The organism is Alsobacter metallidurans (assembly GCF_014636935.1).
GTDB classification, from domain to species: Bacteria; Pseudomonadota; Alphaproteobacteria; order Rhizobiales; family Beijerinckiaceae; genus Alsobacter; species Alsobacter metallidurans.
Map to the genome: position 1 here is coordinate 573,622 of NZ_BMES01000002.1, position 54,794 is coordinate 628,415.

The window sequence follows — 54,794 nt, forward strand, 5'->3', positions numbered from 1 at the left end:
GCGCCTGCAGGGCTCATGCTCCATCGGCCATGTGCGCTACGCCACCACGGGCGCAACCATCCTGCGCAACGTCCAGCCGCTCTTCGCCGAGCTCGCCAGCGGCGGCTTCGCGGTGGCGCATAACGGCAACCTCACCAACGGCCTGACGCTGCGGCGCCAGCTCGTACGCGACGGCGCGATCTGCCAGTCCACCTCCGATACGGAGGTGATCCTCCATCTCGTGGCGCGCAGCCGCAAGGCGCGCTTCATGGACCGCTTCGTCGATGCGCTGGCGCAACTCGAGGGCGCCTATTCGCTGGTCGCGATGACCAACAAGAAGCTGATCGGCGCGCGCGACCCGCTCGGCATTCGCCCGCTCGTCCTGGGCGACCTCGACGGCCGCCCGATCTTCGCGTCCGAAACCTGCGCGCTCGACATCATTGGCGCCAAGTTCGTGCGCGACGTCGAGAACGGCGAGATCATCGTGGCGTCCGAGGACGGGATCGAGTCGTTCAAGCCTTTCAAGCCGGTCCGCGCCCGGCCCTGCATCTTCGAGTACATCTACTTTTCCCGGCCTGACTCGATGGTCCACGGCAAGTCCGTGTACGACGTGCGCAAGCGCATGGGCGCGGAGCTCTCGGCCGAGGCCCCGATCGACGCTGACGTGGTGATCCCCGTGCCGGATTCCGGCGTTCCGGCCGCGCTCGGTTTCGCGCAGGCCTCCGGCATCCCGTACGAGCTCGGCATCATCCGCAACCACTATGTCGGCCGCACCTTCATCCAGCCCACCCAGTCGGTGCGCGAGCTCGGCGTGCGCATGAAGCACTCGGCCAACCGCGCCGTGGTGGACGGCAAGAAGATCGTGCTGATCGACGATTCAATCGTTCGCGGCACCACCTCGGTGAAGATCGTCCAGATGATGCGCGACGCCGGGGCGAAGGAGGTGCATTTCCGCATCTCGAGCCCGCCGATCACGCATCCCGATTACTACGGCATCGATACGCCCGAGCGTGACAAGCTTCTGGCGGCCACGCACACGCTGGAGGAGATGCGCGAGTATATCGGCTGCGACAGCCTTGCCTTCCTGTCCGTGAACGGCATCTACCGCGCGATGGGGCAGACCCGCCGCGACGACGCCTGCCCGCAGTACACCGATCATTGCTTCACGGGCGACTACCCGACGCCGGTCACGGACCTCGTCGGCGAAGGCCCCAAGCAAGTCCCCATCCTCGCCGAAGTCGGATAATCGCCTCGCCATGTCGAAGCCTCTCGAGAACCGCATCGCGCTCGTGACGGGCGCGTCCCGCGGCATCGGCCGCGCCGCCGCGCTTGCCTTTGCGGCTGCCGGCGCCCACGTGGTCGCGATCGCACGCACACAGGGGGCACTCGAGGAGCTCGACGACGAGATCCGGGCCGTTGGCGGCGCGGCGACGCTCGTCCCTGTCGACATCAAGGACTTCCCGGCGCTGGACCGTCTCGGCGCGGCCCTGCACGAGCGCTGGGGCAAGCTCGACATCTTTCTCGGCAACGCCGGCGTGCTCGGCCCCATCACCCCACTCGGCCACGTCGAACCGAAAGACTGGGACAACGTGCTGGCCGTAAACGTGACGGCCAACTGGCGTCTAATCCGCTCGCTGGACCCGCTACTGCGCGCGTCCGACGCGGGCCGCGCGATCTTGATGTCCTCCGGCGCATCCTGGAAGCGCACGGCCTATTGGGGCCCCTACGCGGTGTCCAAGGCCGCCGTGGATGCGCTGGGCTGCACCTATGCGGCCGAGACCGCGACGACGCCGATCAAGGTGATGCTGGTGAACCCCGGCCCGCTGCGCACCCGCATGCGCGAGACCGCCATGCCGGGCGAGGATCCGATGTCGCTCCAGACGCCCGAAGACCTTGCGCCGCATCTGGTCGAGATGGCCTCGCCGGCTTGGAGCGAGACCGGCAAGCTGTTCGATTTCCCAACGAAGAGCGTGAAGAGCTTCCGCTTTCCAGAGTGACCCGGACTGCGAGCCTCAAGGCTCGCATGGGATCGTCGGCCATGACGCGGAGAAGCGAGCCTGAAGGCTTGCTGTCCCCGGCGTCTCAAACAGCCCGTTCCACGAAGCTGACCACCGTCCCGAACGCCGCCTCGGGCGGGATAACGATCGATGTTCCGACCACGCTGTGCGCGATGCCGGCTGCGCGGACGCGTTCCGCAATGGCGTCGAGGCTCTTCACCGCCACTGTGAAGCCGACCAGCCGCGCAGGCTCCTCGGGCAGCCGCACGCCAGTGTGGAAAGCGAGCGCGGCGCCCGACACCACCTCGATCCGCCCGCGCGGCAGGTGGACGATGATCCCCGCCGAGTTGGACACGAGGTCGTGCTCGCCGGTGAACTTGTAGAGAAACTCGGCATGAGCGGACGGGTTCTCGGCCAGCATGGTGACGGCCTCGACCGCGAGCGCGCCGTTGGAGTGCTGCTGGAAAGCGGAATTCCAGAAATTCTGCGGCTCGTGCTGCTGGCACACGAAGAAGCCCGCCGCCGGGGCCAGCACATCTCGTGCGAAAGCCAGGCTGAACGCCACGCGCGCCTCGGAGCCATCCGGCCGGCGCGCCTGGCGCTCGAAAAAGAAAGGCTCGAATCCGCCGATGCCGGACGCCGCAAAGGCTGCGTGGTCGCCAGTTGCGTCCACCGACTCCAGCACCAGCATCGCAAGGCCATGCCCCTGCGCGAGGCTGTCGCGCACGAACGCCCCGAACGAGAACCGGCCAGGCATTTGCGGCTCGATGGCCGCGCCCTCGCCAACCGTGATCAGCTCCAGGAACACTCCCGGAAACTGCACGATGCGGTTCTCGGTCCCCCAAGGGTGTCGATTACGGGCGCCAACCGTGAAGCCAAGCGCCTCATAGAGGCGCCCAGCGGCGTCGAGATCGTGGACGGGGAGAACGAGATGGTCGAGGCCGCGGGGCATTGGGGCGCCTTTCAAGGGGTAAAGGCAGCTTAGCCGATCGGAGGCCGAACGGCAGCCCTCACACCAGCCGGCTCTTTTCCACGGCCGCCGCGATGAAGCTGGCGAATAACGGGTGCGGCTCAAAGGGCCGGGATTTCAGCTCGGGGTGGTACTGCACGCCGATGAACCAGGGATGATCGGGGAACTCCACCGTTTCGGGCAGCAGCCCATCCGGCGAAACGCCGGCAAACTTCATGCCCTGAGCCTCGAGCTTCTCGCGGTAGCCCATGTTCACTTCATAGCGATGGCGATGGCGCTCGGAGATCTCGGTGTCGCCGTAGATCTTGGCGATGTGGCTGCCTTCGGCCAGCTTCGCCTTGAAGGCGCCGAGGCGCATGGTTCCACCAAGGTCCCCGCCGGCGGCCCGGATTTCGAGCTCGTTGCCGCGCATCCACTCGGTCATGAGGCCGACCAGCGGCTCCTTGCAGGGGCCGAACTCGGTGGAATTCGCGCCCGTGATGCCGGCGAGCGAGCGCGCCGCCTCGATCACGGCCATTTGCATTCCAAAGCAGATGCCGAAATACGGCACCTTGCGCTCACGCGCGAAGCCGGCAGCCCGGATCTTGCCTTCGGCGCCGCGCTGGCCAAAGCCGCCCGGCACCAGGATGCCGCTGACATGCTCCAGGAAGGGCGTGGGGTCTTCGTTCTCAAAGACCTCCGACTCGATCCAGTCGAGCTTCACCTTCACCCGGTTGGCGATGCCGCCGTGATTCAGCGCCTCGATCAGCGACTTGTAGGCGTCTTTCATGCCCGTGTACTTGCCCACCACCGCGATGGTGACCTCGCCCTCGGGGTTCTCGACGCGCTCGGTGACGCCCTGCCAGCGCGACAGGTTCGGCTTGGGCGCGGGCTCGATGCCGAACGCGGCCAGCACCTCGGCGTCGAGGCCGGCCTCATGGTAGGCGGCCGGTACGGCGTAGATCGACGACACGTCGCGCGCCTCGATCACGGCGGTTTCGCGCACGTTGCAGAACAGGCCGAGCTTGCGGCGCTCCTCGCGCGGGATCTCGCGGTCGGTGCGGCAGAGCAGGATGTCGGGCTGGATGCCGATGGAGCGCAGCTCCTTCACGGAGTGCTGCGTCGGCTTGGTCTTGAGCTCGCCGGCGGTCGGGATGAACGGCAGCAGCGTGAGATGCACATACACGGCGTGGCCGCGCGGCAGGTCGTTGCCGAGCTGACGAATGGCCTCGAAGAACGGCAGGCCCTCGATGTCGCCCACCGTGCCGCCGATCTCCACGAGCACGAAATCGACGCCCTCGTTGCCGGTGAGCACGAATTCCTTGATCGCATTGGTGACGTGCGGGATCACCTGAACGGTGCCGCCGAGGTAGTCGCCCCGGCGCTCCTTGGCGATGATCTCCTGGTAGATTCGCCCGGTCGTGATGTTGTCGGCCTTGGAGGCCGGCCGGCCAGTGAAGCGCTCGTAATGGCCGAGGTCGAGGTCGGTCTCCGCCCCGTCGTCGGTGACGAAGACTTCGCCATGCTGGTACGGGCTCATCGTGCCCGGATCGACGTTCAGATAGGGATCGAGCTTGCGCAGGCGAACCGAATAGCCGCGAGCCTGCAGGAGAGCGCCCAGGGCTGCGGAAGCAAGGCCTTTCCCGAGGGAAGAAACCACGCCGCCGGTGATGAAAACATAGCGAGCCATGGGGGTTTCCATCTAGTCCGTCGCGGCCGATTTGGCGAGGCCGCAACCGAGCCCGACCGGGGGCTCTCCACAGAAAACGACCCGGCGCCCGCCCGGGCGCCGGCCTGTTCATGTTGGAGGGCCAGGGCCCTCGCCTCTCTTCAAAGCGAGAGGGCCGGTCGCCCGGCCCTCGTGTCGTCTCGTTACTGCGCCGGCGCGGGGGCCGGGGCTGCAGGGGCGGCCGGAGCCGGCGCCGCCGGAGCCTGCTGGTTCTGCAGGCGGTTCAGCTGGTCGAGCACGCCGCCTGACGGCGCCTGTGCGGGAGCGGCCGGCGCGCCTGCGGGCGCGTTCGTGTCGAGGATCGACTTCGGCGCCCGGTTGGCGCCGGCCAGGATGGCCAGGATCAGGCTGGTGGCGAAAAATATCGCGCCCAGGATCGCAGTGGCGCGGGTCAACGCGTTGGCCTGTCCGCGGCCGGTCATGAACCCCGACACGCCGCCGCCGCCCGACAAGCCGCCAAGCGCGCCGCCTTCGGACCGCTGGAGGAGAATCACGCCCACGAGCGAGAGCACCACGATCAGGTGGATGACGATCAGAACCTGCTGCATGGGTCCTTCCGGGCCGAAGCCGTATACAAGCCAAAAGGCCGGGGGCATCGCCATCACGATGAAGGCGGTCCCGGCCGAACTGTCGGGTGGGCGTTTAGCACGCCCTGAGCGCTGGCGCCAAGATGGGGATCATCCCTCCGACGCGCAACCGCCTCAGCGGTAAGCCGCCGCAATCCCCAGGAAGTCAGCGGCCTTCAGGCTCGCGCCGCCTACGAGCGCGCCGTCCACGTTTGCGACGCCCATCAGCTCGACCGCATTGGAGGGCTTCACCGAGCCGCCATACAGGATGCGCACCAGCGGCGACTCGTCCTTGCCGATGATCTTGCGCAGTTCGGCGCGGATGGAGGCGTGCACCTCCTCGACGTCCTTCGCTGTCGGCGTCAGCCCGGTGCCGATGGCCCACACCGGCTCATAGGCCACCACCAAGGTGTCCGCCGTCGCGCCTTCCGGGATCGAGCCCCGCAGTTGGCGTTTCACGATTGCGAGCGTGCGCCCGGCCTCGCGCTCTTCCTTGGTCTCGCCGACGCAAACGATGGCGACCAAGCCCGCGCGCCAGGCCGCCTCGGCCTTCGCCTTTACGACGGCGTCACTCTCCTTATGGTCGGTGCGCCGCTCGGAATGCCCGACGATCACATGGCTCGCGCCCGCATTGGCGAGCATCTCGGCTGAAACGTCGCCCGTGTGCGCGCCGTTCTCCTTGGCGTGGCAGTCCTGCCCGCCAATGGCTACGCCCGTGCCGACCGCCGCCGCGGCCGCGACATAGACCAATGTGGCCGGGGGACAAACCAGCAGGTCCACCTTGCGCCTGAGCGCGCCGTCATAGGCGCCCCCCATGGCGGCGAGCTCGTTGAGCGCCGGCCGAAGGCCGTTCATCTTCCAGTTGCCGGCAACGAGGGGGCGCGGGCGCGCGGTCATGCTTCTCTCCCTGATCTGTGCTCAGGGCGGATAGCAGAACCCGAGCGAGCCCGGAAGTGCGTCGAAGGTGGACATCCGCCGGCGGCGCCCCGCAAAAGGGGTCGCCTCCCGGGCCGGTCTGGACTATGAAGCGCGCTTGACCCGGCTCGCGCCGGCGCCCTTTTCACGTTGCAAGGATCCGTCGCCCATGATGTCAGGAATGCGCAAGGCCGGACAAAGCTGGCTCGGACGCATCGTCGTGGCCGTTCTGTTCGGCTTCCTGATCCTCAGCTTCGGCGTCTGGGGCATCGGCGACATGCTGCGCACATCGGGTCAGACAAACGTCGCCCATGTGGGCTCGACGCAGATCAGCGCCCAGGCCTATCGCGACGCCTACCAAAACGAGATCCAGCAGCTCTCGCGCCGGATCCGCCGGGCCGTCACCAATGACGAGGCGCGCGCCGTGGGCCTCGACCGCCAGGTTCTCTCCAAGATGATGACCGAGGCGACGCTGGACGACCGCGTGAAGGCCTATGGCCTCGCGATCTCGGACGCCACCATCGCCAAGGCGATTTTCGCCGATCCCACCTTCAAGGGCGCCAACGGCCAGTTCGACCGCAACGCGTTCAACGACGCCATCCGCAACCAGGGGTTCACAGAGCAGGGCTTCGTGCGCGCGCAGCGCGCCGTGTATCTGCGCCAGCAGCTGGCCGACACGATCGGGGGCAACGCCCCCGTGCCGGGCGTCCTGCGCGAGGCGGTGCACCGCTACCAGAACGAGACGCGCACCGTCAGCTTTGTGGCGATCGGCGCCGACAAGGCCGGCGAGGTCGCCGCGCCGGACGCCGCCACCCTGCAGGCCTTTTTCGATGGCCAGAAAACCGCGTTCCGCGCCCCCGAATACCGCAAGGTTACGCTGATGACCTTGAGCCCGGCCGACGTGGCCAAGCCCGATCAGGTGTCGGACGGCGAGACGCAGGCGTTCTACGACCGCAACAAGTCCCGCTACGGCGCGCCCGAGAAGCGCTCCGTCCAGCAGATCGTGTTCCCGACCGCCGACGATGCGAAGGCGGCGTCCGAACGCATCAAGTCCGGGACGGGCTTCGACGCGATCGCGCAGGAGCGCAACATTCCGGCGCAGGATCTCGATCTCGGCCTGGTGACCAAGGACGCCATCATCGACCCCAAGGTGGCGGACGCCGCCTTCGCGCTGCCGGCCAATGCGGTGAGCGAGCCGGTCGAGGGTCGCTTCGGCTTCGTTCTGGTGCGCGTCGGCGAGATCCAGCCCGAAACCGTGAAGCCGCTCGCCGAGGTCTCCGCCGAGATCAAGACCGAGATCGCACGGGGCCGCGCCCGGGACGCCGTCCAGGACGTGCATGACAAGATCGAGGACCAGCGCGCCTCCGCCAAGCCGCTGGCCGACATCGCCCGCGACGTGAAGCTGAACGCCCGCCAGGTTGAGGTGGACCGCGCCGGACGCGACAAGGCCGGCAAGCCGGTGGACATCGCGGACCGCGAGGCCGTGCTGAAGTCCGCCTTTGCGTCTGACGTCGGCGTCGACAACGAGGCCGTCTCCACGCGCGACGGCGGCTATGTCTGGTTCGAGATCAACGGGATCGAGGCCGGCCGCGAGCGCAAGCTCGACGAGGTCAAGGCCGAGGTCGAGGCGGCTTGGAAAGCCGACGAGATTGGCAACCGCATCGCCGCCAAGGCCTCCGACGCGGTGAAGAAGATCAACGGCGGTATGGCGCTCGAGGCGGTCGCGACCGAGCTGGGCGTCGAGGTGAAAACCGCAAAGGACGTGAAGCGTCAGGGCGCGGCCGGCGGCCTGTCCCAGCCGGCCGTAGCGCAGGTCTTCGCCACTCCGGTGGGCAAGGCCGCAAGCGCGCTGGGAGCAAACCCGCAGGAGCGCCTTGTGATCCGGGTCGATGGCGCGGAAGTGCCGCCGCTGATCGCGACCCAACAGTCCGTGGTGCAGCTCGACGAGCAGATCCGCCTTGCCATCGGCGACGACATGCTCAACGTCTACGTCCAGAAGATGCAGCAGGAGATCGGCACGGGCGTGAACGACGCCGTGCTGCGCCAGGCGATCGGCGGCGGGCAGTTCTGAGGGTGGTATGACGCTCCAGCCCAGCTTCGAGGCGTTTGCCCGGATTTACGACGACGGCAGGCCGCAGATCCTGCGAACTGCCCTCGTCGGCGATCTCGAGACGCCCGTCTCGGCGTTTCTGAAGCTGGCGGAGCGGCATGAAGGCCCGCGCTTCCTGCTGGAATCTGTGGAAGGCGGCGCCGTTCGCGGCCGTTATTCGATGATTGGCCTGTCGCCGGACCTGATCTGGCGTTGCGAGGGGCAGGTCTCGGAGATCAACCGCGTCGCGCTGGACGAGCCCGAGGCCTTCGAGCTCTGCATCGAGCCGCCGCTCGACGCGCTGCGCAGTTTGCTGGCCGAAAGCGCCGTTCCGTTCACGGACGAGTTGCCCCCCATGGCGGCGGGCGTATTCGGCTATCTCGGCTACGACATGGTCCGCCACATGGAGCGGATTGGCGACCCGAACCCCGACGTTCTCGGCGTCCCTGACGCCGTGCTGGTGCGCCCCACAGTCATGGTTGTATTCGACGCCGTGCGGGATGAGATCGCGGTGCTGAGCCCGGTTCGCCCGCGCGCCGGCCAGAGCGCCAAAGCCGCCTATGAGATCGCGCTGGAGCGCATCGACAAAGTCGTGGCCGCGCTCGAAGGCCCCCTGCCCTCTGCCACCGCCGCCGCGCCGGCTGAGATGCTGGCCCAGGCTGGCCGGTCCAACACGGCGCCCGCCGAGTACGAGGCGATGGTCGCGCGGGCCAAGGAGTACATCCGCGCCGGGGACATTTTCCAGGTCGTGTTGTCGCAGCGCTTCGAGGCGCCGTTCGAGCTTCCGGCTTTGTCGCTGTACCGCGCGCTGCGCCGCGTCAACCCCGCCCCGTTCCTGTGCTACCTCGATTTCGGCGGCTTCCAGATCGTCTGCTCGTCGCCCGAGATTCTCGTCCGCGCGCGCGACGGCAAGGTCACGATCCGGCCGATCGCCGGCACCCGGCCGCGGGGCGCAACGCCCGCGCTGGACAAGGCGCTCGGCGAGGAGTTGCTAGCCGACGAGAAGGAGCGCGCCGAGCATCTGATGCTGCTCGACCTCGGCCGCAACGACGTTGGCCGCGTCGCCGAAATCGGCACCGTCACGGTGACGGACAGCTTTTTCCTGGAGCGCTACAGCCAGGTGATGCACATCGTCTCCAACGTCGAGGGCGTGCTCGCCAAGGAGCACGATGCGCTTGACGCGCTGGTGGCGGGCTTCCCGGCCGGCACGGTCTCGGGCGCCCCCAAGGTGCGCGCGATGCAGATCATCGACGAGCTCGAGAAGGACAAGCGGGGCATCTATGCCGGCTGCATCGGCTATTTCGGCGCGAACGGCGAAATGGACACCTGCATCGTGCTGCGCACCGCCGTGGTGAAGGATGGCAGGATGTTTGTGCAGGCCGGCGCCGGCATCGTCTACGACAGCGACCCGGCCTCCGAGCAGCAGGAATGCGTCAACAAGGCTAAGGCCCTGTTCCGCGCCGCCGAGGAAGCCGTGCGCTTCGCCAGCGTCGCGCGGCGAGGCCAGTAGCGCCTCCATCTCGCAATGCGGCGCCATGCTTTCGTCCGAGTTGAGTGGCGCAATCCGCCCTTCGCAGAAAGCGGAGCGCCTTCGATGCAGAATTGCTTTTCGCAATGGCTGGAGGCCGTAGCCCGGCACTGCCAGGACGGCCAGCGTCACCTGGTCCACCCCGATCGGCTTGTGTTGCGTGACTGGTTCGTCGATCGCATTCCGCCGCAGGAAGCGGCGCGTCGTATCAGCCGATGCGTCGACGACGCAGCTGCGCCGCCGCATTTTGGTGAGCCCACGGCAGTTCGGCCCGCCGCTTGACGCTGAAACGATTTGGCGTGGAACGGTAGCGGCGGCTTGCCGCTTTTGGTTGCGATGCAGCAGCCAAGGAGGCCGCCATGGCGCGCCCAATCACCAGGCCGGGCTGGCCTCTTGTCGTGTTCGGGGGCCTGATCGCTCTAGTGGGTCTCGCAGTGGCGGGCGCCGGCGGTTGGCTGATCCTCAAAGGCGGTTCCTGGTACTACCTCCTGGCCGGCCTTGGCTTTGCGGCGACAGGCTTCCTGCTCGTGGCCCGACAGACCGCGGGGTTGTGGGTCTACGCCGCCATTGTTCTCGGCACGCTCGCCTGGGCGGTGTGGGAGATCGGCTTCGACTGGTGGCAGCTAGCGCCGCGGGGCGACATCGTTTTCCTGGTAGGCATTTTGCTTTTGACCCCGTGGATCCTGGGCGGTCTTACCGACCCCGATCGTCGGCTCGGCTGGGCGCCATGGCGCGGCGCAGGGCTCCCGCTCACGCTGGCGCTCCTGGCCGCAACCGTGGTCGGCGCGGTCGCGTTGACGCGCGAATACCACGACCGCCACGGCGAGTTGCCGACGGCGGCCGGGCCGCGCCCGGCCGATTACGCTGGCGTGCCGGACGGAGACTGGCGCGGCTACGGCCGTTCGAATTTCGGGGATCGTTACTCGCCACTGGCGCAGATCACGCCCGACAACGTCAAGAACCTGAAGGTCGCCTGGACCTATCACACGGGTGACAAAAAGGGTCCGAACGACCCCAAAGAGACCACCTACGAACTGACGCCGCTGAAGATTGGCGACACGGTCTATATCTGCACTCCGCACGACTGGGCGATTGCGCTGGACGCCGAGACGGGCCGCGAAAAGTGGAAATACGATCCCAAGATCGACCAGAAAATCAACCTCCAGCACCTCACCTGCCGCGGCGTGTCCTACCACGACGCCGGCGACCGCGCGGCGAGCCCGGACGGAGAATGCCCGCAGCGCATCTTCCTGCCCACCGCTGACGCGCGCCTGATTGCGCTCGACGCCAAGACCGGACAGCCCTGCGCGGGGTTCGGCCAGAATGGCGCCGTCGACCTGTGGACCGGCATGCCGGAGGCGCGCAGCGGCATGTACTACTCGACGTCGCCGCCCGTGGTGACGCGCAACCTCGTAATCATCGCCGGCGAGGTCACTGACAACTTCTCGACGAGCGAGCCGTCGGGTGTGATCCGCGCCTACGACGTCAACACTGGCCGCCTGATGTGGAACTGGGACCCCGGCAACCCGGACGCGACCGACCCGCTGCCGGCCGGCCAGTTCTACACGAAGAACTCGCCGAACAGCTGGATCGTCTCCAGCGCCGACGAGGAGCTCGGCCTCATCTATATTCCGCTCGGCAACCAGACCCCCGACCAGTGGGGCGTCGGCCGCAGCGAGAACACCGAGAAGTTTTCGGCCTCGATCGTCGCGCTCGAGATCGCGACCGGCAAGCTGCGCTGGGTGTTCCAGACCGTGCACCACGACCTGTGGGACATGGACGTGCCCTCGCAGCCGAGCCTGCTCGACCTCGACCGGCCCGAAGGCAAGGTCCCGGCGCTGGTGCAGTCCACCAAGCGGGGCGACATCTATGTGCTCGACCGGCGAACCGGCAAGCCCATCATCCCGGTCGAGGAACGGCCCGTGCCCGCGGGCGCGGTGGCGCCGGACTTCACCTCCCCCACCCAGCCCTTCTCGGCGCTGACGCTCGGACCCGAGCGCAACATCGAGGAACGCGACATGTGGGGCGCGACCATGTTCGACCAGCTCGCCTGCCGCATCAAGTTTCGCTCACTGCGTTACGACGGCATGTTCACGCCGCCCTCGCTGCAGGGCTCCATCGTGTTTCCGGGCAATTTCGGCGTGATCGACTGGGGTGGCGTCGCCGTCGACCCCGTCCGGCAGGTCGCCTTCGCCAACCCGGACTACATGGCCTTCCTCAGCCGGCTCATTCCGCGCGAAAAGCTGGCCGAGCAGGGCAAGCGCGAGAATGTCCAGACCCCTGCGGGCGGGTCCGACGTAGCCGGCTCCAAGGCCGACGAGAGCGGCGCAAACCCGATGCACGGCACGCCTTACGCGGTGGAGCTGAACCCTTTCCTGTCGCCGGTCGGCTTCCCCTGCCAGGCGCCGCCTTGGGGCTATGTCGCCGGTCTGGACCTGCGCAGCGGCAAGGTGACCTACAAGCTGAAAAACGGCACGGTGCGGGACCTGTCCCCGATCCCCCTGCCCTTCAAGATGGGCGTGCCCAGCCTGGGCGGCCCGATCGTCACGGCTGGCGGCGTCGCCTTCCTCACCTCCACGCTAGACTACTATGTCCGGGCCTACGACCTCACCACCGGCCGCACGCTCTGGCAGGATCGCCTCCCGGCCGGCGGGCAGGCGACGCCGATGTCCTACCGCTCGCCCGCGAGCGGACGGCAGTTCGTCGTGGTGGTGGCGGGCGGCCATGGATCGCTGGGCACCAAGACAGGCGACTCCGTTATCGCCTACGCGCTACCCCAATAACCCGGGCTGCGGCATCCTGGCCCCCAGGCTGAGCCGCCGGAACGCGCGACGCGCCCAAACGTTGATCTCTCGACAAGCGTATTCGAGAGGAGAACCCAATGGTCTCGAACACTCGCAAGGCTCTGCTGGCCTTTTCGGCCCTCGCGGCGACCGCCGTGATCTCGGCCCCCGCCGAGGCGCAGTGGCGCCACGGAGGATACCACCGCGGCGGCTACTACGGCGGTTATCACCACCGTGGCGGCGGCTGGGGCTATGGCGGCGCGGCTGCGGCCGGCCTGGTCGGCGGCCTGGCGCTCGGCGCCTTGGCGGCCCCGGCCTACGGCGGCGGCTATGGTTACGGCTACGCGCCGGCCTACGGCTATGGCTACAGCGACTGCTTCATCGAGCGTCAGCGCGTCTACGACGCCTGGGGCCGCCCGATCATCCGTCGCGTTCGCGTCTGCAACTGAGCGACGCGATGACCTACACGCTCGTCCATGATCACGCGCGACGCCGCTTCGATTTGAAGGACGAGACCGGCCCGGTCGCCCACGCCCTCTATGAGGAGCGTGGGGACCGACTTGCGGTCTATCATACCGAAGTTGCCCGCGCGCTGCGCGGCCGTGGCGTCGGCGGCGAGCTGGTGGCCCGGGTGCTCGACGAGATCCGGCAAACCGGCAAGAAAGTAAATCCCGCCTGTCCGTTCGTGCGGGAATACATCGCGCAGAACCCGGAATACGCGGACCTTTCCGCCTGACGCTACCGCAGCAAACGGATCAGCTCGCCCAGCCCATAACCACCCGCCGCACAGGCGGGCACGACCACTCCGGCGAAAAACACCGTCCGTGACGGCTGAAAGCGGAACCAGCTTATCCGCAGCTTCGGCGGTCGCCGGATTCGGCGGCGGCTTTGAAACTCCGGGCTGATCATGGCGTCCATTCGGGTCATGGCGCACTCCTTCGGCTTAACCGAGTGCAACAGACCTTTGTGACCGCGGTCTTGCCGAAACCGCTCGAATGCGCGCGATCGCGTTAGCTCTCAAGCTCTAGCAGCCCGACAGCGCCCGGATGCTCTCGATCTGAGAGCCGGCCGCGGTTTCACGAACGGAGATCACCGCCTGCCCGTCGCAGCGCGATCCGTCGCGGGCCACGAAGTTATACCGCGCCCGCACGGTCGAGGGCCCGACCTGCCACACGCCTTCCAGCCGCAGGGGACGGCGCATCCCGCCATAGAAGCGGCTCATGGCCTGCGCCGAGAAAGGCCCACGCCCCCGCTTCTCGGGAATCAGGAAATGCGCCGCGTCGATGCCGTCGCCTCGCCCGAGCGCGCCATAGAACCCCGCCACCGCATCTCGTGCAGTCCCGCCGCCTTCCGGCGCGCTCGGGCGCGGCGTCGCGGCGGTCTCGAGGTCCTGCGGAGCCTGCGCGGTTCGGGGCCGTGCGGGCGCGGGCCGAGGCGCCGGTGTGGGCGGGCCTTCTTCGTCCGGCTCGACGGTTTGAGGATTTTGCGCGAGGTCGCTGGGCCGGGGCTCCGGCGCGGGAGCGACGACCGGAGGCTCCGCCGGCGGAGCCGGCGCCGTCGCCACTGCGGCCTGCTCGGCCGAGCAATCGAACCAATCGCGGCAGGCGACCTTAAGGCTGCAAACGCTCTGCGCCAATGGCACGCTGAGATCAAGATAGCGCACACTGCCCAGCACCGCCGCGGTGCGGCAGGATTCATCAGCCGAGCCCGCGCAGGCAGCGACGCCGGGATGCGCCAACTGGACCACCTGGGAGCGCTTCTCGGCCGGGAGCGCCGCCACGAAATCGTCGGTCGCCTTTGCGAGCGTGTCAGGCTTCAGGAACTCGAGGTTCTTGGTCGGGCAGAACTGCTTCAACGCCGCCTTGAAAGACGCGTTCTGCGTGGATGCCGCAGGCGCGGCCGTCTGCGGGGCGCTGGTCTGCGGCGCGCTGGTCTGCGCTCTTACGTGTGGCGCGAAGCTCAACAAAGCCGTGGCGCTGAGCGCAAGGATTCGAAAGCTGGCGTGGCGTGTCATGCGGCGACCTCCGCGCAGGAAACGGTCGGCGCGGGCGCTTGTTCCTCCGGGGCGTCAACGCCGTTCGGCGACGTCCTTCGTGGTCATGCGCGACACCGCCAGACGGACCGACGTGAGCCGGCGCGAGGCGATCTGGCCGAGAAGGGCGCTCCGGCGGGACTTGTCGCAGTCGGGATCCTGCGCGAGGCGGATCGCCTGCCTGAGTTCATGGGCGCAATAACCGAGCTCGGCGGCGGCTTCCTGCGGGTCCGTGTCATTCCAGAATTCCGACCAGAACAGGTGGTCGTCCGCCGCCGACAGCCGCAGCTCGATCGCCGACAGCTCGCAGGCGCGGCTTGGGCCAAGGCTGGCGAGCAGGCAAAACGCTGTCGCTCCAAGGCGTACCAAAGAGCATCGCATGACGCGACTCCTTCCGGAGATGCCGTTACGGGCTCTGAACAAGGGCGGAGTGTAACGAGGGGCGCTTCGGACCGCTGTGCTCGCGCGCACGTCCCGATGCGGGGGGCGGCTACGGCAAACAGCCATGCGCTATCCACCGAAAAGCCAGCCGAGCGGGCGGCGCGATCCGGTGTTCACTTCCGATTCACATGATCTCGGATCTAATTCAACCAATGGGCGAAACTCTCAACCCGCCCGCGAACTGGGGCTGCGCATGAGCGACCGGAACTGGTGGCGCGGGGCGACGATCTATCAGATCTACCCGCGCAGCTTCCTGGATACGAATGGCGATGGCGTCGGCGATCTCGCTGGCGCGACCCGCAGGCTGGATCACGTCGCGGCGCTCGGCGCCGACGCCGTGTGGCTGTCGCCCTTTTACGTCTCGCCCATGTGCGACTTCGGCTACGACGTGGCCGATCACAAGGCCGTCGATCCGCTCTTCGGCACGCTGGAGGATGCGGACCGGTTTATCGCCCGCGCGCACGCTCTCGGGCTGCGCGTGCTGGTCGATTTTGTTGTGGGCCACGTCTCGGACCGGCATCCCTGGTTTCGGGCCAGCCGCGCCGACCGGCTCAATCCCAAGGCCGACTGGTTCACCTGGGCCGATCCGCAGCCTGACGGCGGGCCGCCCAACAACTGGCTTTCGGTGTTCAGCGGCCCGGCGTGGAGCTGGGAGCCGCGCCGCCGGCAATACTACCTGCACCACTTCCTCGCCCAGCAGCCTTCGCTGGACACGCGACACCCCGACGTCCAAGCAGCGCTTCTGGATGTCGCGGGCTTCTGGCTCGATCGCGGCGTTGACGGCCTCCGGCTCGACGCCATCGACTTCCTCGGCCACGATCCCGCGCTGCGCTCGAATCCGGCCGCCGGCGTCGATCCCGGCGATGCGCCCGCCAAGCTCTTCGGCATGCAACGGCACGAAAACGACATGCTGCATCCCGAAGGCGAGGGCTTTCTGCATCTCCTGCGCACGTTTACGGAAGCGCGCGGCGGAGCCCTGTTGCTTGGCGAAGTTTCCAGCCAGCCCGGCGCGTTTGGCCGCATCGCCGCCTATACGGGCCCGGCGGGCCCGCTACAGACCGCCTATACGCTGGCGCCCATGCGCGGGCCCTTTGACGCGCAAGCCGCGAACAGCTTCATCCTGGAAGCCGCCCGCACGGACAGCTCCCCCTGCTGGGCTTTCAGCAACCACGATACGATGCGGGTCGCGTCCCGCTGGTGCATGACGGACGGAAAGGTCGACCGGCGCAAGCTCGCGCTGGTCGCGGCCTTCCAGGCCGCGCTGCGGGGCCAGCTTTGCGTGTACCAGGGCGAGGAGCTGGGCCTGACGGAAGCCGAGCTGACGCATGACCAGCTGCGTGATCCTTTTGGAATCGCGTTCTGGCCGGAGTTCAAGGGCCGCGACGGCTCGCGCACGCCCATGCCATGGAGCGCCGAGGAACGCGGCTTCGGCTTCTCGGACGCCGCGCCATGGCTGCCTTTCGGGCAGGGCCACGGCGGCTGCGCGGCGGATCGGCAGGAACGGGACCCGGAAAGCCCCCTCGCCCACTGGCGTGCTCTTCTGCACTGGCGGCGGGACACGCCCGAGATCAAACACGGAAGCCTCGCGCCGATGAGCCTGGATGCGCCGCTGGTGGGCTTTGAACGTGTCCTCGGCGACCGCCGCACGCTGTGTCTGTTCAACCTGTCGGACGAGCGACGGACGCTAAGCCTCGAAGCGGGCCCGGCCGTAATCCTGCCCGGCTGGGGCTTCCAGCTGCTGGACCGCTCCATCGCGCGGCCGCGGCGCGCCAGGGCCGTGGCGGTCGCCTGACGGCGGACGCTGGCCTGTCGCCAGGGTCACGGCCGGCCGGGGCGGGACGCGAGCCAGATCACGTGCTTGGCGCCGCGCTTGCCGCGATCGGCCTTGACGGTGATCTCCTCCACCGCAAAGCCGACCCTCTTCAGGCGCGCGCCGAAAAAGCGGTCCGGAGCGGCTGACCACACCGCCAGCACTCCGCCGGGCCGAAGCGCCGCAAGCGCATCCGCGAGCCCGCGCTGCTCGTAGATCGCGTCATTGTCGCTGCGGGTCAGCCCCTCCGGCCCGTTGTCGACATCGAGCAGAATTGCGTCGTAGGTGCGCGTCGCCTTGCGCATGATCGCCAAGACGTCCCCGACGAGCACGGACACGCGCGGATCAACGAGGCTGTCGCCGAACACGTCCGCCATCAGGCCACGCGCCCAGTCGACGACCTCCGGCACAAGCTCGGCGACATCGATCGCGGCGGCCGGCGGCAACGCCTTCTGGGCGGCCCGGAGCGTGAACCCCATGCCGAGCCCGCCGACGAGGATGCGGGGCTTCTTACCTGGCGCTACCCGCGCGCAGGCCAGCGTGGCCAGCGCCTCCTCCGAACCGCTAAGCCGGCTGTTCATCAGTTCGGTGTGCCCGAGCCGAATGGCATACTCGCCGCCGCGCCGCATGAGACGCAGTTGGCCGCCTTCGCCCGGCATCTCGGCTGTGCCCAACAGTTCCCAGGGGATCATCGTTCTGGCCCGTCATCGCGGCTCCGCTGCCACAGGCCCGTCCCCTTACAGGCGCATCGGGCGCTTGGCCATACCGTCGGGCAAGCCGGGTCCGGCTAACGCCTACGCGGCGGCCGCGACGCGCAGCGGAAATTCGAGCGAAGCTTCCAGAGCTGGGCTGAACGCGCTCTCGTAGACGCCCTGAAGTTCGCGCTCGGCGCACAGCCCGATCAGCGTGGAGCCGAAGCCCTTTCGCCGCGGACGATCGGAGCCGGCGCCTCCCGAGCTCGCGCTCTCGCGCCAGAACAGGCGCACGCGCGCGCCACTCTCCTCGCGATCGACCGTCCAGCTGATGTTCACGGAGCCGTCCGGCGTGGCCAGCGCCCCGTGCTTCACCGCATTGGTGGCCAGCTCATGGAAGATCAGCGCCACCGGAACCACCTGCTTGGGTCCGAGCTGGGCGGGCGGCCCCAGCACGCGCCAGCGCGCCTGGTCGGCGATGCCAAAGGCCTTAAGCTCCACTTCAAGCAAGGCGCCTAGATCGGCTCCGTCCCAGCTGGAATCGCTCAGCAGCTCGTAGGAGTTCTTCAGCGCCATGATCCGCCCTTCGATCGCCGACCGGAAATCCGCGAACGTCTCCGATCCCTTGATCGTCTGCGTGATCATGCCCATCACCACCGCGAGGCTGTTCTTGACCCGGTGATTGAGCTCCGCCAGCAGCATCTCCCGCTGGTTGGCCGCGGTTTTCAGGTCCGTGATGTCCTGCACGACGCGCACCGCGTAGAGGAACTCCCCTGTCCCGCTGCGGACGCTGGTGCTTGACACATGCGTCCAGCGCTCTTCGCCTCCCTTGGTGGAGATTTTCTTCTCCAACTCATAGCTCTCGATTTCGCCGGCGCGCTGGCGCCGGAACAACGCTTCGTCCTGCTCGGCGAAGCCGCGATCCGATACGAAGGTGAAGTTCTGCGCCCCGAGCATTTCCTCGCGCGCGTAACCCGTGATCCGGCATAGCGCCTCGTTCACCGATTTGATCCGGCCGTCCGCGCCCAGTTCGGCAATGCCTACCGCGGCGTTCTCGTGGGTTGCGCGAAGTCGGCCTTCGCTGGCCCGCAGGGCGAGCTCCGAGCGTTTGCGATCGGTGACGTCGTGCAGGGTGCCGATGCCCCGCACCGCACGGCCCGCCGCGTCCCGGATGATCCTTCCCCGTGCCACGACCCATCGTTCGGCGCCGGAAGGCCTCACGATGCGAAATTCAGCGTCATAACGATCCGGACCATCCGGCGCGTAGGTATCCTGATAGCGCTGCATGACCCAGGCATGGTCGTCGGGATGAATCACGCCGGCGAACACGGTGCGGTTGGCCGGACCATCAGCCTCGATCCCGATGATGGCCCTGAACTCGGACGACCAGACGTTGCGATCTTGTTCGATGTCATAGTCCCAGGTGCCGAGCCCGGTCGCCTCCAAGGCGAGTCGCAGCCGCTCCTCGCTGGCGCTGAGCCGCTCAACCAGATCAGCTTCCATTCCGGCGCACCACCCCAAAGCATACTGCCAGTATTATGCGGATTTCCGGGAGTTTGATCGTCCTATCCCGCGCGTCAAGCAAGTTTCGCGAGTATTGAGGGGCAATCGACCGCACCACCGTTGCAGGCGTGGAGTCGCATCGGACAAAGTGAGCGCCGTGAAGCAGCGGTCAAGAATGGCGATGCGCCCGAAAACCTGGGCTGCCATTCCCTGACTTGATAACCATCAACACGAAAGCCAGCACCAACCAGCGCCGGGATAAACCTCACGGCAATCTATGTCCGCCACGTTCAACCGTGAACGAGCCTCGTGAAGGCCGCGTGAGTCGAGCCAGAAGGCCAAAGTGATGCAGCACATTCTGATGGTCGACGACGACCCCTTCATGGGCGAGTTGGCCAAGGGTTTTCTGTCGGGACCGGAAACCGAGGTGCATGGCGCCCTGTCGGGCGAAGAAGCTGTGCGGGCGATGCAGTCGCGCCGGTTCGACCTCGTGGTCACCGACATCGACATGGGCAAGCTGGACGGCCTGTCGCTGATCCGGCACATCCGCTCGTCCGCCACGCATGCAAGCGTCCCGGTGCTGGTCGTCAGTGGCCGCAAGGACCTTCACGCCATCGACATGGCGCGAAGCCTCGGGGCCTCGTCTTTCGTCAGCAAGCCCGTCAACTGGCGGCTGCTGCCCTACAAAGTTCGGGAGTTGTTGACACAAACGGAAGCGCGATCCGTCGCCTGACGGTTGCCTGTCGCGCTCAGGCCGCCTCGGCCATCGCCTCGCGCAGTCGGATCAGCGCTTCGTCGAATGCTTCCGAGCGGAGCGACTGAGCGGGCTCATGCCGCGCGTCGGACAGGCGGCGCTCGAGCTCTTCCAACAATTCCCTGGCGTCCAGCTTGTCGACGCGGATGAGATCCAGCACGGTTCGGCCCAGCGCGTGCGTCCACATGGACCGCATGCCTTCTTTGAGCAGCGTCTCCCGCTGCCGCGCGCTGTCGGACTGAACGTCGCTCATCGTCATCAAGCCTCCTGGCGCACCGGCTCCGCCGCCGGGCGTAATCAACTCATGAGTGCAGGAAAGCACATGACATCTTTCAAGTTCGTGAATGCCCACATACCCGCCCAGATTGCGGCCCGCCAAGCCTAACGGCGGTGCGAGCCCGCAGTCCGGATCACGATATCGGCCGCGCGCCTGCTCGGCGTCTCACCGCTCGGCAGGGTCATCAGGCCGTCCAGCCGCCCGAATTCAGCAAGCTGGCTGGTCCTCGCGTCGCCGTCCCCCAGCAGCGGCCCCAGCGCGGCGGCGAGATTCGAGGGCGCGCTCTGCGCCTGAATCAGTTCGGGGATCGCGTTGCGCCCGAGGATCAGGTTCGGCAGCACGATCGAGGGCGCGTGGATGAAGTGCTTCAGTTGCTCCTCGAGCTTCGACACCCGATAAGCCACCACCATCGGCACGCCGGAGAGCGCCAGCTCCAGCGTCACAGTCCCGGACGCCGCCAGCGCCGCCCGCGCGGTCCGAAAGGCGGCGTATTTCTCCGTCTCGCCGAGCACAATGCGCGGCGCGACCGACCAGCCCGCAACCCCGGCCCGGATCTCGGCCTCCAGATGCGACACCGCCGGCAGCACCGCCTCAAACGAGAGGCCCTGCCCGGCCAGCAGCCCGAGCGCTTGGCCGAACGGCTCCAGCAAGCGGCCGATCTCCGAGCGTCGGCTGCCCGGCAGCACCAGCAGCAGCGGCGGCTGCGCCCCCCGCAGCATCGACTCGGAGGCCGATGGGCGCAATTCATCCAGCCGTTCGATCAGCGGATGCCCGACATAGGTGCATGGCGGCCCGCCCAGGCGCGCATGCGCGTCCGGCTCGAAGGGCAGCAGCGCCAGCACGTGGTCCACGCAGCGCGTCATGGCGCGCGCCCGGCCTGGCCGCCACGCCCAGACGCTCGGGCTCACATAGTCGACGATCGGCAGGTCGGGCGCCTGCTTGCGCACGCGCTTGGCGACCGCGTGGGTGAAGTCCGGGCTGTCGATGATCACGAGCACGTCCGGCTCCGCCGCCACCACGGCGTCCACGGTTTCATGCACCCGCCGGATAATGCCAGGCAGCCGTGCCAGCACCGGCAGAATGCCCATTACGGCAATGTCGGCCAGCGGAAACAGGCTCGCCATCCCTTCCGCCTGCATGGCATCGCCGGCCACGCCCGAAAAGCGCACGCCGTCCTGCCCGAGGCGTTCGCGCAGAGCCCGCATCAGCTTGAAGCCGAGCTGGTCTCCCGAATGCTCGCCGACCACGAGCGCCACATGCAGCGGCCGGCCAATCATGCGCCCGTCCCCACCACGAACAGGCCCACTCTGTCGGCCGCCCGCAGCAGCTCCGCGCGGTCCACCAGAACGACGCCGCCGGCCTGCACGGCGATTCCGGCCAGCCCGGCTGCGCGGGCGCGCTCCACCGTGCGCGGGCCGATGGCCGGCAAGTCGACCCTCAGGTCCTGTCCAGACTTAGGGCGTTTCACCAGCACCCCGCCTTGACCGTCGAGGCGCACGCGCTTTGATCGTTGCAGCCCGGCCACGCGCTCCAGCATGGCGTCCGTGCCCTCCGGACCCTCTACGGCGAGCACGCGCCCACCGCAAACCACCACGGCCTGGCCGATATCGAACGGCCCTGTGACGGCCAGCAGCTCGGTCCCGGTCACGATGTCACGTTGGTGCTCCGGCCGCGGCGCAACCGCGCCGATGGCGCCCTCCGGCGCCAGGATGCCCGGCGCGATCTCCTGCGCGCCGACAACGCGGAACCCCGCGTCCTCGATCAGCCCGACCGCGCCACGCAGGAGGCGGTCGTCGCCCTTGGCGAAGATCCGCGCCAACTCGTCGCGATTGCGAAAGGCCGAGAACACGGAGGCCAACGCCAGCGGTCCAGGACGCGTCACCGCGCCGGCCAGCACGACACAGTCGGGCTTGATGCCGGACAGGAGCTCCAGCAGGCCGGCCGGATCCAGCATGTCCACCACCGCGTGGGGCTTGCCGGCCACGTCCTTGTCCGCGAACCCCCGCAGCGCGATCACGGCCACCTGCCGGCCGGCGGCTCGAGCCGCCTCGGCAACCTCGGCCGGAAACCGGCCGCCGCCGGCCACGATCGCGACCACGCCGGCGTCCGGCATGGATCAACCCTCGTGCGCGTCGCGCGGGGTGCAGATGGAGCGGCTGCCGCCCTCACGAATAAAGGCGAGGATTTCCTGCACGACGCCATGCCCGTCAAATGTCCCTGCCACGTCCTCGACGCGCTCCTGCAAGGTGCCCTCGTCGGCGAACAGCAGGCGGTAGGCCTTGCGGATGTCGTGGATGACCTCGCGCGAGAAGCCGCGGCGCTTCAGCCCAACGATGTTGAGCCCGGCCAGATGCGCCCTGTTTCCGAGCGCGATGCCATACGGGATGACATCGTTTTCCACGCCCGACAGCCCGCCAATAAATGCGTGCGCGCCGATGCGGCAATACTGGTGCACGGCTGCGCCGCCGCCGATGATGGCGAAGTCCTGCACGGTGCAGTGCCCGGCCAGCATTACGTTGTTGGAGAAGATGACGTTGCTGCCGACCTTGCAGTCATGCGCCACGTGCGCGCCGGTCAGGAACACGCATTTGTCGCCCACCGTGGTGGCAAGCCCGCCGCCCTCGGTGCCGGGGTTCATGGTGACGCTCTCGCGGATCATGCAGTCCGCCCCGATGGTGAGCGTCGAGGGCTCTCCGTGAAACTTCAGGTCCTGTGGCTGGTGCCCGATGGACGCGAACGGGAAGATCTTAGCCCGCGGGCCGATGCTGGTCCGGCCGGCCAGCACCACATGGCTGACCAGCTCGCCGTCGTCGCCAAGCTCCACGCCCGACCCGACCATGCAGAACGGGCCGATTTTCACGCCGGCGCCCAGCTTTGCGCCCGGTTCGACGATTGCGGTGGGATGAATGCTGGTTTCCGCGCTCATTCCATCACCAGCATGGCGCTGAGCTCGGCTTCGGCGACGATCTTGCCGTCGACCTTCGCCTCGCCGCGATACCACCACATGTTGGCGCGCTGGCGCATCTTGGTCATGTGGTACTCGACCACGTCGCCGGGCTCCACGGGCTTGCGGAACTTAACCTTGTCGATGGTCATGAAGTAGACGAGCTTCGGCCGGGTCGAGCCCATCTTGGCGTTCACGCAGAGCGCGCCGGCGGTCTGGGCCATTCCCTCGATCAGCATCACGCCCGGCATCACGGGCCGCTGCGGGAAGTGCCCCTGGAACTGGGGCTCGTTCATGGTGACGTTCTTGATGCCGACACAGCTCTCGTCGCTGTTCATGTCGCGGATGCGATCGACCAGCAGAAACGGATAGCGGTGAGGCAGGAGATCCATCACCCGCATGATGTCGGCGTAGCCAAGAGTGGTCGCGCCAGGCGTCGTGTCCGTCTCGGTCATCGGCAAAGGCCTCGTGGGTCGCGTCGAGCCGGCTGCGCGCCGCCGACTAGTCTTCCGGGTCCTGCGGCGCAGAGCCGCCCTTCCGCTTCGCAAGATTGGACAGGGTCGTCAACTCCCGCACCCATTGGCGCATCGGCTTGGCGGGCGTGCCGCCCCAGCGTTGGCCCGGCGGGACGTTGTCGGCGACGTTGCTCGCCCCCGCGATCTGGGCGCCCGCGCCAATGTGGATGTGGCCGACGATGCCGACGGAGCCGCCCAGCACCACGAAATCCCCAAGGGTCGTACTGCCCGAGATGCCCACATTGGCGACGATCACGCAGTGCCGGCCGATCACGACGTTGTGGCCGATCTGCACGAGGTTATCGATCTTGGTGCCTTCGCCGATCACCGTGTCCCGGTTGGCGCCGCGGTCGATGGCCGAGTTCGCCCCGATCTCGACATCGTTCTGGATGATCACGCGGCCGATTTGCGGAACCTTGAGGTGCCCCTGCGGCCCCATCGCGAAGCCAAAACCGTCCTGGCCGATTCGCACGCCGCCATGAATGATCACGCGGTCGCCGATCAGCGCGTTGTTCACCGAAGCATTCGGCCCGATCGCGCCGTTGCGGCCCACCCGCACCTGCGGGCCGATCACCGCGTTGGCGCCGATCACCGTTCCGGAACCGATCTCGGCGCCGGGACCCACCACCGCGCCGGGATCGACCGTCACGCCCGCTTCGAGGCGCGCCTCTGGATGTACGAAGGCGCCCGGAGCCACCCCGGTCGCGCCGAAGCTAGACTGCGGCCGCATCGCGTCGGGAAACAGTCGCGCGGTCACCATCGCGCACGCGCGGTAGGGCTGGCCCACCACCATCGCGATCACGTTGTCCGGGACCTTGTCGACGAATTTTGGCGCCACCAGGCAGGCCCGCGCGCGGGTCCGCTCCAGGTCAGGCACGTAGCGGGGGTTGTCGAGGAAAACGAGATCGCCCGGCCCAGCCGCATCGAGCGGCGCGACGGAGTCGATCGTCAGGGCGCCGTCGGCGTCATCCGGAAGCTTGGCGCCCGTCAAGGCCGCAATTTCGGCCAGCGAAATGGCTCCGGCGAGCCGGAAGAAGACGGGATCTGTCATCTTGGCTCCGACGGCTACGCCCCGGACGGTGAATCCGGGGCGTCCGTCATCAGAAGCTGGTGCCGCCCGAGAAGCGGAACACCTGTGTCCGGTCACCCTGCGCCTTCGTGATCGGATAGGCGAGGTCAAAGCGGATGGGGCCGAGCGGCGACTGCCATAGGATGCTGCCGCCCACCGACGACCGGATCTTGTGGTCGTCAATGACGCTCAGCGTCGTCGGGTAGGTCGAGACGGCCGTCGGCGGGATCAGGCCGGAGAAGTTCTTGCGACCCTCGTAGCCGAACAGCGTGCCGGCGTCTGCGAAGACGGCGCCCTTGAAGCCCAGCTCACGCGGCAGGCCGAAGATCGGGAACTGCACCTCGGTGGAGCCGCCGAAGTAGGTCGAGCCGCCAAGCGCGTTGTTCTTCGGATCGGCGCGGTCGCGCGGGCCGATGCCCGACGGCGCGAAGCCGCGAACAAGGCTCGGTCCAAGGAAGAACTGGTCAGTGATGCGCAGATCGTTGCCGCCATAGGCAAAGATATTGCCGCCCTGGACCTTGACCATGCCGACGAAGTCGTCGGACAGCTCATGGTAGTAGCGCGCCTCGCCGGTGGTGCGAACCCACTTGGAATCGCCACCAAGGCCGGCGAAGTCCTGCTTAACCTCGGCGTAAATGCCGGAGCGCGGGTTCTTGTTGTTGTCGAGCGTGTTGTAGTTGAGCGTATAGCCCACCGCCGACGTCAGATAAGAGCCTGCCGCCTCCTTGAGAGCCAGCGACGCTTCGCCATTCTGCAAGCACTCGAGAAGGGTCTCGCCGGCGCTGAGCGGATAGAAGCAGTCGTTGAATGGCTTGGAGTAGGTGTTCGGGATCTTGATGTGCTGCTGGTACAGCGAGTACCGGAACAGCACGCTGGACTCTTCGGTGAGCGGCAGACCGAGACGCAGGGTGCCGCCGGTCATCCGGTTCTCGTAGTAGGAGTACCGGGTGTTGTCGCTCTGCTTGGAGAACAGGTCGAAGCCGACCGCCATGCGGCGATCCAGGAAATAGGGCTCGGTGAACGAGAACTCGACGCCCTTGGAGTACTGCCCCGTCGAAACTGCGGCGCGCACATACTGGCCACGGCCGAGGAAGTTGGTCTCGGTAACCGAGAGCTCGGCGATGAAGCCGTCCGACGTCGAGTAGCCGCCAGAAATCGCGAACGCGCCGGTCGGCTGATCCTCGACATCCACGTTCACGACGACGCGGTCCGGCGTGGAGCCCGGCTCGTTGGAGATGCGGACCTTCTTGAAGTAGCCGAGGTTGTTGAGGCGGCGCTCCGCCTTGTCCATCAGCACCTTGTTGTAAGCGTCGCCCTCGCCCACGTCGAACTCGCGACGGATCACGTAGTCGCGCGTGCGGGTGTTGCCGCGGACGTTGATGCGCTCGATGTAGACGCGCGGGCCTTCCTCAACCACGTAGCTGAGGTTAATCGTGCCGGTCGCGGGGTCGCGGTCGCCGCGCGGGCGAACCTGCGAGAACGCGTAGCCGCGGCTCGCCACCTCGGTGGTGAGCGCCTGGAGGGTCTTCTCGACCTCCTCGGCGTTGTAGACGCTGCCGGCAGAAGTCTTCACCTTGCCGCGCAGGCGCTCGGGGTCGATGTCGGCGATCTTCGACTCAACGCCGACATTGCCGACGCGGTACTGCTGGCCCTCGTCCACCGTCACGGTGATGCGGTAGCCGCTCGACGCTTGGTCGAACTGGACGTCGGTGTTGACGACGCGGAAGTCGGCGTAGCCATGCTTCAGGTAGAAGCGGCGCACGAGCTCCAGGTCTGACTGGATCTTGTCCGGGTCATAGACGTCGGAGGTCTTGAGCCAGGAGAGGAAGTTGCTCTCCGTGGTGGTCATCTGGTCGCGCAGGCGTCCCGATCCGTAGGCTTTGTTGCCGACGAACTCGATCGCCTTCACGCCCGTCTTGTCACCCTCGTTGATGGTGTAGACGACGTCCACGCGGCCGTTCTCGAGCGGGACGATCCGTGAGCTGACGGTCGCAAGGCTGCGGCCGCCGCGGCTGTAGATTTCCTTGATGCGCTGGACATCGGCGTCCATCGTGGCCTGGCTGAACGGGCCACGGGCCTTGGTGCTCATCTCGGGGGCGAGCTGCTCGCTCTTGAGCTTCTTGTTGCCCTCGAAAACGACGCGGTTCACCACTTCGTTCTCACGCACCGCGACCACCATCTGGCCGCCGCGCTGGGTCACGTTCACGCTGGAGAACAATCCCGTCGCGAGCAGGTCCTGACGGGCCTGGGCGGCCGGCTGGCCGGTCACGTACGAGCGAATCGTCTCGGCGTCGACCCGCCGATTGCCTTGAACGACAACGCTTTGGGCGAAGGCCGGAGCCCCCATTGCCACAACCAGGGCGATGCTCACCGCCGTCTGCTGGAGCGCGCGCGACCTGCGCCGCAATCCGCCAGTCTCGAAAGCCATCGAGTAACCCGCCCTTGTTTCTTTTAACCCAACCCGGGGAACCAACTGGCTCACCCGGATGTCCCGAACGTACCCGACGCATCTACCAAGTTTCACTCTCGCTGCAAATGACGAATGCAGCGAACAGGTCGAATCCGGGTCCGCGTGGCGATGATGACACTTAGCGCATGGTTAACGCCCCGCTCCGGCTCAACCCGGAACGGGGCGTCACAACTTCAGAGATTCTTAGAGAGAGACGAGGTGAACCACGTCATTGAACGTCGTGAAGAGCATCAGCATCACGACCAACGCGAGCCCGACGCGGAAGCCATACTCCTGCGTCCGCTCGCTGAGCGGCCGACCCCGGATGGCCTCGAACGCGTAAAACAGGAGGTGACCGCCATCCAGAAGCGGCACCGGCACCAGGTTGATCAGGCCGATGGACACCGACAGGATCGCGGCCAGATTCAGCAGCGCAACGATGCCGTTGGTCGCCACCTGCCCAGATATCTGGGCGATTCGGATGGGACCGGAGAGCTGGTCGGTGCTTTCGGTGCCGGCAAAGAGGCCGCCCACATAGGCGCCTGTCCGCTCGACGATGAACCAGGTTTCCTCCACCGCGCCCTTGAGAGAGGCGCCGACGCCGAGGGTCTGTTGCTTCAGGTCGGCCGGATCGCGCGATCCCTGAAGACCCAGCATGCCGAGCCGCTGCTTGCCGAACGGCGTGTTGATGACCTTGAGCTCAGGCGTCGCCGTGACGGTGATTTCCTTGCCGGCGCGCTCCAGCGTGATCCGTAGCGGCACGCCCGGCGAGGTCGAGATGATCCGCTGCATGTCCGCGAAGCTGTCGACCGGGCGTCCCTCGATCGCCAGCACCATGTCGTTGCTCTGCAGACCGGCCTTCGCGGCGGCGCTCGATTCGACGACCTGCTCGATTCGCGGGGCAAGCACCTGGCGCCCGTAGGTCAGGTTCATCGCGCTGAACACCGCGATGGCCAAGATGAAGTTTGCAATCGGCCCCGCCGCAACTACGGCCGCCCGCTTCCACACCGGCTGGAAGTGGAAGCTCACCGCCCGTTCCTCGGGCGACATCACCCGCAGCGCCGAGCCGTCCGGCGTGCTCGCCGCGCCGGAGTCGCCGAAAAACTTGACGTAGCCGCCGAGCGGCACCGCGCAGACCTTCCAGCGCGTGCCATGGCTGTCCGTGAACCCGAACAGCTCCGGCCCGAAGCCGAGCGCGAAAGCCTGCACCCGGATGCCGCACCAGCGGCCCACGATGTAATGCCCAAACTCGTGGATGAAGATCACAATGACCAAAACGAAAAGGAACGGCAGGATGTAACCGCCAGCGGACCCAGCCCAACCCGCCAGCGTCTCAAAGATCGTCATGTCGAAACCTCAAAGGGCCCGCGCCAAACCACGCCGCCATCGTCGTGGGCAGGCGAAGAATAGTGCGAAGCGGGAGCGCCGTCGTGAGAGAGTGAATAGTTGGTTAACATGTCCAATTCTAGGCTGTGCCAACTACGGACAGTGTCGCGGCCCGTACTTCGGCGTCCAGCGCCAGGGCGGCCTCGACGCTTTCCAGCACCCCGGCCTCCGTCGCCGCGCCGAAGCGGTCGAGCATCGTGGCGCACAGCGCCGCCATGTCTCCGAACCGGATCCGGCCTTCCAGGAACGCCGCCACCGCGACCTCATTGGCGGCGTTGAGCACTGTCGGCGCCCCTGCCCCGACCGCCAGCGCGTCGATGGCGAACTGCAGCGCCGGGAAGCGGTCCATGTCGGGCTCCTCGAAGTCGAGCCGCGCGATGGAGGCGAGGTCCAGCCGCCGCGCCGAGGTTCCGAGCCGTTCCGGAAAGCCCAGGCAATGCGCGATCGGCACGCGCATGTCCGGAACCGCGAGGCCCGCCACCACGGCACCGTCGCTGAACGACACCAGCCCGTGCACGATGGATTGCGGGTGCACCACCACGCCCAACGCCTCCGGCGGCACGCCGAAGAGATGGTGCGCCTCGATCAGCTCCAGCCCCTTGTTCATCATCGAGGCGGAATCGATGGTGATCTTCGCGCCCATGGACCAGTTGGGGTGCGCGAGCGCCTGCTCGCGCGTGGCGCCGGCGATGCGCTCGGCCGGCCAGGTGCGGAAAGGCCCGCCCGACGCGGTCACGATCATCTGCTCGATCTCGTCCGGGCGATGGCGCCCGAGCGCCTGGAAGATCGCGTTGTGCTCGGAATCCATGGGCAGGAGCGTGGCGCCCGCCGCGCGCGCGTCGCGCATGAAGGGCGCGCCCGCGCACACGAGGCACTCCTTGTTCGCGAGCGCAACCGTGCGGCCGGCCTGGACGGCGGCGTGGGTGGGGCGCACGCCCGCCGCGCCCACAATGGCGGCGACCACGATGTCGGCCGGGCGCAGCGCCGCCTCCATGACCGCGCCCTCCCCGCCCGCCGAGCCGATCCCGGAGCCCGACAGCGAGGCGCGCAGGGCCGGCAGGGAGCGCTCGTCCGCGATGGCGGCGAACCGGGCGCCAAGACGAATGGCCATCTCGGCCAGCGCGGCCGCGTCGCGTCCGCCGACCACCGCCTCGACGGAAAAGCGGTCCCGGTTGGCCGACAGAATGTCCGCCGTGGACCGCCCCACCGAACCCGTCGCCCCGAGAATGCTGACGCGCGTGGCCATGTCAGCCCCGCGCCATGAAGTAGAGAAACAGCGCCATAAGCGCATTCACGGCCCAGAACGAATCGAGCCGGTCGAGCACGCCGCCATGGCCGGGTATCAGTTGGCTTGAATCCTTGGCTCCGAAACGCCGCTTCATGGAGGATTCGAACAGGTCGCCGCCCTGCGACAGCACCGCTGCGAAAATCGTCAAAGCCACCAGCGCGACGCCGCCAAAATGCCAGCCAAGCCCGAAGGACGCGCTCGCCACCCGCACAACCGCAAGCCCCGCGATGCTGCCGCCCGTAATGCCGCCGATAAAGCCCGACCAGGTCTTCTTTGGGCTGACGCGTGGCCAGAGTTTCGGCCCGCCGAGCGTCCGCCCGACGAAATAGGCCGCGATGTCGGTGATCCACACCACGGCGAAAACCCACAGGACGCCGACGAGCCCGAAGGCCGGGTCGCCGCGCATGTCGATCGGCACGATCGCGAGCACGGCCGCGTAGAGCACGCCGAGCCCCGCCCAGCCGCGGTTCACGGGCGAGACGCCGGCGGCCAGAACCGCGCCGACCAGCGCCACCACCCAGGCCCGGGGCTCCGGCGCATCGGACATCTCCGCCATGGAGCCCGCCAGCGCGATCGCAACCCCGCCGGTCGCCCAGGCGGCGGTGAGGCGAACCCCGCCGAGGCCCACAAGCCGCAGCCACTCGCGCAGCGCAAGGATCGCCGCCAGCGTCCAGAACAGCCCGAAAAGCCAGCCGCCGGTCCAGGCGGTCAGCAGCGCGACGCCAGCCATCACAAGGCCGGACAGGATCCGCAGCATCAGTTCGGACAGACCGCGCGGCGTTGCGGGAGCGACCGGCGGCGCGGGCTCGCTCAAGCGCCTGCTCCCCGACGGGCCGAAAGCCCGCCGAAGCGGCGATCCCTCAGGTGAAAGCTGTCGATCGCGGCCCCGAGGGCTGCCGCGTCGAAATCGGGCCAGAGCACGGGGGTGAACACGAATTCCGCATAGGCCGCTTGCCAGAGCAGGAAATTGGAGAGCCTGACCTCGCCCGAAGTGCGGATCACGAGGTCGGGGTCAGGGATATCCGCCGTCCAGAGCCGCCCGGCGAAGAGCTCGGGCGTGATCGCGTCGGGGTCGATGCGTCCTTCAGCGGCATCCCGCGCCAGCGCGGCAGCGGCTTCGGCAATCTCCTGGCGCGAGCCGTAGTTGAACGCGACCACGAGCGTCAGACCCGTGTTGCCGGCCGTCAACACCTCGGCTTCGGTCAGCAACGCCGCAATGTCGTCCGCCAAGCCCTTGCGAGAACCAAGGATGCGCACCCGCACGTTATTCTGGTGCATGTCGGCCAGGTCGTTCCGGATGAAGCGCTTCAAAAGCCCCATCAGGAAGCCGACCTCTTCGGCCGGACGGCTCCAGTTCTCGGAGGAGAAGCTATAGACCGTCAGGTACCGTACGCCGAATTCCTTGGCGGCCCGAACGGTGCGCCGCAGCGCCTCGACACCCTTGCGGTGGCCCTCGAAGCGCGGCAACCCACGGGCGGCGGCCCAACGGCCGTTTCCGTCCATGATGATGGCCACATGCGCGGGCGCTGCGCCGCCGCCTTGCGGGGCGGGAGGATCGTCGGCCGGCTCGGTCCTAGGCCCCATGGGCGCGTTCCTCGTTCGGCGACCTAGACCTGCATGATTTCCTTTTCCTTCACCACCAGCGCCGCCTCGATCTCGGCGATCGTCTGGTCGGTGGCTTTCTGGACGAGCTCGGACTGACGCTCGAGGTCGTCCTTGGACATGTGTCCGTCCTTCTCGAGCTTCTTCAGCAGGTCAAGCCCGTCGCGGCGGACGTGCCGGGCGGCGACGCGGGCCTCCTCGGCATATTTGTGCGCGACCTTGACCATTTCCTTGCGGCGCTGCTCGTTGAGCTCGGGGATGCGGATGCGCATCACCTGACCCTCGGTCGAGGGGTTCAGGCCGAGATTGGAATCGCGGATCGCCTTCTCGACGGCGTTGACCATGCCGCGGTCCCACACCTGCACGGTCAGCAGGCGCGGCTCGGGCACGTTGATGGTTGCGACCTGGCTGATGGGCATGTTCGCCCCATAGGCGTCCACCACGATGGGATCGAGCAACGACGGCGTCGCGCGCCCGGTCCGCAGGCTCGCGAGATCCTTGCCGAAAGCCTGGACGGCGCCAGCCATGCGGCGCTTGACGTCGGAGAGGTCGAATTGCGTACTCATCGTGACACCCGGATTCTCACTCATCTGTCGCAATGGGCTTACGCCCGCCCGCCGGGACGTTCAAGGCCCGAGGCGGCGCAACCCCGTCAAGGCGTAACGCGCGTCGCCGGCGCTTCGCCCTTCAGGATCGCGGTGATCGCACCCGCGCCATGCGCCGAGCCGACGATGATGGGCAACCTGTTTTCCCGCGCAAGCGCGAATGCGGCCGTATCCATCACTTTCAGGTCCCGATGAATGGCTTCGTCATGCGTGATCACGTCGAACCGCGTCGCGGTCGGATCCTTCTTGGGGTCCGCCGAATACACGCCGTCCACCTGAGTGGCCTTCAGGACGGCGTCGCAATTCAGTTCGATGGCGCGCAGAACCGCGGCCGTGTCGGTTGTGAAGAACGGGTTGCCGGTGCCGCCTCCCAGCACAACGACGCGCCCCTTGGCGAGATGATGCAGCGCGGGCTGGCGCGCATAAGTCTCGCAGATGGAGGGCATCGACACCGCCGACATGGTGCGTGCCGGCGCGCCGGCGTTCTCCAGGGCGCTTTCCAGCGCGATGGAGTTCATCACGGTCGCCAACATTCCCATGGCGTCCGCGGTGGCGCGGTCGATCCAGCCCGCCGCCCCCACCTTGGCGCCGCGGATCACGTTGCCGCCGCCAATCACCACAGCGATTTCGAATCCGGCGTCCACGGCCTGCTTCAGGTCCGTCGCCAGCGTCGTCAGCGTTTGCGGGTTCAGCCAGTAGCCGTCCGTGGCGATCAGAGCCTCGCCCGACAGCTTCACCAGAACACGTTTGCCGACGATCATGCGTTTGCTCCGCGCAAAATGAGGCCTTCACATAAAAACGGCGGCGCTGGGCGCCGCCGTTTCGAGCCGTTCAGGCCTGGCCGCCGGCCGCGGCCGCGACTTCCGCCGCGAAGTCCGTTTCCTGCTTCTCGATGCCTTCACCCAGCGCGTAGCGGTGGAAGCCTGTCACCTTGATGGCGCCGCCGATGCGACCCTCGGCTTCCTTCACGGCCTGCGCGACCGACTTGGAGCCGTCATGGACGAAGGCCTGCTCCAGGAGGCAAACCTCCTTGTAGTAGGTCTTCAAGCCGCTCTCGGTGATCTTCTCGAGCACATGCGCGGGCTTGCCGGCGTTCTTCTCGGCCAGCACGGCCTTTTCACGGGCGACGACGGCCGGGTCGAGGCCCGAGGCGTCCAAAGCCTGCGGGCTGGCGGCCGCGATGTGCATCGCCACCTGGCGAGCGAGCGCCGACAGCTCGGCCGTGTTGCCGCCCTCGGACTCGAGCGCCACGATCACGCCGATCTTGCCGAGACCCGGCGCAACCAGGTTGTGGATGTACTGGCCGATCACGCCCTTGTGGACCTGCAACTCGGCGGCGCGACGCAGCGTCATGTTCTCGCCGATGGTCGCGATGGTGTTGGCGATCGCCTCCTGGACGGTGCCGCCGCCCGGGTAATGTGTGCCGGCCAGCTTCTCGACATCGGCCGACTTCTCCAGCGCGACATCCGCGATCGTGCGGGCGAGAGCCTGGAATTCCTCGTTGCGGGCGACGAAGTCGGTCTCGGAGTTCACCTCGACGACGACGCCGCGGTTGTCGTGCACCGCAACCGCGACGAGACCCTCGGCGGCGATGCGGCCGGACTTCTTGGCGGCCTTCGCGAGGCCCTTGGTGCGCAGCCAGTCAATGGCCTGCTCGATGTCGCCGCCGTTGGCCTCGAGGGCGGCCTTGCAGTCCATCATGCCCGCGCCGGTCTTCTCGCGCAGGTCCTTCACCAAAGCGGCGGAAATCGTAGCCATGGTTCACCTTTCGATCGATCACGTGAAAACACGGGAACGGCGGCCGCTCCCGTGATTGAGCGACGCCATCGCGCCGCCATCGAAACACTTCGCCAGCGGCGCGGGGATGGCCGCCCCCGAGGGCGGCCATCCGGCGCGCGGAGCGTCTGCTTATGCGGCTTCGAGCAGAGCGCGAGCCTGGGCGACCCAACCGTCACGCTCGATGCGGCCATTCAGCTTGGCGGTCGCGTCGACCTGGGCCACGTCGGCCGGGGTCATGGCGGCGAACTGCCAGTAGTGGAACAGGCCGGTCTCGTTCAGCTTCTTCTCGAGCTGCGGGCCGACGCCGGTCAGCTTGGACAGGTCGTCCGGAGCGCCGCGGGGAGCCGCGAGCAGCTCGAAAGCTTCGCCGGTCGGCGAACCCGCGTCGGCGGCGGCCGGAGCCGGAGCGAGTTCCTCCTCGACCGGAGCCTCCATCTCGCCGATGTCGATGCCGAGAGCGCCCTGGCCACGCGAAATGCCATCGATGGCGGCGCGCGAAACGAGGTCGCAATACAGCGCGATGGCGCGGCCGGCGTCGTCATTGCCCGGCACCGGGAAGGTGATCCCGTCCGGATCGCAGTTGGTGTCGACGATGGCGGCCACCGGGATGCCGAGACGCTTGGCCTCCTGGATCGCCAGCTGCTCCTTGTTGGTGTCGATCACAAAGATCAGGTCGGGCACGCCGCCCATGTCCTTGATGCCGCCCAGGGCGCGCTCCAGCTTCTCCTTTTCACGGGAGAGCATCAGGCGCTCCTTCTTGGTGAGGCCGGCGGCGCCGGCCGCGAGCGTCTCGTCGACCTTGCGCAGCCGCTGGATGGAGCCCGAGATCGTCTTCCAGTTCGTCAGCATGCCGCCGAGCCAGCGGGAGTTGACGTAGTACTGGGCCGAACGCTTGGCGGCGTCAGCGATGGAGTCGGCCGCCTGGCGCTTCGTGCCAACGAACAGCACGCGGCCGCCGCGCGACACCGTGTCGGAAATCGCCTGCAGGGCGCGATGAAGCATCGGCACCGTCTGGGCGAGATCGATCACGTGGATATTGTTGCGGGTGCCGAAGATGTACTGCTGCATCTTCGGGTTCCAGCGGTGCGACTGGTGGCCGAAATGGGCGCCGGCCTCGAGGAGCTGGCGCATGGAAAAATCGGGCAGAGCCATGGTGTTCTACTTCTCCGGTTGAGCCTCCGCGGACAGTGAGCCGGGCGATATCGCCCGGGTGGCACCGGAACGGCAATGAAGCCGAAAGTCCGCGTGTGGAATGCGCGCGCTTATAGTCGCCAAGCCCCGGAAGCGCAAGCGCATGCCCCCTTTGAAATTCCTTAGGAGCCTCCCCATATGCTCAACCGGTGGGCAGGACGCCCATGAAAGGCCCTTACGGTAGGACCATGACCCTTCTCAAGACCTCGCGGCCCGGCCGCGTTCTCTTCACTGCGGCGGCCATTATCGCGCTTGGCCTTGGAGCCGCAGAGGCCAGGCCCGGCAAGGGCGGCAGCTTCGGCAGCCGCGGCGCGAACACCTTTTCCGCGCCGCCCTCCACCGCGACCGCGCCTCGCACGGCCGCCCCGATCGAGCGTAGCATCACGCAGCCCGGCGCGCCTTCTATGGCGGGCCAGACGACTGGCGCGACCCGCGGCGGCCTCTTCAGCAAGCCCGGCTTCGGCATGGGCCTGATGGGCGGCCTGCTCGGCGCCGGCCTCCTTGGCGCGCTGATGGGCAACGGCTTCTTCGGCGGCCTGGGCGGCGTCATGTCGTTCCTCGGCCTCATCATCCAGCTCGCGCTGGTGTTCTTCGTGGTGCGCTTCGCCATCAACTGGTTCCGCAACCGCAACGGCGCGCCCGCTCCCCAGCGTCCCGCCATGGCGGCGGCCGGCGCCGGTCCGGGCGATGCGCCCGGCATGCAGCGCAGCGCGCTCGGCGGCGCGACTGGCGGCGCGGGTTTCGGCGGCTTCGGCGGGGCCCAGCCCCAGCCGGCTCCGGCCGTGACGCCCATCGAGGTGGCGCCGGCTGACTTCGAGTCGTTCGAAAAGCTTCTCGGCGACATCAACAACGCCTGGGACGCCGAGAACGAAGGCGCGCTGCGCCGGTTCACGACGCCCGAGATGGCGAGTTATTTCGGCCAGGAGCTGGCCGACAATGCCGCCAAGGGCCTGCATGACCGCGTCAAGGACGTGAAGCTCCAGCAGGGCGACCTGGCTGAAGCCTGGCGCGAGGGCTCAACGGATTACGCCACGGTTGCGATGCGCTTCTCGGTGGTGAATGCCCTGTTCGAGCGCGCCTCCGGCAAGGTGGTCGAGGGCGACCCCGTGAAGCCGCAGGATGTTACCGAGATCTGGACGTTCCGCCGAGACGCCGGCGACGGCTGGAAGCTTTCGGCGATCCAGCAGCAGGCGTAAGCCTGGAAAGAATGAAGAACGAAGGCCGGGAGCGATCCCGGCCTTTTTCGTTTGGGCAAACCTGGGCCGGAACACTGGTCGTTTCGCTTCTTGGGGAAGCACGCCGCAGCACACCCTCCCTTTGAGGGGGAGGGTCAACGGCCAAAGGCCGGCGAGGTGGGGTGCAGCCCGGGCAGTTCTCTCGACCGAAAGCCAGTGCTTCGCCCAGCGTCACCCCACCCCGCCGCTGCGCGGCGACCCTCCCCCTCAAGGGGGTGGTGGCGCTTCGAGCGCCTCGCTTCCCTCCCCGCCCGACGCAAGGGAGCCATTCCGCGCCCGATTTGCCTTTGACGCGGGGGGAGCGCGTCCCCAAGATGCCGGCCTTCACCCATCGAGTATGTGAACGGCCATGCTGACCAACCTGCAGACGCGCGACGTCGAGACCATGATCCACCCCTACACCAACCTGGCGGCCTTCCGCGAAGCGGGCCCGCTGGTGTTGGAGAGCGGCAAGGGCGTGTGGGTCTATGACAGTGACGGCAAGCCCTACATCGAGGGCATGGCCGGCCTCTGGTGCACGTCGCTGGGCTACAGCAACGAGGAACTGGTCGAGACCGCGCGCGAGCAGATGTCGCGCCTGCCGTTCACTCACATCTTCGGCGGCAAGAGCAACGATCCGGCGATCGAGCTGGCCGAGAAGCTGAAGGAGATCGCCCCCATGCCGGTCTCCAAGGTGCTGTTCGGCGCCTCGGGATCGGACGCCAACGACACGCAGGTGAAGCTGGTCTGGTACTACAACAACGCCATCGGGCGGCCGGAGAAAAAGAAGATCATCGCCCGCATCAAGGGCTACCACGGCGTCACGGTGGCTTCGGCGTCGCTGACCGGCCTGCCGGCCAACCACACCGACTTTGATCTGCCGATCAAGAACATCCTCCACACCTCCTGCCCGCACTACTACCGCTTCGGCAAGGACGGCGAGACCGAGGAGGAGTTCGCCACCCGCTGCGCCGACGAGCTCGAGGAGCTGATCCTCAAGGAGGGCCCCGAGACGGTGGCGGCCTTCATCGCCGAGCCGGTGGGCGGCGCGGGCGGCGTCACGGTGCCGCCGGTCGGCTACTACGAAAAGATCCAGCGGGTGCTGGACAAGTACGACGTGCTGTTCATCGCCGACGAGGTGATCACGGGGTTCGGCCGGCTCGGCACGATGTTCGGTTCCGAGGCGGTCGGCATGCGCCCTGACACGATGTCCTGCGCCAAGGCGATCACGTCGGCCTACTTCCCGGTCTCGGCCGTGATGATCCCCGAGAAGATCTACGCCGCCATGCTGGACGAAAGCCGCAAGATCGGCACCTTCGGCCACGGCAACACCTATGCGGGCCACCCCGTCGGCATGGCGCTGGGCGTGAAGACCATCGAGATCTACCAGCGCGACAACATCGTCGGCCACGTGCAGTCGATGCTGCCGGGCTTCTGGAAGCACCTGGACAGGCTGCGGGATCACCCGCTGGTGGGCGAAGTGCGCGGCAAGGGCATGGTGGCGGGCATCGAGCTGGTGGCCGACAAGGCCACCAAGCGCGCCTTCGACATCAAGAAGACCATCGGGGCCAAGGCCACCAACCTTGCCCAGCAAGAGGGCCTGATCGTCCGCAACCTGGGCGACACGGTCGCGATCTGCCCGCCGCTGGTGATCAACGCCGGTGAGGTCGACGAGCTCTTCGACAAGCTCACCCGTGCGCTGGACCGCCTCGAGGCGCATGTGCGCAGCGAGAACCTGCGCGCCGCGTGACCTAGCGCTGGCGCACGTTCATGGCCTGGATGTCGCGGCGGTCAAGCCACGCGATGTCCGGCGCCGCCGTGGCGATCATCTTGCCGATTACGGTGCGGGGCACGCCGTAGCGCTCGGCGTATGACGCCATCACGGCCGTGCCCCGGTCGCTGGAGCCCGAGCGCGTATAGGCGGTGTGGACGCCGATGCGCGCCGAGCGCGCCGCAAGCCGCCTGGGGCTGGCCGCGAAGATCATGAAGCAGCCGCTCGCGCAGGTGCCCGCCACCAGCGCGGGGATGCGCCGCCGTCGCACCGTCTCGGCGATCGCGATGCTTTCGCCGAGGTACCCGCCCGGCGAATCCAGCGCCAGCATGCCGATCGGCTGGCGGGCCTCGTCCAGAGCAAGCAGCATCTCGGCGAAGCGCAGGCTGTCGCCGGTGTCGATCTTGCCCTGGATGATCACCGCCACGGGCCCGCGCTTGGGCTTCACCACGACAAGATCCGCCGCTTGCGCGCCGGCCATGCCGGCCGCGCCGGCCAGAACGCTCGCTAGTCCCAAGAAGATGGCCCGGAAACGCATGCGGAGTACTCCCTGAGCGGGCAGACTCGCCGTCCCGGAACGCAGCGTCAACACGCGCCCGTTGCGACGAAAAGCCCACCTTCTGCTAGAACCAGCCGCGTCGCTTGAACCACAGCAGCGGAATAGCGCCGCTGAGCACGATGACGACGAGCGAGAGCGGGTAGCCCCAGAGCCAGTCGAGCTCGGGCATGTGCTTGAAGTTCATGCCCCACACGCCGACCATGATGGTTGGCGGAATGCCCACCACGGACGCGATAGTGAGCACCTTGAACACGTCGTTCTGCTCGATGCTGATATAGCCGAGCACGGCGTCCAGCAGGAACTGCGTCTTGTTGGAGACGTGCGCCTCGTAGTCGTTCAATGAGGCGATGTCGCGCGACACGGCCGCGAGACGGTTCTGGAATTCGGCCGGGATCCACTCCCGGCCAACCTCCTGCGTGAAGGCGGCGATGCGCCCCACCCCCAGCAGCACGTCGCGAGCCATGGATACGCGGTCGCCGATGGCCCCGATCCTGGTCAGGGTCAGGCGCAGCCGCTGGGTGGACCGGACCGCATGACGCGGATTGGACGGATCGCCGCGAAAAGCCTGCCGGGACAACCGGTCGAGCTCCGCGCCGAGGCTTTCCAATACGTCCGCGCCCCGGTCGACCACGGCCTCCAGCAAGGCCGTGAACACGCCAAGCGCGCTCGCCAGGGACTTGTCCTTGCGCACGGTCTCGACCACGGCGTCGAACGCGCTGAGCTCGGCGTAGCGGATCGTGACCAGCAGCTTGGGCGCGAGCACGAAGCCGACCGGCGACAGCATCGGCCCCTGGGCGTCGTTCTTTCCCACGATGGGCGTGCTCAGGTAGAGGACGCCCTCCTCGGCGATGAGCCGGCTCGACGCCTCGATCTCGCTGAGCGCATCGCGATCTGGCACCCTTACCCGGGCCCGCTTCTCGACGAATTCGCGTTCCTCGGGCGTGGGGTCGAACAGGTCGAGCCAGATCACCTCGCCCGGCAGATCGGGATCGGTGCTCGTGCGGACCGTGCCGGCTTCGTCGCGATAAAGGGTGAGCAAGTGCGGCTGGCCTTCCTGGATTTCGGGATCAACGGCGAGACCGCGCCGCGGTTGCGCCGCGCGCGGGCGATCAGCCGAAACGCCGCGCCGCGCGGCCGTGCTCGGCCCGCAGCGCCGCAAGGTCGACGCCCACCGGCATGGCGTCGATCACCCTCCACTGGCCCGCCACCATCACGCGGTCGGCGCGGTGCGCCCCGCACAGCACCAGCGCGGCGATGGGGTCGTGCGCGCCCGAGAACCTCAATTCGTTCAGCGTGAACAGCGCGAGGTCGGCCTGCATGCCGGGCGCGATCGCGCCGATGTCGTCGCGCCCGAGGCATCGCGCCGAACCTGTGGTCGCCCAGCGCAACGCGTCCAGGTGCGTCACGCGGCTCGCCGAGCCGTAGTGGAGCCGCCCCACCATCACGGCGTGCCGCACGGCTTCCATCATGTTGGACGAATCATTGGACGCCGAGCCGTCCACCCCGAGGCCGACCGGCGATCCCGCGGCCTCAAGATCCAGCGTCCGGCAGAAGCCCGACGCCAGGGTGGCGTTGGAGGTCGCGCAATGGCAGACCCCGACGCCGTGCCGGCCCAGCCGCGCGAGCTCGCCGTCGTCGAAGTGGATGCCGTGGGCGAGCCAGGTCCGGCCAGAGAGCCAGCCCGTGTCCTCCAGCAGGTCCACGGGACGGCAGCCATAGGTCGCGACGCAGAACGCGTCCTCGTCGCGTGTTTCGCCCAGATGAGTGTGGAGGCGACAGCCAAAGCGCTCGGCCAGCTTGGCGCTCTCGGTCATAAGCCGCCGCGTCACCGAGAAGGGCGAACACGGGGCCAGCGCAACCTGGGTCATCGAGCCCGGGCGCGCATCGTGGAACAGCGACAGCACACGCTCGCTGTCGGCCAGGATCTCGTCCTCTTCCTGCACCACGCTGTCGGGTGGCAGTCCGCCGTCCTTTTGCGACAGGTTCATGGACCCTCGCGTCACGGTGACCCGGATGCCGAGCGCCCTCGCCTCTTCGACCTCGATGTCGATGGCGCGCTCGAGCCCGCGCGGAAACAGGTAGTGGTGGTCCGCCGCCGTGGTGCAGCCCGACAGCAGCAGCTCCGTCAACGCAAGCCGGACCGCAACCCGGAAGCTGTCCGGATCAAGCCGCGCCCAGATCGGATACAGCGCCTGCAGCCAGGGAAAAAGCTCGCGGTTGATCGCCGCCAGATGGGCGCGCGTCAGCGTCTGGTAGAAATGGTGGTGGGTGTTGATCAGGCCCGGCAAGACGACGTGGCGGGACGCGTCGAAAATTGCGTCCACGTCGGCGGGATCAGGCGCGGCCGCCGGAACGAGTTGGGCGACTGCGCCATTTTCGACCACGACGCCGCGCCCTGCCCCCTCGGCCAGGATCGCGATCGGGTCCTTGATCCAGAGCCGCATCCATCCCCCTCAGGCCGGCTGGCGCGCCGATCCGGCGCGCCGTTTCGCCGGGAGCGCTCAGGGGCAGATGTAACCGTTCTGGCCGTCCGAGGTGCAGCGGGCGCCATTGGGCAGAACGACGCCGCCGGCTCCGTCGGCGCTGACGCGGGCGCCGTTGGGCAGCGTGAAGCCGCCGCCCGGCTCGGCCGCCACGACGGTGCCGTCGGGCAGGATGTAGCTGCCGGTTCCCGTGTAGGCGATGCGCTTGGCGGCTGGCGCCGACGGCGCGGGTGGCGGCGCCACGACGGCTGGCGTGGTGACGGCGACCCGGGTGGGAGTCGAAACGCAGGCCGCGAGGCCCGTCGCAACCAAAGCCAAGACTACAATGCGCATCGAAAACCTCTCGTTAGACCCATACTCGCGGTCGGTCGCCCCGTAGACGATCGGCCCCGCCATTCCGTTCCGCCTCCGGCGCAAGGCGACGATTCGACATCGCGCGATCGCAGTATAATTCCATACTGCCGCCGAACGCCAAAGCTCTCGACTTTTTGGGCCGAGACGTTTGATCGCAATCCAACCCGCCCCACGCAATCGGACCAGCGCACCATGGCCAGAACCGTTCACGTCATCGTCTTCGGCAAGGTCCAGGGTGTCGGCTACCGCGCCTGGACCGAGTACAAGGCCAGGATGGCGGGCCTGTCCGGATGGGTCCGAAACCGCCGGGACGGAACCGTCGAGGCGCTGTTCTCCGGCGAGCCCGATGTTGTGGACGCCATGGCGCAGGCCTGCAGCCGGGGTCCACGCCTCTCGGCGGTGGAAGACGTCGTCACGACGGAGCGCGAAGAGGAGCCCGCGCCGGGCTTTCAGGTGCTCCCCACGGCATGAGCCTAGTCGCGTTCCTTCAGGATCAGCATGACGTTGCGCACATAGATGAACACTGACATGGCTTGCCCCAGAATAATCACGGGTTCTCGCCGGACGATGCCATACACCAACGTCATCAAGCCGCCAGCGAGCGAAAAAAACCAGAACGCCATCGGCATCACGCTCTTGCCGGCTTTTTCGCTGGCGATCCACTGCACCAGAAACCGCGCCGTGAACAGAAGCTGGGCTCCGATTCCGAACGCGAGCCAAAAGTCGAAGCGGGCGATGAAAACGTCCCAGAGATAATCCGCGAGGCCGTGCGAGAAGGCGACGAGCATCAGGGCGTCTCCCGCCCAAAGGGCGCTTTGATCTCGGTTGCGACCGGCGCCGTACGACGCCGCCGAATGAGCCACCACACGCCGGCGAGGTCCAGGATGCCGACCCAGAGGCGGTCGAAGAAGCCATAATTCGAAACGCCGGTGAGCCGCGGCCGATCCACGACGTCCACCAGGACGACCTCGTAGCCTTCGCGCCGCACCAGAGCGGGCATGAAGCGATGAAGGGCGTCGAAATAAGGGAGCGAAAGGTAGACGTCCCGCCGCAACGCCTTGAGCCCGCAGCCGGTGTCGCGTGTGCCGTCGCGCAGCACCCGCGAGCGCACCCCGTTGGCGATGCGCGACTGCAGCTTCTTGAAGCCCGTGTCCTTCCGCCCGAGGCGTTGCCCGGCCGCGAGGCCGGCGGACGCGCCGGCCGCGTCCAGCGCCTCGACGAGCTTGGGGATGTAGGCAGGGTCGTTCTGGCCGTCGCCGTCGATGGTGACGACGATCGGCGCGGTCGCGGCGCGCACGCCGCTCCGCACCGCGGCGCTCTGCCCGCAACTGCGGGCATGCCGGATCTGCCGGAGCCATGGCCGCGTCGCCATCAGGTCGACAAGGGCGCCCTCGGTCGCGTCTGTGGAGCCATCATTGACGTAGACGACCTCGAAAACGCCCAGCCGAGCGCAGGCGGCCTCGATCTCGGCCACAAGCGGGCCGACATTCCCGGCCTCGTTTCGGACGGGAACCACGACGCTGATGCGGGGTGATGCTGGCGCGTTCATGGACATCGGATCGGCGCAGCGCGCTCCCTCATGGGGCCTTGGGGGCGTCGGCGGGAGCAGCCTTGACCGGATCCACCGGAGGCGGCGCTTCGGCGGCGGGCGGCGTCCCGGCCGGTTTCTCAGGCTCCGCCGGAGGGGCTGACGGCGCAGGCGTATCCTGGACGGGCGCGGCAGGCGAAGGCGGCGGGCTCGGCGTGGCTTCAACCGGAGCGGCTGGCGCAGCTTCGGGCGCCGGTTTGAGGTCCTCGATGGGCCGGGCGGGATCTGCCGCAGGCGCCGCTGGACCAGCGGCGGGCGGAACACTGGCGGCCGGGGTCTCCTGCCTCCAGTAGACGCCGATGTCGAGCTTGCGACCGCCATTCAGGTTCAGGCCCTGGACGCGATCGGATAGCCGAGCGATTAGGCCAGCGTTGCGGGCTGCCTCAATGAATTGCGGCTCCATGGCGCTGACCACGAAAACCGCCCTACACCCGGGGCCGGCCAGGAACTGCGCCGCGCCGGCTCCGTCCGTCATCGTCAGGTTGGTGCCGCTCAGGAACACCAGGCTCGGCTCCCGGAAGCCCGCCGTCGCGAGCTCCGGCCCGCGGCAGGCGCCCGCTCGTTCGGCGGCCTGCACGGCTGCGACCAGGCGCGGGCTGATCGCCACCGTCCGGAACTGCGGAACCGCAAACGCATAGGCGCCCCAGGCCACGACGGCGGAGGCCGCAACCGCCTGCACGGCCGCAGTGCCGAACAAGCCATCCATGGTGGAACGCCACGCCGCTATCGCGACGCCGAACGCCGCCAGCAGCAGCAGCAGCGCGACGATAGGGATAGTGCGCTCATACAGCACGAACCCGGCCGTCACGGCGGCCAGCAGCGCCAGCGCGAGCAGCGGCAACAGGCCGGCGGCTGCCTTCGGCCCCCAACCGCGCATCGCCAGCGCGCCCTCCTCGGCCGCAAGGGCCGTCAGGATCGCAAGCGCTGGATAAAGCGGCAGCACGTAATGCGGGAGCTTGGTTGGTACGAGCTCAAATACGATCCACATGGGCAGCGCCCACGCGATCGCAAACAACACCGTCGGGGTGCGCCGCGCGCGCCAGACAAAGGGCAGCGCCAGCAGGAAAAACGGCGCGAGCGGCCAGCCCGTGCCCAGGAAGGCTGCCAAATAGGTCCCGGGAGGCGCGCCGTGCGATTCCTTGCCGCTGCCCACCTTGGCGAGCATGTCCTGCCCTACAGCCTCCTGGAAAAAGGCGACGCCGCTTTTCATCGTGATGGCGACGAACCACGGGGCGACGATCAGGATCAGGATCGCGAACCCCGGCAGCGGCCGAAGCCGTCCCAACCAGCCGATCCGCCTGTCCGCGATCGACAGCACCAGCGCGGCGAGCCCGACCACGGCTGGCGTGATCGGCCCCTTCACGAGAACGCCGACGCCCATCGCAATCCAGAACGCCGCGAACCACCCCCACGAGAGGCGCCAGGTGCGGTCGTCCTGGTTCATGTAAACCCGCGCCAGCGCGGCCATCGTGATCGCCACCGTGGCGGCGATCACCGCGTCCGTCTTGGCCAGGCGCGCCTCGACGCCGAGCAGGATGACGGCTGAAAATAAAAGCGCTGCGACAAAAGCGGCACGCCGCGTGGTCAAGGCCGCCGCAGCCGCATAGGTGAATAGCACCGCCATGATGGCGCCGAGCGCGGATGGCAGGCGATAGAGCCAGATTGTTGTGCGCGCCTCCGGCACACCCAGCGCCTCGCCGGCCGAAACCGCAGCGGCCTGCATCCAATAGATGCCGACCGGCTTCTTGTGCCGGGCCTCGCCTTGGAAGCGGATATCCACAGGGTCGCGCGTCTCCAGCATCTGCTTGGTGGCCTGCGCAAAGCGCGGCTCGTCGCGGTCCATGGGCGGCAGCGAGCGCAGTCCAGGGGCGAACAGCACCAGGCAGGCGAGCAACAAGGCGGCCACGGCCCGCGCATGGCTGGCCTCGACGAACCCGAACAGGCGCTCAATGAGCGGCGGCGTGGACATGGCGACCTCGGCAAGGCCTCGCGACAGTGAGAGGCGTCCCTCCCGAGCCGAGGCGGCTCGCGCGGAGCCATAGAGGCTTTCGCCCGGATTTCCAACCCGCTTCAGACGCGAAGCCGCACGCGCCGGGAACACGCGGCCTCCCACGGCATTGCAGAATGTCTTCGTTCGACGATAGACGGCTTGTGCGCTGGCGCACATGTGGGTGAAAGCTGTCAGGCGAGCATCAATCACGGCGCATGCCGTGCCTGGAGAATGGCGTGTCACGGATCGGAGCTCTTCAGGACGAACTCACCCGGCAATTGCGCGCCATCGGCCGGCGCGGGGATCTGACCGAGCCCGAGCTCCGCGCCATCATGCGCGCCGTGCGGCTCGCCTTGCAGGACCCCTCCCCCGAGATGCTGCGCGCAGGCTGGGGCGGCCACCTGAACCTCGCCAGCGAACTCGGCGAGCAGTTCGCGCGCGACGACTACGCCCGCCTTGTCGAAGCCGCGCTGGACGGCCCCATTCCAGCGCCGCCGCATCCCAATGGCGACGATCGCCCGGCCCACCAAGGCAGCGCCTGCATGGCGCAGGACTGAGCGCCCCCTGAAAACGAAGCGGGCGACGCCCGACGCGCCGCCCGCCTACGACCGACCAGCCCTCGTGTCTCGCGGGCGCTGGTCGACTTTCCTGAGGCTGAACCTTTCGGCCGCCCTGAAACCCTGGCTTAGTTGCCCGCGAGGTGCGGCATCGGGTCGACCGGGGTCGAGCCCTTGCGCAGTTCGAAGTGCAGCTGCGGCGAGGCGACGTTGCCGGACTGGCCCGAAAGCGCAAGGAGCTGGCCGCGGGAGATCTTGTCGCCGCGCTTCACCTTCAGCTCGCCATTGTGGGCGTAGGCCGAAACCCAGCCGTCCGGGTGACGCACGAGCACGAGGTTGCCGTAGCCTTTGAGCTCGTTGCCCGCATAGGCCACCTCGCCGCCTTCGGCCGCCTTCACGGGCGTGCCCTCGGGCAGCGCGATGTTGATGCCGTCATTGCCGCCCGACTTGTTGAAGCCGTTGATCACGCGGCCACGCGCCGGCCAGCGGAACTCAGCGTTGCTCGCCGCACGGGCGGACGGCTCGATGCTGGCCGTTTCGGCCGGCTCGGCCGCGACCTGGGTGGCGGCCGGTGCAGGCGCCGCCTTTGCGGGCAGCGCGGCCGGCGCCGTCGCGACCTTCACGGGGGCGACCGGAGCAGGCTTGACCTCGACAGGCTTGGCCTCGACCTTCGCGACGATGGCGGGCTTGCCGGGAGCGGCAACCGCTGGCGCGGCCACGACGGGAGCCGCCTTGGCGACCACGACCGGCTTGGCCGGAACCGCGGCGGGCGCCGGCTTGGCGGGAATCGCCGCCACCTTGGCGGGAGCGACCGGCGCAAGCCTCGGCTCGACCTTGGCGACGACCTTGGCGGGCGCCGGAGCAGCCGCGACCTGGGCCGCCGCGGCCGGGGCCGCCTGGCCCTTGTCGGACGCCGCGCGGGCGCCCTGGACAAGCTGCATGCGCGCCTTGCCGACCTGCGCGGGAGCCGCCTTGGCGGCCGCCACGACCGGCGCGGGCGCCGAAGCAGGCGCGGCCGCCATCGTGGGCTGGGGCGCCGACGCCGGCGCTGCGGCGCCCACGGCGTTGTAGACGGGGATGATCAGCTGCGCGCCGGGCGCAGGCCGGGCGCCGGGCGCAAGCCCGTTCACCGAACGGATCGCCGTCTCGGGCACGCCGTAGCGATTGGACAGCGTGGCGACGCTCTCGCCCTGCCCGACCGCGACCGTGGAGCCGCCCTGCGCGGTCCAGCCCTTCACCGCGCCGGTGATCGGCGCAGCCGCGGCCGCCATCTGGCGATGCGGAGCGGAAGCCGAGGGAGCCGCCAGCGGCGCCGAGGCGACCGGCGCGAGCGGAGCTGAGCTTACGGCGCCTGCCGGCGCAACGCCCTGGAAAGTCGACGGCTGGGCCTGCGACTGCATTTGCGGCCGCGCACCGGTGGCCGGCAGGCTGCCGGTCGATCCGGGCTCGAAGCGGGACGACTGCCCGAACGGATTCTGGAACGGATTGTCTGCAAACCGCAACGTGTCGGAACTGCAGGCCGCGGAAGCCCCGCCCAGCAGGGCGACGACCAGGAGGCGGGGGGCCGAACGCACAACGGCGGAACGGGAACGCACACGCATGACACTACCCACTGAGACCGAACACGACGCGAAACCTTGAGCGTCATTAATGCCCGGTTGGGGTTAAGGAATGGTTCCCCGCCCTCAGAATTCGGCTATTTGATTCACTATACAGGGTCGGTCGCGGTTAACCGGACAGTAACGCCCCAGCATGGTTAAAGCTTTCGCCCAGTGAACCCGTCATCCGCTGAACCGGCTCACAGGCTACGAGCCAGCCCATCCATCAGCGGCGGCAGGCTGAGCGGCGCGAGCGTCACGCGCGTGACCTCGTCGAGCCCGGCGCCGTGCGCGTAGCGGGCGAGAAACGACCGCCCTCCCCCACGCTCCACCGCGATCGCCCTGCCCAAGGGAGCCAGTTGCAGAATCAACGCCGGCGGCAACCGCTCCACCGCGGCGTGGATCAAGATGCGGTCATAGGGCGCGCCATCCGGCCAGCCGAGCCGACCATCCGCATGATGCACCTGTGCGTTGATCACCCCGAGCGCGCGCAACCGAACATCAGCTTCGATCGCGAGAGAGCGGTAGCGCTCCAGCGACACGACCTCGCCGGCCAGCCGAGCCAGGATCGCGGTTCCGTAACCGGAGCCCGCCCCGATCTCGAGCACGCGGTGCTCCGCCTTCACCTCGAGGGCCGTGATCATCTCGGCCATCAGCGAGGGGGCCAGCGTGGTTTGCCCGCAGGCCAGCGGTAGCGACACGTCCGTCAAGGCGAGGTCGACGAAGCGCTGCGGCACAAACCGGCTACGCGGCACGGTCTCGAACGCGCTCAGCACGCGCGTGTCGCGCAGGCCCTTCGACCGCAGCGCCATCAGAAACGCAATACGCGCCTCTTGGCCGCCACGGTCGAGGGTGGCGCTCATGCGGTCAGCCGCCGAACACTTGCGCGTAGCGCGTCAGCGTCGGCTCGTCGGTGAGGTCGATGCGTAGAGGCGTCACCGAGATCCTGCCATTGGCCAGCGCGTGAAGGTCCGATCCCTGCTCGATCGGGTACTTGCCACGCACGAAGCCAATCCAGAAATATGGCAAGCCGCGCCCGTCGGCCCGCTCCTCGATGCGCAGGAACTCCTGAGAGCGCCAGCCCTGCGCGCCCACCACGGCGCTCAGCTCCGTCCCGGGCTCGCAGTTTGGAAAGTTGACGTTCACGAGCACGCCGCTCGGGATGCCGGCTTCCAGCACCTTGCGGATCACGCCCGGCGCATGCAGCTCGGCCGCCTTCCAGTTGATGGCGTCGCGCCCGGCCGGCCCATAGGCCTGCGACAGCGCGATCGCGGGAATGCCCAGGATCGTCGCCTCGATGGCGCCCGCCACGGTGCCCGAATAGGTCACGTCCTCGGCGACGTTCTGGCCCTTGTTAACGCCTGACAGCACGAGGTCCGGCCTCTTGTCCTTCAGGATGTGGCGCACGCCCATGATCACGCAATCGGTGGGCGTGCCTTTCACGGCGAAGCGCTTTTCGTCGATCTGCCGCAACCGCAGCGGGTCGCTCAACGTCAGCGAATGCGCGACGCCGGATTGGTCGGTCTCGGGCGCCACCGTCCACACGTCGTCGGACAGCGCGTGCGCGATCGCCTCGCAGACCGTGAGGCCGGGGCCGTGGATGCCGTCGTCGTTCGTGACCAAAATACGCATGGATCAGGCCGCCTTTTCGATTCGCGTGACGCCGCCCATATAGGGCGCAAGCGCCGACGGCACCGTCACGGAGCCATCCTCATTCTGGTAGGTCTCGAGCACGGCCACCAGCGCGCGGCCCACCGCCACTCCCGATCCGTTCAGCGTATGGACGAAGCGCGTGCTCTTGCCTTCGGCGGGCCGGTAGCGCGCATTCATTCGCCGCGCCTGGAAGTCGCCGCAGACCGAGCAGGACGAAATCTCGCGGTAGGCGTCCTGCCCCGGCAGCCAGACCTCGAGGTCGTAGGTCTTCTGCGCGCCAAAGCCCATGTCGCCGGTGCACAGCGTCACGACCCGGTAGGCGAGATCGAGGCGCTTCAGCACCTCCTCGGCGCATGCCGTCATGCGCTCGTGCTCGTCGCGGGAGGTCTCGGGAGTGGTGATCGACACCATCTCGACCTTGGTGAACTGGTGCTGCCGGATCATGCCGCGCGTGTCGCGCCCGGCCGATCCCGCCTCGGCCCTGAAGCACGGCGTCAACGCGGTGAAACGCAGCGGCAACTCCTTGTCGTCGAGAATGGATTCGCGCACGAGGTTGGTGAGGGGCACTTCGGCGGTGGGAATGAGGCCGTATCGCGCCGCGCGGAAACTCGCCCGCAGCGCGTCTTTCAGGTCTACGCCCGGCGTCGGCTCGAAGTTGTCGAAGAGGTCGCTCGTCACGGCCCAGAACTGGTCATCCTCGAACTTCGGCAGCTGATTGGTGCCAAAAAACGACGGATCGCGCACCAGCAGCGGCGGGTTCACCTCGGTATAGCCGTGCTCCTGCGTGTGCAGGTCGAGCATGAACTGCCCGAGCGCCCGCTCCAGCCGGGCCATGCCGCCCTTGTTGACCACGAAGCGCGCGCCGGACATCCGCGCCGCGGCCTCGAAGTCCATGAGGCCGAGCCCCTCGCCCACCTCGAAATGTTGCTTCGGCGCGAAGCCCAGCGTCGCGGCCGTGCGCGGCGCGCCCACCCGGTGACGCTCGACGTTGTCGTGCTCGTCGCGCCCCAGCGGCGCGTCCGGGGCCGGCGTGTTCGGGATCCCGCCCAGCGCGGAGTCCAGCTCCGCGACCGTGGCTTTCTCCTCCGCCTCGGCGGCCGCGAGTGCGTCTTTGAGGGCGGCGACCTCGGCCTTCAGCGCTTCCGCGCGGGCCAGATCCTTGGCGGCCATCGCCTGGCCGATCTCCTTGGAGAGCGCGTTGCGGCGCTCCTGCGAGGCCTGCGCCCGGCCGATCGCGGCCCGGCGCCGATCGTCGATGGCCAGCAAGGTCGCGGACAACGGCGCCGCCCCCCGGCTTTCCAGCCCGGCGTCAAAGGCGCTCGCGTTCTCTCGGATCCACTTGATGTCGTACATCGCCGTCGCCTGCCTGTTCGCGCAGCCGCCCCGCGGCCTGCGCCACGCTGTTTGGCGCACCCGAGCCAGACTGGCAACTCCTTCCCCTCGTCATTGCGAGCGAAGCGAAGCAGTCCACGGATCAGCTGGGCTGCATTCCAACGGACCCGGGCCGCATTCCGGACCTGAGGAGCGCGCGACCGTGGATTGCTTCGTCGCTGCGCTCCTCGCAATGACGGAGGGGAGAGGCTCAGCTCGTCGTATCAGCCGCCGCCGCCGCGGCGTTGCGCTTCTTCTCGGCCATCTGGACGGCCAGGATCGAGGCCTCGTAGAGGAGCAGGGTCGGCACAGCGAGCGCGAGCTGGCTGATGACGTCGGGCGGCGTCAGCACGGCCGCGACCACGAAGACGAGCACGATGGCGTAGCGCCGCTTGTCCTTCAGGAACTGGGCGTCGATAAAGCCCGCGCGGGCGAGAAGCGTCAGCACGACCGGCAGCTGGAAGCTGATCCCGAAGGCGAAGATCAGCGTCATGATCAGCGATAGGTATTCGCTCACTTTGGGCAGCAGCTGAATCGCGGCCTCGCCCTCGATCATCTGCTGCTGGCCGATGGAAAAGCGCATCACCAGCGGCATGGCGATAAAGAACACGACCGCGGCGCCCAGCAGGAACAACAATGGCGTCGCCACCAGATAGGGGCGGAACGCGTCGCGCTCGTTCTTGTAGAGCCCGGGCGCGACAAACTTGTAGAGCTGCGTCGCCATCACCGGGAACGAGAAGAAGCTGGCACCGAACACCGCGAGCTTGATCTGCGTAAACAGATATTCGAGCGGCGCGGTGTAGATCAGGCGCACCTGCGAGGCGTCGCCGGCCGCCAGAATGTAGGGATAGATTAAGATGTTGTAAATCTGCCGCGCCATCGCAAAGCAGATCACGAACATGATCACGAACGCGACCATCGCCTTGATCAGGCGGCTGCGGAGTTCGATCAGGTGTTCGATTAGCGGCGCCTTGGTGGCCTCGATGTCCTCGTGGCTCATCAGGCGCTACCCTCGTCGTCTGTGGTCTTGGTTTTGCGGGCCGGCGCGCGGCGCTTCGGCTTGGCGGGAGCGGCGGCGGCTTCGACGGCCTCCGGCGTCACCGGAGCGGTGGAAACCGCCATCACGGGCGCGGCCAGGTCGGCGTCGGTTGCCGGGGCGTCGGCTGGCGTGCTCTCCGTCGCCGCAGCGTCTGCCTTTTTGCGTGTGCGCTTTGGCTTTGGGGGAGCGGGTTCGCCCGCCGCGACCTCGAAAGCGCCCTCTCCGGACGGCGTGTCGCTGGGGACCACCGGCGCAAAGGCAGCCTGGATTTGCTCGGGCGTCAGGTCCGGAACAGGGGGCGGCTCGGGAATATTGAAGTTTGTTTCCGGCAGCGCAGCCGCGCCGCTCGCGGGCGTCTCGGTTGCGGCCTTGATCTCGTCGCGGATGGTCTGGATGGGGTTGAAGCCGGTGTTCAGAGACGAGGACACGTCGGTGTGGATGCCTTCCACGGTCTTGCGGGCATCCTCGATGTCCATCTCCCGGATAGCGTCCTGGAACTGGCCCTGGAACTCGCCCGCCATCCGCTTCACCTTGCCGACCGTCTTGCCGACGGTGCGCAGCACGCTCGGAAGCTCCTTCGGCCCGATGACGATCAACGCCACCACGCCGATGACGACGAACTCTCCCCACCCGATATCGAACATGGCGGTCTTGTTATCCGGACGAAACGAAGCGCCACCTCGGCTGAGGCGGCGCCATTCTCATAAAGCAGGGAAGCCGGAAGTTCGAGCCTCAAGCGCCGCCGCGATGCGGAAGCGCACCGGACACGATCCACGCTCCGCCGGCTCGCGAGAGGCCGGCGCTGCGGGGAGTTTAGCCGAGCTTGCGCTCGCCCACCGGGGCGGGCTGCGCCGTGACGGGGCGCTGGTCCTCGAGGGGACGCACGGGCTCGGCCGGGCGCGCCGCAGCTGCGGTCTCGACCTCGTCGTCCGCCATGCCCTTTTTGAAGGACTTGATGCCCTTGGCGACATCGCCCATCAGGTCGGACACCTTGCCGCGCCCGAACAGCAGCATCACCACGATGCCGACGACGATCCAGTGCCAGATACTCACGCCACCCATGGCTGCACTCCCTGTCGGGTTCTCCGGCGCGCCGGGCCCAAATTGTGATGTCGCCCGGAAACTAGGCGTTCGATGCGGCGAAAACAAGAAGCTCTCTACCGATCGTCGTCGTCCTTCAGCGGTTCCGGGACTTCGTTGATGCGCTCCTCCTCGAGGACCGACAGCAGGTCCTCTCCGAGCGGCTCCTCGTCCTCGCGCAGCGACGGATCGTCGGATGGGGACGGTACGCCGAAGCCGGGCGGCAACCGGCCGTCCAGGAAGCCCGAACCCTTGAGCTCGTCGAGACCCGGCAGATCGTCGATCCTGTTCAGGCCGAAATGTATGAGAAAGCCTTCGGTGGTGCCGTAGGTGACCGGCCGGCCCGGCGCCTTGCGGCGGCCGCGCAGCCGCACCCAGCCGGTTTCAATCAGCACGTCCAGCGTGCCCCGGCTCGTCGACACTCCGCGGATGTCCTCGATTTCCGAGCGGGTCACCGGCTGATGGTAGGCGATGATCGACAGCGTCTCCAGCGCCGCGCGGCTGAGCTTGCGCGGCTCGATCGCCTCGCGCGAAAGCAGGTAGCCAAGGTCGTCGGCCGTACGGAACGCCCATTTGCCGGCGAGCTGCACGAGGTTGACGCCGCGCGCCGCATATTCCTGCTCGAGGCTGCGCAGCACTGCCGCGACCGGCGCCGTGCCCGGCAGGCGGCTCGCGATGGCGTCCGCCGCCAGCGGCTCGGACGATGCGAACAGAAGCGCCTCGGCGATGCGGCACGCCTCCGCGAAGGAGCGTGCTTCCTCGACGGCGTCGAACGCGGTCTCGATTGCGGCGTCCAGCGCGTCGGCGGCGGCGTCGCCGCTTCGGTCAGCCAGGTTCAAACGGCGCATCGGCGCTTCCTCAGGCCCGGGCGGCGCGCGCCGCCGCGGTGCGGGCCTTCACCCAGATGGGCGCGAAAGCGCGGTCCTGCTGCAGCTCCAGCATGCCCTCGCGCACCATCTCGAGCGCGGCCACGAAGGTGGATGCGCGAACCGTTTTCCGCATCGCGGGCTCGACCATGTAGGCGGAGAGATACTCGTCCAGCACGGTCCAGTCGAGCGCGACGCCGGCGAGCCGCATCAGGGCCTCGCGGGCCTCGGCAAGCGACCACACCGTCCGGGCGTGCACGGTGACGTGCGACAGCGCGTGCTTCTGGCGTTCCCGGGCATAGGCGGACAGGAGGTCGAACAGGCTCGCCTCCCATTCGGCCGTTTTGGTCACCACCACGGGCTCGGGCATGCCGCGCGCGAACACGTCGCGGCCCAAACGCGTGCGTTCCACGAGCTTTTGCGCGGCGGCGCGAATCGCCTCCAGCCGAACGAGCCGGCGCGCCAGGCTTTCGGCCAGATCCTCGGCCGAGGGCTCGTCAGGCTTGGGCGGCGCCGGCAGCAGCAAGCGGGATTTCAGATAGGCGAGCCAGGCCGCCATCACCAGGTAGTCGGCGGCCAGCTCCAGCCGGAAGCGACGGGCTTCCTCGACGAACACGAGGTATTGCTCGGCCAGCGCCAGCACCGAGATCTTGTGCAGGTCGACTTTCTGGCGCCGCGCGAGCTCCAGCAGCAGGTCGAGGGGGCCCGCGAAGCCGTCCACGTCGACCATCATGGCCGGCTCGGCCTCGCCACGATCGACGCGGACTGGATCCTCAAAATCGAGCTGCTGGTCGAGCCTGGCCACGCGTCCCCGCTGATTCGCGCCCACCGTGGACACACGCTGAATCGTGGGCTTCCTAGACGCTCACCGCAAGCGCCGCATCCAGGCGCGCCCAGGCTTCCACAGGATCCAGCGGCTCCGGCCGGTGGTGGATTCGCGCCAGCGCGGCCTCCGCCCGGCGCAGCGCGTCGCCCGAGAGGTCGTGCACGGCGGCCGCGACCTCCTCCATCTCGCCCATAACGCCATGGCAGTAGAGCGCCACGTCGCAGCCGGCCCGAAGCGCCGCGGCGGCGCGCTCGGCCAGCGTCCCGCTCAGCGCCTTCATGGAAATGTCGTCGCTCATCACCAGCCCGTCATAGGCCAACGCGCCGCGGATCACCTGCTCGAAGACTTTCGGCGACGTGGTCGCGGGCGCCTCCGGGTCGATCGCCGCATAGACCACGTGGGCGGTCATCGCCATGGGCATGTCCGAGAGGATCTCGAAGGGCGCGAAGTCGCGCACGGCGAGCTCGTGCAGCGGCGTCTCCACGGTGGGCAGAGCCTCGTGGCTGTCCGCCTGGGCGCGGCCGTGTCCGGGCATGTGCTTGATCACCGGCAGCACGCCGCCCGCCATCAGACCCTCGGCCGCGGCGCGGCCGAGCACCGCGATCGTCTCCGGGTCTTGCGCATAGGCGCGGTCGCCGATGATGCCATGCGCGCCGGGCACGGGCACGTCGAGCACCGGCAGGCAATCCACTGTGATGCCGACGGTGAGAAGGTCATGTGCGATCAGCCGGCCGGCGAGCCGCGTCAGCTCGCGGCGCGTTAGCGGGTCGTTGGCGGCAATTTCCCCCAGGCGCCGGGCCGGCGGATAAGCCCGCCAGTGCGGCTGCCCCATGCGCTGCACGCGTCCGCCCTCCTGGTCGATCAGCACGGGCGCATCGGCGCGGCCAACCGCATGCCGGAACTCGGACGTCAGCGTCAGCAGCTGCTCCGGGCTCTCGACATTGCGCCGAAACAGGATCAGCCCCCACGGATT

The 54,794-nt window shown here is 67.9% G+C and carries 55 protein-coding genes (2 of these 55 only partly in view); 14 read left to right on the forward strand and 41 right to left on the reverse strand.

Annotated features, from left to right (window positions below):
• Together purF and IEV99_RS12995 are read left to right on the forward strand one after the other, a co-directional pair.
• Positions 1 to 1,225: the 3' portion of an amidophosphoribosyltransferase gene (purF, locus tag IEV99_RS12990; RefSeq protein WP_188518197.1), read on the forward strand. 263 nt of this gene lie to the left of the window's left edge; only the last 1,225 of its 1,488 coding nucleotides appear in the window; the start codon falls outside the window, past its left edge; the stop codon is at positions 1,223 to 1,225.
• Between the two features lie 10 nt (positions 1,226 to 1,235).
• Positions 1,236 to 1,976, forward strand: coding sequence for an SDR family NAD(P)-dependent oxidoreductase (locus tag IEV99_RS12995; protein ID WP_188518198.1), 741 nt, complete (start codon positions 1,236 to 1,238; stop codon positions 1,974 to 1,976).
• An 85-nt stretch (positions 1,977 to 2,061) separates the two neighbouring features.
• On the opposite strand, the gene IEV99_RS13000 is transcribed toward IEV99_RS12995, so the two are convergent.
• From IEV99_RS13000 to tpiA, 4 genes are all read right to left on the reverse strand, one after another.
• On the reverse strand, positions 2,062 to 2,928 hold the full coding sequence (locus tag IEV99_RS13000; protein WP_188518199.1) for a VOC family protein: 867 nt from the start codon (positions 2,926 to 2,928) through the stop codon (positions 2,062 to 2,064).
• A gap of 58 nt (positions 2,929 to 2,986) precedes the next feature.
• The gene (gene pyrG, locus IEV99_RS13005) at positions 2,987 to 4,615 is read right to left on the reverse strand and encodes a CTP synthase (protein ID WP_188518200.1); all 1,629 of its coding nucleotides are present in this window, start codon (positions 4,613 to 4,615) and stop codon (positions 2,987 to 2,989) included.
• A 182-nt stretch (positions 4,616 to 4,797) separates the two neighbouring features.
• The gene (gene secG / locus IEV99_RS13010) at positions 4,798 to 5,202 is read right to left on the reverse strand and encodes a preprotein translocase subunit SecG (RefSeq protein ID WP_188518201.1); all 405 of its coding nucleotides are present in this window, start codon (positions 5,200 to 5,202) and stop codon (positions 4,798 to 4,800) included.
• Between the two features lie 153 nt (positions 5,203 to 5,355).
• Positions 5,356 to 6,117: a triose-phosphate isomerase gene (gene tpiA, locus IEV99_RS13015; protein ID WP_188518202.1), complete on the reverse strand. Its 762-nt coding sequence runs from the start codon at positions 6,115 to 6,117 to the stop codon at positions 5,356 to 5,358.
• Positions 6,118 to 6,304: 187 nt separating this feature from the next.
• Here tpiA and IEV99_RS13020 point away from each other — a divergent pair, with 187 nt between their 5' ends.
• The 6 genes from IEV99_RS13020 to IEV99_RS13045 all read left to right on the forward strand — a co-directional run bounded on the left by IEV99_RS13020 (position 6,305) and on the right by IEV99_RS13045 (position 13,271).
• The gene (locus tag IEV99_RS13020; RefSeq protein WP_188518203.1) at positions 6,305 to 8,206 is read left to right on the forward strand and encodes a SurA N-terminal domain-containing protein; all 1,902 of its coding nucleotides are present in this window, start codon (positions 6,305 to 6,307) and stop codon (positions 8,204 to 8,206) included.
• A 7-nt stretch (positions 8,207 to 8,213) separates the two neighbouring features.
• The gene (gene trpE, locus IEV99_RS13025) at positions 8,214 to 9,734 is read left to right on the forward strand and encodes an anthranilate synthase component I (protein WP_188518204.1); all 1,521 of its coding nucleotides are present in this window, start codon (positions 8,214 to 8,216) and stop codon (positions 9,732 to 9,734) included.
• Between the two features lie 84 nt (positions 9,735 to 9,818).
• A complete protein-coding gene (locus IEV99_RS13030) occupies positions 9,819 to 10,034 on the forward strand; it encodes a hypothetical protein (protein WP_188518205.1) in 216 nt (71 codons plus the stop codon).
• 77 nt (positions 10,035 to 10,111) lie between these two features.
• Positions 10,112 to 12,535, forward strand: a complete 2,424-nt coding sequence (locus IEV99_RS13035) for a glucose/quinate/shikimate family membrane-bound PQQ-dependent dehydrogenase (protein ID WP_188518206.1) — start codon at positions 10,112 to 10,114, stop codon at positions 12,533 to 12,535.
• A 98-nt stretch (positions 12,536 to 12,633) separates the two neighbouring features.
• On the forward strand, positions 12,634 to 12,984 hold the full coding sequence (locus IEV99_RS13040) for a hypothetical protein (protein WP_188518207.1): 351 nt from the start codon (positions 12,634 to 12,636) through the stop codon (positions 12,982 to 12,984).
• Between the two features lie 8 nt (positions 12,985 to 12,992).
• A complete protein-coding gene (locus IEV99_RS13045) occupies positions 12,993 to 13,271 on the forward strand; it encodes a GNAT family N-acetyltransferase (protein WP_188518208.1) in 279 nt (92 codons plus the stop codon).
• Between the two features lie 2 nt (positions 13,272 to 13,273).
• Here IEV99_RS13045 and IEV99_RS13050 read toward each other — a convergent pair whose 3' ends face one another.
• The 3 genes from IEV99_RS13050 to IEV99_RS13060 form a co-directional block, all read right to left on the reverse strand.
• Positions 13,274 to 13,462, reverse strand: a complete 189-nt coding sequence (locus IEV99_RS13050) for a hypothetical protein (protein ID WP_188518209.1) — start codon at positions 13,460 to 13,462, stop codon at positions 13,274 to 13,276.
• Positions 13,463 to 13,559: 97 nt separating this feature from the next.
• A complete protein-coding gene (locus IEV99_RS13055) occupies positions 13,560 to 14,549 on the reverse strand; it encodes a hypothetical protein (RefSeq protein WP_188518210.1) in 990 nt (329 codons plus the stop codon).
• 54 nt (positions 14,550 to 14,603) lie between these two features.
• A complete protein-coding gene (locus IEV99_RS13060; RefSeq protein ID WP_188518211.1) occupies positions 14,604 to 14,948 on the reverse strand; it encodes a hypothetical protein in 345 nt (114 codons plus the stop codon).
• 253 nt (positions 14,949 to 15,201) lie between these two features.
• On the opposite strand from IEV99_RS13060, the gene IEV99_RS13065 reads away from it, so the two are divergent.
• A complete protein-coding gene (locus IEV99_RS13065; protein ID WP_188518212.1) occupies positions 15,202 to 16,800 on the forward strand; it encodes an alpha-amylase family glycosyl hydrolase in 1,599 nt (532 codons plus the stop codon).
• A 26-nt stretch (positions 16,801 to 16,826) separates the two neighbouring features.
• Here IEV99_RS13065 and IEV99_RS13070 read toward each other — a convergent pair whose 3' ends face one another.
• Complete coding sequence (locus tag IEV99_RS13070; protein WP_188518213.1) at positions 16,827 to 17,510, reverse strand: spermidine synthase; 684 nt, start codon at positions 17,508 to 17,510, stop codon at positions 16,827 to 16,829.
• Positions 17,511 to 17,612: 102 nt separating this feature from the next.
• Complete coding sequence (locus IEV99_RS13075; protein ID WP_188518214.1) at positions 17,613 to 19,013, reverse strand: sensor histidine kinase; 1,401 nt, start codon at positions 19,011 to 19,013, stop codon at positions 17,613 to 17,615.
• Positions 19,014 to 19,359: 346 nt separating this feature from the next.
• Here IEV99_RS13075 and IEV99_RS13080 point away from each other — a divergent pair, with 346 nt between their 5' ends.
• Entirely contained in the window at positions 19,360 to 19,746 is a 387-nt protein-coding gene (locus IEV99_RS13080; protein ID WP_188518215.1) for a response regulator, read from the forward strand.
• 16 nt (positions 19,747 to 19,762) lie between these two features.
• Here IEV99_RS13080 and IEV99_RS13085 read toward each other — a convergent pair whose 3' ends face one another.
• The 15 genes from IEV99_RS13085 to IEV99_RS13155 form a co-directional block, all read right to left on the reverse strand.
• Positions 19,763 to 20,026 carry a hypothetical protein gene (locus IEV99_RS13085; protein WP_188518216.1) on the reverse strand — a complete coding sequence of 88 codons (264 nt, stop codon included), beginning with the start codon at positions 20,024 to 20,026 and terminating at the stop codon, positions 19,763 to 19,765.
• Between the two features lie 122 nt (positions 20,027 to 20,148).
• The gene (lpxB, locus tag IEV99_RS13090) at positions 20,149 to 21,321 is read right to left on the reverse strand and encodes a lipid-A-disaccharide synthase (protein WP_188518217.1); all 1,173 of its coding nucleotides are present in this window, start codon (positions 21,319 to 21,321) and stop codon (positions 20,149 to 20,151) included.
• A complete protein-coding gene (locus tag IEV99_RS13095; protein ID WP_188518218.1) occupies positions 21,318 to 22,157 on the reverse strand; it encodes an LpxI family protein in 840 nt (279 codons plus the stop codon). The genes lpxB and IEV99_RS13095 overlap by 4 nt, the downstream gene beginning before the upstream one ends.
• Before the next feature lie 3 nt (positions 22,158 to 22,160).
• Positions 22,161 to 22,970 (reverse strand): acyl-ACP--UDP-N-acetylglucosamine O-acyltransferase, encoded by an 810-nt coding sequence (lpxA, locus tag IEV99_RS13100; RefSeq protein ID WP_188518219.1) that lies wholly within the window; start codon positions 22,968 to 22,970, stop codon positions 22,161 to 22,163.
• A complete protein-coding gene (fabZ, locus tag IEV99_RS13105) occupies positions 22,967 to 23,443 on the reverse strand; it encodes a 3-hydroxyacyl-ACP dehydratase FabZ (RefSeq protein ID WP_188518220.1) in 477 nt (158 codons plus the stop codon). The genes lpxA and fabZ overlap by 4 nt, the downstream gene beginning before the upstream one ends.
• A gap of 46 nt (positions 23,444 to 23,489) precedes the next feature.
• Positions 23,490 to 24,554, reverse strand: coding sequence for a UDP-3-O-(3-hydroxymyristoyl)glucosamine N-acyltransferase (gene lpxD / locus IEV99_RS13110; protein ID WP_188518221.1), 1,065 nt, complete (start codon positions 24,552 to 24,554; stop codon positions 23,490 to 23,492).
• Between the two features lie 49 nt (positions 24,555 to 24,603).
• Positions 24,604 to 27,000, reverse strand: a complete 2,397-nt coding sequence (bamA, locus tag IEV99_RS13115) for an outer membrane protein assembly factor BamA (RefSeq protein ID WP_188518222.1) — start codon at positions 26,998 to 27,000, stop codon at positions 24,604 to 24,606.
• 225 nt (positions 27,001 to 27,225) lie between these two features.
• The gene (gene rseP, locus IEV99_RS13120; RefSeq protein WP_188518223.1) at positions 27,226 to 28,368 is read right to left on the reverse strand and encodes an RIP metalloprotease RseP; all 1,143 of its coding nucleotides are present in this window, start codon (positions 28,366 to 28,368) and stop codon (positions 27,226 to 27,228) included.
• A gap of 118 nt (positions 28,369 to 28,486) precedes the next feature.
• Positions 28,487 to 29,653, reverse strand: a complete 1,167-nt coding sequence (dxr, locus tag IEV99_RS13125) for a 1-deoxy-D-xylulose-5-phosphate reductoisomerase (RefSeq protein ID WP_188518224.1) — start codon at positions 29,651 to 29,653, stop codon at positions 28,487 to 28,489.
• 1 nt (position 29,654) lies between these two features.
• The gene (locus IEV99_RS13130; RefSeq protein ID WP_188518225.1) at positions 29,655 to 30,509 is read right to left on the reverse strand and encodes a phosphatidate cytidylyltransferase; all 855 of its coding nucleotides are present in this window, start codon (positions 30,507 to 30,509) and stop codon (positions 29,655 to 29,657) included.
• Positions 30,506 to 31,279 carry an isoprenyl transferase gene (locus IEV99_RS13135; RefSeq protein ID WP_188518226.1) on the reverse strand — a complete coding sequence of 258 codons (774 nt, stop codon included), beginning with the start codon at positions 31,277 to 31,279 and terminating at the stop codon, positions 30,506 to 30,508. Before IEV99_RS13135 ends, IEV99_RS13130 begins: the two co-directional genes overlap by 4 nt.
• A gap of 23 nt (positions 31,280 to 31,302) precedes the next feature.
• A complete protein-coding gene (gene frr / locus IEV99_RS13140) occupies positions 31,303 to 31,863 on the reverse strand; it encodes a ribosome recycling factor (RefSeq protein ID WP_188518227.1) in 561 nt (186 codons plus the stop codon).
• 86 nt (positions 31,864 to 31,949) lie between these two features.
• Positions 31,950 to 32,663 (reverse strand): UMP kinase, encoded by a 714-nt coding sequence (gene pyrH / locus IEV99_RS13145; RefSeq protein ID WP_188518228.1) that lies wholly within the window; start codon positions 32,661 to 32,663, stop codon positions 31,950 to 31,952.
• A gap of 70 nt (positions 32,664 to 32,733) precedes the next feature.
• Positions 32,734 to 33,660, reverse strand: a complete 927-nt coding sequence (tsf, locus tag IEV99_RS13150; RefSeq protein ID WP_188518229.1) for a translation elongation factor Ts — start codon at positions 33,658 to 33,660, stop codon at positions 32,734 to 32,736.
• Positions 33,661 to 33,810: 150 nt separating this feature from the next.
• Positions 33,811 to 34,833: a 30S ribosomal protein S2 gene (locus IEV99_RS13155; RefSeq protein WP_188518230.1), complete on the reverse strand. Its 1,023-nt coding sequence runs from the start codon at positions 34,831 to 34,833 to the stop codon at positions 33,811 to 33,813.
• A 227-nt stretch (positions 34,834 to 35,060) separates the two neighbouring features.
• Between IEV99_RS13155 and IEV99_RS13160 the strand changes: the two genes are divergently transcribed.
• Positions 35,061 to 36,068 carry a Tim44 domain-containing protein gene (locus tag IEV99_RS13160; protein ID WP_188518231.1) on the forward strand — a complete coding sequence of 336 codons (1,008 nt, stop codon included), beginning with the start codon at positions 35,061 to 35,063 and terminating at the stop codon, positions 36,066 to 36,068.
• A 388-nt stretch (positions 36,069 to 36,456) separates the two neighbouring features.
• Positions 36,457 to 37,836, forward strand: coding sequence for an aspartate aminotransferase family protein (locus IEV99_RS13165; protein WP_188518232.1), 1,380 nt, complete (start codon positions 36,457 to 36,459; stop codon positions 37,834 to 37,836).
• Position 37,837: 1 nt separating this feature from the next.
• Here the strand turns inward: IEV99_RS13165 and IEV99_RS13170 are convergent, their stop codons facing one another.
• From IEV99_RS13170 to IEV99_RS13185, 4 genes are all read right to left on the reverse strand, one after another.
• A complete protein-coding gene (locus tag IEV99_RS13170) occupies positions 37,838 to 38,395 on the reverse strand; it encodes an ATP-dependent Clp protease proteolytic subunit (protein WP_188518233.1) in 558 nt (185 codons plus the stop codon).
• An 85-nt stretch (positions 38,396 to 38,480) separates the two neighbouring features.
• Entirely contained in the window at positions 38,481 to 39,455 is a 975-nt protein-coding gene (locus IEV99_RS13175; RefSeq protein ID WP_188518234.1) for a magnesium transporter CorA family protein, read from the reverse strand.
• A 70-nt stretch (positions 39,456 to 39,525) separates the two neighbouring features.
• Entirely contained in the window at positions 39,526 to 40,860 is a 1,335-nt protein-coding gene (locus IEV99_RS13180; protein ID WP_188518235.1) for an 8-oxoguanine deaminase, read from the reverse strand.
• A gap of 57 nt (positions 40,861 to 40,917) precedes the next feature.
• Positions 40,918 to 41,295: a hypothetical protein gene (locus IEV99_RS13185; protein ID WP_188518236.1), complete on the reverse strand. Its 378-nt coding sequence runs from the start codon at positions 41,293 to 41,295 to the stop codon at positions 40,918 to 40,920.
• 150 nt (positions 41,296 to 41,445) lie between these two features.
• On the opposite strand from IEV99_RS13185, the gene IEV99_RS13190 reads away from it, so the two are divergent.
• Positions 41,446 to 41,724 (forward strand): acylphosphatase, encoded by a 279-nt coding sequence (locus IEV99_RS13190; RefSeq protein ID WP_188518237.1) that lies wholly within the window; start codon positions 41,446 to 41,448, stop codon positions 41,722 to 41,724.
• Between the two features lie 2 nt (positions 41,725 to 41,726).
• Here IEV99_RS13190 and IEV99_RS13195 read toward each other — a convergent pair whose 3' ends face one another.
• The 3 genes from IEV99_RS13195 to IEV99_RS13205 are packed head-to-tail and all read right to left on the reverse strand — an operon-like array spanning position 41,727 to position 44,810.
• A complete protein-coding gene (locus IEV99_RS13195; RefSeq protein WP_188518238.1) occupies positions 41,727 to 42,041 on the reverse strand; it encodes a lipid-A-disaccharide synthase N-terminal domain-containing protein in 315 nt (104 codons plus the stop codon).
• Positions 42,041 to 42,802 (reverse strand): glycosyltransferase family 2 protein, encoded by a 762-nt coding sequence (locus IEV99_RS13200; protein WP_371875791.1) that lies wholly within the window; start codon positions 42,800 to 42,802, stop codon positions 42,041 to 42,043. Before IEV99_RS13200 ends, IEV99_RS13195 begins: the two co-directional genes overlap by 1 nt.
• Before the next feature lie 28 nt (positions 42,803 to 42,830).
• The gene (locus IEV99_RS13205) at positions 42,831 to 44,810 is read right to left on the reverse strand and encodes an ArnT family glycosyltransferase (RefSeq protein ID WP_188518240.1); all 1,980 of its coding nucleotides are present in this window, start codon (positions 44,808 to 44,810) and stop codon (positions 42,831 to 42,833) included.
• Between the two features lie 257 nt (positions 44,811 to 45,067).
• Here IEV99_RS13205 and IEV99_RS13210 point away from each other — a divergent pair, with 257 nt between their 5' ends.
• Positions 45,068 to 45,388 (forward strand): hypothetical protein, encoded by a 321-nt coding sequence (locus IEV99_RS13210; protein ID WP_188518241.1) that lies wholly within the window; start codon positions 45,068 to 45,070, stop codon positions 45,386 to 45,388.
• 128 nt (positions 45,389 to 45,516) lie between these two features.
• Here the strand turns inward: IEV99_RS13210 and IEV99_RS13215 are convergent, their stop codons facing one another.
• From IEV99_RS13215 to nagZ, 10 genes are all read right to left on the reverse strand, one after another.
• Positions 45,517 to 46,989: a LysM peptidoglycan-binding domain-containing M23 family metallopeptidase gene (locus IEV99_RS13215; RefSeq protein ID WP_188518242.1), complete on the reverse strand. Its 1,473-nt coding sequence runs from the start codon at positions 46,987 to 46,989 to the stop codon at positions 45,517 to 45,519.
• Positions 46,990 to 47,186: 197 nt separating this feature from the next.
• Positions 47,187 to 47,849, reverse strand: coding sequence for a protein-L-isoaspartate O-methyltransferase family protein (locus IEV99_RS13220; RefSeq protein ID WP_188518243.1), 663 nt, complete (start codon positions 47,847 to 47,849; stop codon positions 47,187 to 47,189).
• A 4-nt stretch (positions 47,850 to 47,853) separates the two neighbouring features.
• Positions 47,854 to 48,618 (reverse strand): 5'/3'-nucleotidase SurE, encoded by a 765-nt coding sequence (gene surE / locus IEV99_RS13225; RefSeq protein ID WP_188518244.1) that lies wholly within the window; start codon positions 48,616 to 48,618, stop codon positions 47,854 to 47,856.
• A 3-nt stretch (positions 48,619 to 48,621) separates the two neighbouring features.
• Positions 48,622 to 49,992 (reverse strand): serine--tRNA ligase, encoded by a 1,371-nt coding sequence (gene serS, locus IEV99_RS13230; protein ID WP_188518245.1) that lies wholly within the window; start codon positions 49,990 to 49,992, stop codon positions 48,622 to 48,624.
• Positions 49,993 to 50,221: 229 nt separating this feature from the next.
• The gene (gene tatC, locus IEV99_RS13235; protein ID WP_188518246.1) at positions 50,222 to 51,010 is read right to left on the reverse strand and encodes a twin-arginine translocase subunit TatC; all 789 of its coding nucleotides are present in this window, start codon (positions 51,008 to 51,010) and stop codon (positions 50,222 to 50,224) included.
• Positions 51,010 to 51,693: a Sec-independent protein translocase protein TatB gene (gene tatB / locus IEV99_RS13240; protein WP_188518247.1), complete on the reverse strand. Its 684-nt coding sequence runs from the start codon at positions 51,691 to 51,693 to the stop codon at positions 51,010 to 51,012. Before tatB ends, tatC begins: the two co-directional genes overlap by 1 nt.
• 169 nt (positions 51,694 to 51,862) lie before the next feature.
• On the reverse strand, positions 51,863 to 52,111 hold the full coding sequence (locus tag IEV99_RS13245; protein WP_188518248.1) for a twin-arginine translocase TatA/TatE family subunit: 249 nt from the start codon (positions 52,109 to 52,111) through the stop codon (positions 51,863 to 51,865).
• A 95-nt stretch (positions 52,112 to 52,206) separates the two neighbouring features.
• Positions 52,207 to 52,977 (reverse strand): SMC-Scp complex subunit ScpB, encoded by a 771-nt coding sequence (gene scpB / locus IEV99_RS13250; RefSeq protein ID WP_188518249.1) that lies wholly within the window; start codon positions 52,975 to 52,977, stop codon positions 52,207 to 52,209.
• 10 nt (positions 52,978 to 52,987) lie between these two features.
• Entirely contained in the window at positions 52,988 to 53,728 is a 741-nt protein-coding gene (locus tag IEV99_RS13255; RefSeq protein ID WP_188519656.1) for a segregation and condensation protein A, read from the reverse strand.
• A gap of 124 nt (positions 53,729 to 53,852) precedes the next feature.
• Positions 53,853 to 54,794, reverse strand: the 3' portion of a protein-coding gene (gene nagZ, locus IEV99_RS13260) for a beta-N-acetylhexosaminidase (RefSeq protein WP_188518250.1). Its footprint extends 78 nt past the window's final position; only the last 942 of its 1,020 coding nucleotides appear in the window; the start codon falls outside the window, past its right edge; it ends in the stop codon at positions 53,853 to 53,855.

What these genes read in the sequence shown, in the direction of transcription:
- IEV99_RS13040 (WP_188518207.1), top strand. Translation starts at nt 12,634, where the DNA reads ATGGTCTCGAACACTCGCAAGGCTCTGCTGGCCTTTTCGGCCCTCGCG.
- IEV99_RS13080 (WP_188518215.1), top strand. Translation starts at nt 19,360, where the DNA reads ATGCAGCACATTCTGATGGTCGACGACGACCCCTTCATGGGCGAGTTG.
- IEV99_RS13245 (WP_188518248.1), bottom strand. Translation starts at nt 52,111, where the DNA reads ATGGGTGGCGTGAGTATCTGGCACTGGATCGTCGTCGGCATCGTGGTG.
- IEV99_RS13200 (WP_371875791.1), bottom strand. Translation starts at nt 42,802, where the DNA reads ATGAACGCGCCAGCATCACCCCGCATCAGCGTCGTGGTTCCCGTCCGA.
- tsf (WP_188518229.1), bottom strand. Translation starts at nt 33,660, where the DNA reads ATGGCTACGATTTCCGCCGCTTTGGTGAAGGACCTGCGCGAGAAGACC.
- IEV99_RS13195 (WP_188518238.1), bottom strand. Translation starts at nt 42,041, where the DNA reads ATGCTCGTCGCCTTCTCGCACGGCCTCGCGGATTATCTCTGGGACGTT.
- IEV99_RS13185 (WP_188518236.1), bottom strand. Translation starts at nt 41,295, where the DNA reads ATGGCGGGGCCGATCGTCTACGGGGCGACCGACCGCGAGTATGGGTCT.
- IEV99_RS13095 (WP_188518218.1), bottom strand. Translation starts at nt 22,157, where the DNA reads ATGCCGGACGCCGGCGTGGTCGCGATCGTGGCCGGCGGCGGCCGGTTT.
- IEV99_RS13220 (WP_188518243.1), bottom strand. Translation starts at nt 47,849, where the DNA reads ATGAGCGCCACCCTCGACCGTGGCGGCCAAGAGGCGCGTATTGCGTTT.
- IEV99_RS13215 (WP_188518242.1), bottom strand. Translation starts at nt 46,989, where the DNA reads ATGCGTGTGCGTTCCCGTTCCGCCGTTGTGCGTTCGGCCCCCCGCCTC.
- tatC (WP_188518246.1), bottom strand. Translation starts at nt 51,010, where the DNA reads ATGAGCCACGAGGACATCGAGGCCACCAAGGCGCCGCTAATCGAACAC.
- bamA (WP_188518222.1), bottom strand. Translation starts at nt 27,000, where the DNA reads ATGGCTTTCGAGACTGGCGGATTGCGGCGCAGGTCGCGCGCGCTCCAG.
- IEV99_RS13160 (WP_188518231.1), top strand. Translation starts at nt 35,061, where the DNA reads ATGACCCTTCTCAAGACCTCGCGGCCCGGCCGCGTTCTCTTCACTGCG.
- IEV99_RS13045 (WP_188518208.1), top strand. Translation starts at nt 12,993, where the DNA reads ATGACCTACACGCTCGTCCATGATCACGCGCGACGCCGCTTCGATTTG.
- IEV99_RS13070 (WP_188518213.1), bottom strand. Translation starts at nt 17,510, where the DNA reads ATGATCCCCTGGGAACTGTTGGGCACAGCCGAGATGCCGGGCGAAGGC.
- fabZ (WP_188518220.1), bottom strand. Translation starts at nt 23,443, where the DNA reads ATGACCGAGACGGACACGACGCCTGGCGCGACCACTCTTGGCTACGCC.
- pyrH (WP_188518228.1), bottom strand. Translation starts at nt 32,663, where the DNA reads ATGATCGTCGGCAAACGTGTTCTGGTGAAGCTGTCGGGCGAGGCTCTG.
- IEV99_RS13205 (WP_188518240.1), bottom strand. Translation starts at nt 44,810, where the DNA reads ATGTCCACGCCGCCGCTCATTGAGCGCCTGTTCGGGTTCGTCGAGGCC.
- frr (WP_188518227.1), bottom strand. Translation starts at nt 31,863, where the DNA reads ATGAGTACGCAATTCGACCTCTCCGACGTCAAGCGCCGCATGGCTGGC.
- dxr (WP_188518224.1), bottom strand. Translation starts at nt 29,653, where the DNA reads ATGGCCACGCGCGTCAGCATTCTCGGGGCGACGGGTTCGGTGGGGCGG.
- tpiA (WP_188518202.1), bottom strand. Translation starts at nt 6,117, where the DNA reads ATGACCGCGCGCCCGCGCCCCCTCGTTGCCGGCAACTGGAAGATGAAC.
- IEV99_RS13135 (WP_188518226.1), bottom strand. Translation starts at nt 31,279, where the DNA reads ATGGGGCCTAGGACCGAGCCGGCCGACGATCCTCCCGCCCCGCAAGGC.
- IEV99_RS13155 (WP_188518230.1), bottom strand. Translation starts at nt 34,833, where the DNA reads ATGGCTCTGCCCGATTTTTCCATGCGCCAGCTCCTCGAGGCCGGCGCC.
- IEV99_RS13030 (WP_188518205.1), top strand. Translation starts at nt 9,819, where the DNA reads ATGCAGAATTGCTTTTCGCAATGGCTGGAGGCCGTAGCCCGGCACTGC.
- surE (WP_188518244.1), bottom strand. Translation starts at nt 48,618, where the DNA reads ATGCGTATTTTGGTCACGAACGACGACGGCATCCACGGCCCCGGCCTC.
- IEV99_RS13000 (WP_188518199.1), bottom strand. Translation starts at nt 2,928, where the DNA reads ATGCCCCGCGGCCTCGACCATCTCGTTCTCCCCGTCCACGATCTCGAC.
- IEV99_RS13190 (WP_188518237.1), top strand. Translation starts at nt 41,446, where the DNA reads ATGGCCAGAACCGTTCACGTCATCGTCTTCGGCAAGGTCCAGGGTGTC.
- IEV99_RS13055 (WP_188518210.1), bottom strand. Translation starts at nt 14,549, where the DNA reads ATGACACGCCACGCCAGCTTTCGAATCCTTGCGCTCAGCGCCACGGCT.
- pyrG (WP_188518200.1), bottom strand. Translation starts at nt 4,615, where the DNA reads ATGGCTCGCTATGTTTTCATCACCGGCGGCGTGGTTTCTTCCCTCGGG.
- rseP (WP_188518223.1), bottom strand. Translation starts at nt 28,368, where the DNA reads ATGACGATCTTTGAGACGCTGGCGGGTTGGGCTGGGTCCGCTGGCGGT.
- IEV99_RS13035 (WP_188518206.1), top strand. Translation starts at nt 10,112, where the DNA reads ATGGCGCGCCCAATCACCAGGCCGGGCTGGCCTCTTGTCGTGTTCGGG.
- tatB (WP_188518247.1), bottom strand. Translation starts at nt 51,693, where the DNA reads ATGTTCGATATCGGGTGGGGAGAGTTCGTCGTCATCGGCGTGGTGGCG.
- IEV99_RS13065 (WP_188518212.1), top strand. Translation starts at nt 15,202, where the DNA reads ATGAGCGACCGGAACTGGTGGCGCGGGGCGACGATCTATCAGATCTAC.
- scpB (WP_188518249.1), bottom strand. Translation starts at nt 52,977, where the DNA reads ATGCGCCGTTTGAACCTGGCTGACCGAAGCGGCGACGCCGCCGCCGAC.
- IEV99_RS13075 (WP_188518214.1), bottom strand. Translation starts at nt 19,013, where the DNA reads ATGGAAGCTGATCTGGTTGAGCGGCTCAGCGCCAGCGAGGAGCGGCTG.
- IEV99_RS13180 (WP_188518235.1), bottom strand. Translation starts at nt 40,860, where the DNA reads ATGCGGCTCTGGATCAAGGACCCGATCGCGATCCTGGCCGAGGGGGCA.
- IEV99_RS13020 (WP_188518203.1), top strand. Translation starts at nt 6,305, where the DNA reads ATGATGTCAGGAATGCGCAAGGCCGGACAAAGCTGGCTCGGACGCATC.
- IEV99_RS13085 (WP_188518216.1), bottom strand. Translation starts at nt 20,026, where the DNA reads ATGACGATGAGCGACGTTCAGTCCGACAGCGCGCGGCAGCGGGAGACG.
- IEV99_RS13050 (WP_188518209.1), bottom strand. Translation starts at nt 13,462, where the DNA reads ATGACCCGAATGGACGCCATGATCAGCCCGGAGTTTCAAAGCCGCCGC.
- trpE (WP_188518204.1), top strand. Translation starts at nt 8,214, where the DNA reads ATGACGCTCCAGCCCAGCTTCGAGGCGTTTGCCCGGATTTACGACGAC.
- lpxA (WP_188518219.1), bottom strand. Translation starts at nt 22,970, where the DNA reads ATGAGCGCGGAAACCAGCATTCATCCCACCGCAATCGTCGAACCGGGC.
- IEV99_RS13170 (WP_188518233.1), bottom strand. Translation starts at nt 38,395, where the DNA reads ATGCGTTTCCGGGCCATCTTCTTGGGACTAGCGAGCGTTCTGGCCGGC.
- lpxD (WP_188518221.1), bottom strand. Translation starts at nt 24,554, where the DNA reads ATGACAGATCCCGTCTTCTTCCGGCTCGCCGGAGCCATTTCGCTGGCC.
- IEV99_RS12995 (WP_188518198.1), top strand. Translation starts at nt 1,236, where the DNA reads ATGTCGAAGCCTCTCGAGAACCGCATCGCGCTCGTGACGGGCGCGTCC.
- IEV99_RS13165 (WP_188518232.1), top strand. Translation starts at nt 36,457, where the DNA reads ATGCTGACCAACCTGCAGACGCGCGACGTCGAGACCATGATCCACCCC.
- IEV99_RS13255 (WP_188519656.1), bottom strand. Translation starts at nt 53,728, where the DNA reads ATGATGGTCGACGTGGACGGCTTCGCGGGCCCCCTCGACCTGCTGCTG.
- lpxB (WP_188518217.1), bottom strand. Translation starts at nt 21,321, where the DNA reads ATGATTGGCCGGCCGCTGCATGTGGCGCTCGTGGTCGGCGAGCATTCG.
- serS (WP_188518245.1), bottom strand. Translation starts at nt 49,992, where the DNA reads ATGTACGACATCAAGTGGATCCGAGAGAACGCGAGCGCCTTTGACGCC.
- secG (WP_188518201.1), bottom strand. Translation starts at nt 5,202, where the DNA reads ATGCAGCAGGTTCTGATCGTCATCCACCTGATCGTGGTGCTCTCGCTC.
- IEV99_RS13060 (WP_188518211.1), bottom strand. Translation starts at nt 14,948, where the DNA reads ATGCGATGCTCTTTGGTACGCCTTGGAGCGACAGCGTTTTGCCTGCTC.